The sequence below is a fragment of the Microbacterium sp. 70-16 genome (assembly GCF_001898315.1).
In the GTDB taxonomy this organism is placed as follows: domain Bacteria; phylum Actinomycetota; class Actinomycetes; order Actinomycetales; family Microbacteriaceae; genus Microbacterium.
This window is the reverse complement of record NZ_MKTQ01000016.1, coordinates 57,672-114,208: the sequence shown is the minus strand read 5'-3', so window position 1 is coordinate 114,208 and position 56,537 is coordinate 57,672. Positions and strand designations below refer to the sequence as shown.

The window sequence follows — 56,537 nt, the reverse complement described above, 5'->3', positions numbered from 1 at the left end:
CCCACCCCGGGCTCGTGCGCAAGCTCTTCGCGCTCGAGGTGCCCGAGATTGCGTCGGGTCTCGTGGAGATCACCTCGCTCGCCCGCGAAGCCGGGCACCGCACGAAGATCGCCGTGACCGCGACCGACCCCGCGATCAACGCGAAGGGCGCCTGCATCGGCGAGCTCGGCCGCCGCGTGCGCGCCGTGACCGAGGAGCTCGGCGGCGAGAAGATCGACATCGTCGACTACAACCAGGACCTTGCGACGTTCGTCGCCAACGCCCTGTCGCCGGCCAAGGTCACCTCGTCGTTCGTGCTCGACGCGAACACGAAGGCGGTCCGCGCGCTCGTCCCCGACTACCAGCTGTCGCTCGCGATCGGCAAGGAAGGCCAGAACGCGCGGCTCGCAGCCAAGCTCACCGGCGCCAAGATCGACATCCAGCCCGACAGCATCTTGGAGTCGTGACGGAGGGGTAAGATGGAACCCGTTCGAACGTGCGTGGGTTGCCGCGCGCGCGCTCCACGATCCGCTCTCCTCAGGGTGGTCGCACGGGACGGTGTCCTCGTCGCTGACGAGAAGGCCGTGCTCCCGGGTCGGGGTGCGTGGGTGCATGCCACAAGCGAGTGCGTGGACACCGCCATCCGGCGCCGCGCCTTCGGACGCGCATTGCGTGTGTCCAGCATCCTCGACACGAGTGCACTGGACACGCAGACCTCTCAACCCACCCACCAGCGAAACGGCTGAACGGCTATGGACTCAAAGTGAACGGCTCGAAATGAGACCCGTCCGCAAGTGAACGGTCTGCCCTGTCCGGGGTAGGCCCCCAGACAGGAGAATTGTGGCAAACGCCAAACCCCGCGTGCATGAGATCGCTTCCGAGCTCGGCGTCGACAGCAAGGTCGCGCTCGCGAAGCTGAAGGAGCTCGGCGAGTTCGTCAAGAGCCCCTCATCGACCATCGAGCCTCCCGTGGCTCGCAAGCTCCGTGCGGCCCTCGAGGCCGACGGTGCCGGAGCGAGCGCCGAGGCGCCGAAGGCCGCCCCCGCCGCTCCCGCAGCGCGCCCCTCCGCGGCGCGTCCGTCCAGCGGTGCGCGTCCCGGCCCCGCCAAGCCTGCGGCGCCGGCGAAGCCCGCCGCCGCACAGGCCCCGGCACCCGCCGCGCCCGCGGCTCCGGCCGCGCCCGCGGCTCCCGCTCCGGCGGCACCCGCCGCGCAGGCGCCGGCCGCCGCCACGCCTGCGCCCGCCGCGGGCACGCCCGCGCCGGCCGCGCCGGCAGCCCCGGCCTCCGGTGCCCCGACGCCGGGCGCTCCGCGTCCGGGCGGTGCCCCGCGCCCCGGCAACAACCCGTTCGCGTCGTCGCAGGGCATGGGGCAGCGCCCCGCCGGCCCGCGCCCGGGCAACAACCCGTTCGCGTCGTCGCAGGGCATGGGTCAGCGTCCCACCCCCGGCAACATCCCGCGCCCGCAGGCTCCGCGTCCCGGCGCGCCTCGTCCCGGTGCCCCGCGCCCCGGTGGTGCGGGTCGTCCCGGTGGTGCCGGTCGTCCCGGCGCTCCGTTCCAGCAGCGTCCCGGCGGCCCCGGTCGTCCCGGCGGTGCCGGTGGCGGTTTCCAGCGTCCCGGTGGCACGGGTGGCCCCGGTGCCCCCGGCGGCTTCGCCGGTCGTCCCGGTGGCGGCGGTGGCCGTGGCCGTGGTCCCGGCGGTGGCACCGCGGGTGCCTTCGGCAAGGGTGGCGGCAAGTCCAAGCAGCGCAAATCGCGTCGGGCGAAGCGGCAAGAATTCGAGATGCGGGATGCCCCGGTCGTCGGCGGCGTCAACGTTCAGAAGGGCAACGGCGAGATCATCCGCCTGCGCCGTGGCGCATCGATCGCCGACTTCGCGGACAAGCTCGAGGCGATCCGCGGCTACACCGTGCAGCCCGGCACGCTCGTGACGATCCTGTTCAACCTCGGCGAGATGGCGACGGCGACGGAGTCCCTCGACGAGGCGACCTTCGAGGTCCTCGGCGCCGAGCTCGGCTACAAGATCCAGATGGTCTCGCCCGAGGACGAGGACAAGGAGCTCCTCGAGGGCTTCGGTCTCGACCTCGAGGCCGAGCTGGAGGCGGAGAGTGAGGATGACCTCGAGATCCGTCCGCCGGTCGTGACCGTCATGGGTCACGTCGACCACGGTAAGACGCGACTGCTTGACGCGATCCGTCAGACCAACGTCGTCGCGGGCGAGGCCGGTGGCATCACGCAGCACATCGGTGCCTACCAGGTGTGGACTGAGCACGACGGCATCGAGCGCGCCATCACCTTCATCGACACCCCGGGTCACGAGGCGTTCACCGCCATGCGTGCCCGTGGTGCGCAGGTGACCGACATCGCGATCCTCGTGGTCGCCGCCGACGACGGCATCATGCCGCAGACGGTCGAGGCCCTGAACCACGCCCAGGCGGCGAACGTGCCGATCGTGGTCGCGGTCAACAAGGTCGACAAGCCCGAGGCGAACCCCGCGAAGGTCCGCCAGCAGCTGACCGAGTACGGACTGGTCGCCGAGGAGTACGGCGGCGACGTCATGTTCGTCGACGTGTCGGCGCGCCAGAACACGGGCATCCAGGACCTTCTCGACGCCGTCCTGCTGACGGCTGACGCGGGCCTCGACCTCACGGCCAACCCGAACAAGGCGGCACGTGGTGTCGCGATCGAAGCGAAGCTCGACAAGGGCCGCGGTTCGGTGGCGACCGTCCTCATCCAGTCGGGAACGCTGCGGGTCGGCGACGCGATCGTCGCGGGTACGGCCTACGGTCGCGTCCGCGCCATGATCGACGAGAACGGCGATGCGGTCGACGAAGCCTTCCCGTCGCGTCCCGTGCAGGTGCAGGGTCTGAACTCGGTGCCGCGCGCCGGTGACACCTTCATCGTGACCGACGAAGACCGCATGGCCCGCCAGATCGCCGAGAAGCGTGAGGCAGCCGAGCGCAACGCTCAGCTGGCCAAGGCCCGCAAGCGCATCTCGCTCGAGGACTTCACCCGCGCGCTCGAAGAGGGCAAGGTCGAGTCGCTCAACCTCATCATCAAGGGTGACGTCTCCGGTGCCGTCGAGGCGCTCGAGGAGTCGCTGCTCAAGATCGAGGTCGACGACTCCGTCCAGCTGCGGATCATCCACCGCGGCGTCGGTGCGATCACCGAGTCGGACATCAACCTGGCCACGATTGACAACGCGATCGTGATCGGCTTCAACGTCCGTCCCGACACGAAGGCGCGCGAGCGCGCTGCTCGTGAGGGTGTGGATGTCCGGTTCTACTCGGTCATCTACAATGCGATCGACGACGTCGAGCAGTCGCTCAAGGGCCTGCTCAAGCCGGAGTACGAAGAGGTCCAGTCGGGCGTCGCGGAGATCCGCGAGGTCTTCCGCTCGTCGAAGTTCGGCAACATCGCCGGTGTCATCGTGCGGTCGGGAACGATCACGCGCAACGCCAAGGCGCGCGTCATCCGCGAGGGTGTCGTCATCGCCGATGGCCTCGCGATCGAGTCGTTGCGCCGCTTCAAGGACGACGTCACCGAGGTCCGCACGGACTTCGAAGCCGGTATCGGCCTCGGCAAGTACAACGACATCCAGATCGGTGACGAGATCGAGACGATCGAGATGGTGGAGAAGCCGCGCGGCTGATCTGCGTTCTGAGTGAGGGGTGCCCGAACGGGCGCCCCTCACCTGTCCGGAGGAAGAGATATGTCGAACGAACGACAGGCCCGCATGGCGGATCGCATCCGCGTGCTCATCGCCGAGCGGCTCGAGAAGGGGCTGCGTGACCCGCGGCTCGGCTTCGTGACGATCACGGATGTGCGCGTCACGGGCGACCTTCAGCACGCCTCGGTCTTCTACACCGTCTACGGCAGCGATCAAGAGCGTGAAGACTCGGCGGCGGCGCTGAAGGCGGCCACCGGCATGCTGCGCAGCGAAGTGGGCAAGCGCCTCGGCGTGCGCCTGACACCGTCGCTCGAGTTCATCCCCGACGCGCTGCCCGAGTCGGCCGGCCACATCGCCGATCTGCTGCGCGAAGCGCAGGAACGCGATGCTGTGGTCGCGGGGCTCGCCTCGACGGCCACCTACGCCGGCGACGAAGATCCCTACGTCAAGCCCCGCGAGTTCGACGAGGACGACGACGAAGACGAGGTCTGACCCCCTCTTCGCTGATGCTCCCGAACTGACTTCTTTGATGCTCCCGAACTGATCCGCTAGGAGGATCAGTTCGGGAGCATCAGTGCACCACCGGATGCCTCGATGAGTCCGTCTGCGATGAGCGCGTCGATCGCGCGGTCGCGCTGCGTGGCATCAGGCCAGTCGGCGGCGACGTCACCGTGTGGGAGTTCGTGCGCGTCCGCTTCGCGCAGCGCGCGCAGGATCGCCCCGCGTGCCTGCCGGTCGCTGCCCTCGTAGCGGGCCTGCTTGCGCCGGTCGTCGCCCGTGTCGGGGTACCCGGCCGCACGCCACGCGCACACGGCGGCCAGCGGACACGCCTCGCATCGCGGGGCGCGCGCCGTGCAGACGACGGCACCGAGTTCCATCGTCGCGGCGTTGAACGCGGCGGCATCCGCGAGATCTGTCGGCAGCAGCGCCGCCATGGCGGCGAGGTCGCGCTTCGCGGGCGGTCCGGGCTGCGAGCGTCCGTCGATCGCCCGGGCGAGAACGCGCCGGGTGTTCGTGTCGACGACGGGATGCCGGTCGCCATACGCGAACACGGCGACGGCGCGGGCCGTGTAGTCGCCGATCCCGGTGAGGGCCAGGAGAGCCTCGACATCGCGCGGGACGACACCGGCGTGACGGTCGCGGATCTCGATCGCCGCGCGGTGCAGCCACAGCGCGCGCCGCGGATAGCCGAGGTTCGCCCACTGCCGCACGGCATCGGCGGGTGCGGCCCCCGCCAGATCGGTCGGCGTGGGCCAGCGTTGCAGCCACGCCTCGAGGTGCGGGATCACCCGCGCGACCGGCGTCTGCTGCAGCATGAACTCGCTCACGAGCACGCCCCACGCCCCGAACTCCGGCGCGCGCCACGGCAGGTTGCGGGCGTTCGCCCGATACCACGCGAGCAGGGGCGTCGCGAGGTCGGGCATCCGTCCAGCCTAGGCGTCGGGAGCGGAGCCGACGCCTAGGCTGGACGGGTGCCCGAAACAACCCCCGCGCCGAACGGCATCGTGCTGGTCGACAAGCCCGGCGGCATCACGAGCCACGACGTCGTCGCCCGCGCGCGCCGCGCGCTGAACACCCGCAAGATCGGCCATGCGGGAACCCTCGACCCCATGGCGACGGGACTGTTGATCCTCGGCGTCGGCCCCGCGACGCGGCTGCTGACCTACATCGTCGGGCTCGACAAGACCTACGAGGCCACGATCCGGCTCGGCATCTCGACCGACTCCGACGACGCCGACGGCACCGTCACGGCACGAGCGGATGCCGCGGCTCTCGCCGCTGTGACAGCCGACGGCATCACGGCGGGCATCGCTGCACTCACGGGTGACATCGAACAGGTGCCGAGCACCGTGTCGGCCATCAAGGTCGGCGGCAAGCGCGCTTACGACCTGGCCCGCGCGGGGGAGGAAGTCGCGCTCAAGGCCCGGTCGGTGACCATCGGCCGGTTCGAGCTGACCGCGACGCGCACAGGCCCGGACGGCATCGACCTCGACGTCGTCGTGGACTGCTCAAGCGGCACCTACATCCGCGCGCTCGCGCGCGACCTCGGCGCGGGCCTCGGCGTCGGCGGCCACCTGACGGCGCTGCGCCGCACGCGCATCGGCCCGTTCGACGTGGCCGCGGCCGCCACCGAGATCGCGCCCGACGCGACGCTCCTCGCGCCGGCCGTCGTCGCCGCCGACGTCCTGGGTGCCTTCCCGGTCACGGCCGATGAGGCGCGCGATCTGCGGCACGGCAAGCGGCTGGCGGGCGCCGCGGCGCGGCTCGAGACCCCAACCCCTGCCGCGATCGACCCGGACGGCGTGCTGGTCGGCATCGTCGAGCGGCGCGGCTCCGACGTCAAGAGCAGCATGAACATGGCGGAGGGAGCCTCGTGATCACGTGGTTCACGATCGCCCAGGTTGCCGTCGCGGTGATCGTTGGGCTCGTCGCGGTCATCGCGGGGCTCGCGGGGCGTCGCCCCGGCGACGTCACGGTCGGCGGCATGGCGCTCATCCTGCTGCTGCTGATCGCACAGGTCGTCATCGCGATCGTCGCGCCGCTCGCGGGCAACGAGCCGCTCGGCAGCGGGCTCGAGTTCTGGGTGTACCTCGTCTCGGCCGTTCTACTGCCCCCCGCCGCCGTCTTCTGGGCCCTCATCGAACGCAGTCGCTGGAGCACCGTCATCATGGGCGTCGCCGCGCTCGCGGTTGCGGTCATGGTCTGGCGGATGCAGGTCATCTGGACGACCCCGCCGCTGTGACCGCCGCGCCGACCGCTACGCCAGCACCAGCCCCAGCCCCAGCCCCAGCCCCAGCGCCGGCCGCGACCGCGGCGCCCGACCGATCCCGCACCACGACGCCCAACTATCATGGACAGGTCATGTCGTCCTCGTCGCTTCCCCGTATGACCGGCATCGGTCGGGTCCTGGTCGTCGTCTACGCGATCATGGCGCTCGCGGCGACCGGCCGCTCGCTCGTGCAGATCGTCGAAGACTTCGACAACGCTCCGCTCGCGTACACGCTGTCGTCGGCATCCGCCGTCGTGTACATCCTCGCGACCGTCGCGCTCGTGCTCTCACGCAGCGCCTTCTGGTACGCCGTCGCGTGGGTCGCGATCTGCTTCGAACTGGCCGGCGTGCTCGTCGTCGGCACGTTGAGTCTCACCCACCCCGAGCTGTTCTCGCACGATGCGACTGTGTGGTCAGGCTTCGGCTACGGCTACTTCTGGGTGCCGCTCGTGCTGCCGTTCGTCGGCGTGTGGTGGCTCGTCACCCACCGCCACGGCGTGCCCGAACCGCAGCCGCTGCCCGCCGTCGAAGGGTCGAGCTGGTGATCGTCTTCCGTGCGCCCGAAGAGGTTCCAGCCGGATTCGGCCCGAGCGTCGTCGCGATCGGCAAGTTCGACGGCGTGCACTCCGGGCATCGCGCCGTGATCGATCGTGCGCGCGTCACGGCGACCGAGGCGGATGCCCGCGTCGTCGCCGTCACCTTCGACCGCAATCCGCTCAGCCTGCTGCGTCCCGAGCTGTGCCCGCAGCCACTGTCGAGCGTCGATCAGAAGCTCGCCCAGCTCGCCGACGCCGGTGTCGACGCGACACTCGTGCTGACGTTCGACGCAGCCCTCGCGGGCCTGGAGCCCCGCGCGTTCGTCGAGCACGTGCTCGTCGACGCGCTCGGTGTCGTGACGGTCTTGGTCGGCGACGACTTCCGCTTCGGCCGCGGGGGAGCGGGCGACCCGGCCCTGCTGCAGACGCTGGGCGCCGAGTTCGGCTTCACGGTCGACGTCGTCAGCGACGTGCAGGGGCACGGCCGTCGGGTCTCGTCGAGCTGGGTGCGCGACCTGCTGACCGCTGGCGACGTCGAAGGCGCCGCCCGCCTGCTTGGCCGCCCGCACGCCGTGCAGGGCGAAGTCGTGCACGGACTCAAGCGCGGGCGCGAGCTGGGCTTCCCCACGGCGAACCTGGGGCCGGATGCCGAGGGCTTCATCCCCGCCGACGGCGTCTACGCCGGGTGGATGCTCGACCACGGACCCGTCGACGCGGCAACCGCTGCGCCCGTGACGCGCTACCCCGCCGCGATCTCGGTGGGCACCAACCCGACCTTCGGCGACGTCGACGCGCGCCAGGTCGAGGCGTACGTCATCGACGAGACGGGGCTCGACCTCTACGGTCACCGCGTGCAGATCCAGTTCGTGCAGCGGATCCGAGGCATGGTCGCCTTCGAGGGCATCGAAAAGCTCGTGGCGCAGATGAACGACGACGTCGATCACGCCCGGCGCGCGCTGCGCGGCTGAGACCCGGCGCGCTACGAGGCGGACGCCCCGCGCGCTGCGCGGCCGAGTCGCCGCACCGCGCGCGTGAGCCCCGCGGCGGCGTCAGTACGAGCTGGCGTCGACGGCGCCGGTGGCGCCCTCACCGGCATCCACACGGCGCGCTTCGCCGAGGATGACGGCGCTGCCGCTCGTGCCCAGGCGCGTGGCGCCGGCCTGCAGCATCGCGAGGGCGTCGGCGTAGCTGCGCACCCCGCCCGATGCCTTGACCTGCACGTCCGGCCCCACCTGCGAACGCATGAGCTCGACGTCGGCGACGGTCGCGCCGCCACCGGCGAATCCCGTCGAGGTCTTCACGAACTGAGCGCCGCCCTGCTCGGTCAGGCGGCTTCCGCGCGCGATCTGCTCGTCGTCGAGGAGCGCGGTCTCGAGGATCACCTTCGTGACGTGCCCGTCTGCGGCGGCGACGACGGCCGCGATGTCGGCGACGACCTGGTCGTCGAAGCCCGAGCGCAGTGCGCCGATGTTGATCACCATGTCGACTTCGGCGGCGCCGTCGGCGATCGCCTGGCGGGTCTCGGCGACCTTGGCCGCGGTCGAGGTTGTGCCGTGCGGGAAGCCGATGACGGTGCCGACCGCGACGCCCGTGCCCGCCAGTCGCTGCACCGCGTAGGCGATGTCGCTGGGGCGCACGCACACGCTGAACACGCGCCACTGCGCGGCGATGTCGAGCTCGGCATCCACGTCTGCCCTGGTCAGCTCGGGCTTGAGGATCGCGTGGTCGATGGTCGCCGCGAGGTCGCGTTCGGTGGGTGTAGCCATGGCTCCAGCGTACGCCGCAGAACCACCCGCAAAAAAGGTAACGGAATGGTAACGCGCAGGGGTAGGGTGTGTGGACAGACGAAGACGTCACTGTGAACGAGGACACCCCGAATGCCCGAATCGCGGACGGCCGAACGGCTTCCTGCCCTGTTGATCGTCGGCGCCCTCGCGCTGGCGAGCATCGTGATCGCCACCCTGGGCGTGACGCCGGCGCGCGTCACGGCGCAAGAGCTTCTCGGCGCCGCCCGAGGACCGGGCGAGGCCGCCTTCATCGCGGGGCACCGCGGTGGAACGACGATGGCGCCCGAGAACACGCTGCCCGCCGTGCGCAGCGCGCTCGAGGGCGGGTTCGACTACGTCGAGGTCGATCTGGCCCTGACTTCCGACGGGCACGCCGTGCTCATGCACGATGCGACCGTTTCGCGCACGACGAACGGCGCCGGACGCGTCGCTGACCTCACGCTCGCGCAGGTGCGCGAACTCGACGCGGGCTCGTGGTTCTCGCCGGCATTCGCCGGCACCCGTGTGCCGACGTCGGACGAGCTGCTCGACCTCGTGGCCGATCTGCACGGGCGCGCGATCCTCGATCTGAAGGGCACCTGGACGGCCGCGGCGGCGACGACGCTCGTCGACGCGATCGGCGCGCGCGGCCTCGAGCGCTCGATCGCGGTGGCGAGCTTCGACGCGCGCACGCTCGCCTACATCGAGGCGCGCTCGAGCGTCATCTCGAGGCTGGTGATCCTGAAGAAGCTGCCCGCGGATGTCGTGGATGCCGCCGTGCAGGTCGGCGCGCGCGGCATCGTCGTCGACCGGCGCGCGCTGACGGCACGCCCCGAGGTCGTCGACGACCTGCACGACGCGGGATTGCGGGTGATCGTCTACACCCTCAACACCGACAAGCAGTGGCATGCCGTCACGGGCCTCGGTGTCGACGGCATCGTCACCGACGACCCCGGCACACTCGACACATGGCAGCGCGCCCTCGCGAGTCGCTGAGGGCCCGGGTCTGCACCGCAAACGCCGGATCCGCTAGAATGGATGCCGGAGACCGCGCTTTCCCGTCGCCGCAGCTCGCAGAAGCGAGTACCCGCAGCCGGAGAAGTCGGATCCGTGCATTCCCCCGCGGCAGCCGTCGCGGAGCCCGACCGGACGATCTTTAGGTCGCCCGCCCGCCGGTTCGCCCGGCGATTTCCGCTCAGGAGGAGCATGCCGCCCACGGCATCCACCGCCCCCGCGTCGCGTCGACGCAACTCATCCCGGGGCTCATCGGCCCGTCGCGACGACGACGCGCCGCTCATCCCGATCCTCGCCCGCAAGGTGCGCGAGGTCGAGGCCAAGGCTCAGCGCGGCAAGCTCGGGCCGACCAACCGCGTCAAGTTCCAGGTGATCGCCTTCCTCGTGCGCGAAGAGCGCGCCCGCGTGAAGGCCGATGAGGCCGTCCCCACGGCCGCCCGCGCCGAGCTGCTCAAGCGCCTCGACGGCGTCGCGACGATCCTGGCCAAGACGGCCGCGCGCGACACGTCGCTCATCCAGCTGCTCGAAGTGGATGCCGCGACTTCGCCCGTCGCCAAGCGCATGCGCCGCGACTGGCTGCTCGAGTCGGGCGCCGAACTGCCCGAAGACGAGCTCATCATCACCGACGTCGCCCCCGTGCAGACCCCGGTCGTGCCCGCTGCGCTCGCCGAGCGTCAGGTGACGCCGCCGCAGATCGACGCCCGCCGCGAGTCGAACCCGTTCCTGGCGCCCGATGTGACCCTGCGCGCGCCGGCCTCCACGGCCCGCCGGCGCCTCGACAGCTGGGAGCTCATGGGCCCCCTGTACAAGGCGTTCGAGACCGGTGCCGGGGGAGCGACGGCGAGCATGGACCTGCCGCCTGTCCCCGAGTTCGACCGGCTCTCGCCCAAGGGGCTCGAGATCATGCCGCACCAGTCGCGGTTCCTCGAGGCCGTGCGAGTCGGGCATCGCTCGTTTCTGCTCGCCGACGAGCCGGGCCTGGGCAAGACCGCGGAGTCTGTGCTCGCGGCATCCGTCGCCGACGCCTACCCGCTGCTGGCCGTCGTCCCCAACGTCGTCAAGATGAACTGGGCCCGCGAGGTCGAGCGGTGGACGCCGCAGCGTCGCGCGACGGTCATCCACGGCGACGGCGACGCCGTAGACGCGTTCGCCGACGTCTTCATCGTCAACTACGAGGTGCTCGATCGGCACCTGTCCTGGCTCGGCTCGCTGGGCCTGAAGGGCATGGTCGTCGACGAGGCGCACTTCATCAAGAACCTCACCTCGCAGCGGTCGCAGAACGTGCTTGCGCTCGGCACGCGCATCCGTGAGCAGGTGCGCAATCCGCTCATGCTCGCACTGACCGGAACGCCGCTCATCAACGACGTCGAGGACTTCGACGCGATCTGGCGCTTCCTCGGCTGGACCAATGGCGAGAAGCCCGGACCCGAGCTGATGGCGAAGCTGGATGCCACCGGCTTCACCCCCGCCGACAAGGCGTTCTACCCCGAGGCGCGCGACGCCGTGATCTCGATGGGCATCGTGCGGCGCAAGAAGAAGGACGTCGCCGCCGACCTGCCCGACAAGCTCATCGCCGACCTGCCGGTCGAGCTCGACGACGAGTACGGGCGCTCGATCCGCGAGGCCGAGCGCGAGCTCGGCGAGCGGATGGCCGCGAAGTACCGCCGCATCATCGAGGCCCGCGGCGACAAGGTGCTGATCGGCGAGGCCGACGAAGACATCGTGCGCCTCGTCGCGCACGGCGAGCTCGAGGACTCGAAGGCCGCCGGCACCGGCGGTGACAACGTGTTCACGATGGTCCGCAAGATCGGCCAGGCCAAGGCCCTGCTGTCGGCGGACTACGCCGTACAGCTGCAGCGCTCGGTCGGCAAGGTCGTGTTCTTCGCGAAGCACATCGATGTGATGGATGCCGCGGAGGCGCACTTCGCGGCATCCGGCCTGCGCACCGTGTCGATCCGCGGCGACCAGTCCACACCCGCGCGCCAGCAGGCGATCGACGACTTCAACGGCGATCCTGATGTCGCGATCGCGGTCTGCTCGCTGACGGCGGCTGGTGTCGGGCTGAACATGCAGGCGGCGTCGAACGTCGTGCTCGCGGAGCTGTCGTGGACGGCCGCCGAGCAGACGCAGGCGATCGACCGCGTGCACCGCATCGGTCAGGACGAGCCGGTCACGGCGTGGCGCATCATCGCGGCGCACACGATCGACACGAAGATCGCCGAGCTGATCGACTCGAAGCAGTCGCTCGCCGCGCGTGCTCTCGACGGCGCGCAGGTCGACCCCAGCTCGAGCGACTCGGTGCAGCTGTCGGCGCTCATGCACCTGCTGCGGCAGGCGCTCGGCGCGGTCTGAGCCGGGCCGGAGTTATCGACGGCGGAGCCGGTGGCACCCGCGCGGCATCCGGCGATAGTGTCGACTGTGGCAGCGAAGCCGACCGATTCCCCGAACCAAAGGATCTCCTCATGAAGATCGGCATCCTCACCAGCGGCGGCGACTGCCCCGGGCTGAACGCCGTCATCCGCGGTGTTGTGCTCAAGGGCACGACGAACTACAACATCGAGTTCGTCGGCATCCGCGACGGCTGGCGTGGCGTCGTCGACGGCGACTTCTTCCCGCTGACCCGTCACGAGGTCAAGGGCCTGTCGAAGGTCGGCGGCACGATCCTCGGCACGTCGCGCACGAACCCCTACGAGGGCCCGCGCGGTGGCGCCGACAACATCAAGGCGACCCTCTACGGTCACCACATCGACGGCATCATCGCAATCGGCGGCGAGGGCACGCTCGCGGCGGCGAACCGCTTGTACAACGACGGCATCAACGTCATGGGTGTGCCCAAGACGATCGACAACGACCTGAAGGCGACGGACTACTCGTTCGGCTTCGACACGGCCGTCAACATCGCGACCGACGCGATGGACCGCCTGCGCACCACGGGTGACTCGCACCAGCGCTGCATGGTCGCCGAGGTCATGGGCCGCCACGTCGGCTGGATCGCCCTGCACTCGGGTGTGGCCGCGGGCGCGCACGTCATCTGCATCCCCGAGGTGCCGATGTCGATCGACGAGATCACCGCGCAGGTGCAGAAGGCGCACGACCGTGGTCGCGCACCGCTGGTCGTCGTCTCGGAGGGCTTCACCCTCACCGGTATGGACGAGGCGTACAGCGACAAGGGCCTGGATGCCTTCAACCGCCCGCGCCTGGGTGGCATCAGCGAGGTGCTCGCGCCCGAGATCGAGCGCATCACGGGCATCGAGACGCGCGCGACCGTGCTGGGCCACATCCAGCGCGGCGGATCGCCGTCGGCATTCGACCGCGTGCTCGCGACGCGCCTGGGTCTGCACGCGGCAGATGCCGTCATGGAGCAGGCCTGGGGCCAGATGGTCTCGATGCAGGGCACCGACATCGTGCGCGTCCCCTTCGCCGAGGCTCTCGGCGAGCTCAACACGGTGCCCATCTACCGCTACGAAGAGGCCGCCGCCCTCTTCGGGTGACCTCGCCTTCTCGCGAGCGCGCGGCTGCGCGAGAACAGGCGATTGCGCGAAAACAGGCGGATGCCAGGGGCATCCGCCTGCTCTTGAGCGGATGCCTGTTCTCGTGCGCGCCGCGCGCGCCGCATCGGCTCCTCCCCAATCGGCGACTTCGGGGAACTGTCCACATTTCCGCCAACTCGCGTCCCGCGCGCACCGCGGTGCGGCCACGCTGGCGGGATGACCAGAGACGCTGCGGAACTCGAACGGGTGCTCCGCGCCAGCGGCGGAGCCGCGCACAGCTCCGACCTGCGGGCGCGAGGCTTCACACGGCAGGCGATGCAGCGTGTCGTCGCGGACGGTCGTGCACACCGGGTGCGGCGCTCGTGGCTGGTTACGCCGGACTGCGACGACCAGGTACGTCGCGCAGCCGCGGTGGGCGGACGGCTTACCTGCGTCACGATGGCAGCGCGGTTGGGGCTGTGGACGCCCAGCGACGATCGCGTGCATGTGTCCGTCCCGCACTCAGCCTCTCGGCTTGACGGTGACGGTCTAGTCCTGCACCGCGCCGCCGGGCCCGCGCCCGTGACGCAACGTGCGCTCGTCGACGACGTGCTCAATGTGCTCTTCCATACGGCGGCATGCCTCGAGCCCGCGGAGGCACTCGCGGTGTGGGAGTCCGCGATCCGCACGCGTGCTGTCGACCCCGAAATGCTGCGCCAGGTGAAATGGCGCAGGACGACGGCGACCGCGTTTGCGCGAACGGCATCGACTCTGTCCGACTCCGGCCTCGAGACCCGCTTCGTCGTGCTGATGCGTTCGATCGGCGTCGCGGTGCGACAGCAGGTGTGGATCGACGGGCATCCGCTCGATGGGCTGATCGGTGAGCGCCTCGGCATCCAGATCGACGGCTTCGCGCATCACCAGGCGGCCGACCGTCGTCGCGACCTGCGCGCGGATGCGCGCTTGGCCCTGCTCGGCTACACGATCCTACGGTTCGACTACTACCAGATCCTGTTCTGCCCCGATGAGGTGATCGCCACGATCGCCATGGCGATGGCGCAGGGACTGCATCTTGCGTAGGGGCGTGCGACCTCGCGTTTGTGCGCCAAAACAGGCGATTGCGCGAGAACAGGCCGAAGATCCTGGCATCCGCCTGTTTTCGAGCGGATGCCTGTTTTCGCGCGACCCGCCGCGCGCCCCGCTACCCCTCCGCGAGGCCGAGCACGTCGAGCAGCCATGCCAGCTCGAAGGCGCGCTGGTGCCAGGCGTTGTAGCGGCCCGACACGCCGCCGTGGCCGGCGACCATCTCGCACTTGAGCAGGGCGTCCGCGCCGACCTCGCGCAAGCGCGCGACCCACTTCGCGGGCTCGACGTAGTACACCCGCGTGTCGTTGAGCGAGGTCGCCGCGAGGATCCGCGGGTAGGTGACTCCCGCGCGTACGTTCTCGTACGGCGTGTACGACTTCATGTACTCGTACACCGACGCGTCGTGCAGCGGGTCACCCCACTCGTCCCACTCGATGACCGTCAGCGGCAGCGACGGGTCGAGGATCGTCGTCAGCGCGTCGACGAACGGCACGTCGGCGAGGATGCCCGCGAACAGCTCGGGCGCCAGGTTCGCGACCGCGCCCATCAGCAGGCCGCCGGCCGATCCGCCCTCGGCCACCAGCCGAGCAGGCGACGTCACCCCCGAGTCCACGAGGTGCTGCGCGACGGCGACGAAGTCGGTGAAGGTGTTGCGCTTGTGCTGCAGCTTGCCGTCTTCGTACCACTGCCGGCCCAGCTCGCCGCCTCCGCGCACGTGCGCGATCGCGAAAACGACACCGCGGTCGAGCATCGACAGGCGCGCGACCGAGAACCCCGGTTCGATCGAGTGCTCGTACGACCCGTACCCGTACAGGTGCACGGGCCGCGCCGTTCCGTCGCCGGGCTCGCCGAACGAGCGCTTCCACACCAGCGAGACCGGAACGCGCGTGCCGTCGGGCGCGAGGGCCCAGTCGCGCCGCTGCGCGTAGTCGTCGGGGGAGTACCCGCCCAGCACCGGCTGGCGCTTGCGCAGCAGGAACTCGCCGGTCGCCACGACGTAGTCGTAGACCGTCCCGGGCGTGATGAACGACCCGTACCCGAGTCGCACGACGGGCGTGGCCCACTCGGGGTTGCCGCCGGCTCCGGCCGCGTACAGCTCTTCATCGAAGGCGAGCTCGTCCACGGCATCCGTCTCATACGAGAGGATGCCCAGGCGGGCCAGCCCGTCTCGGCGGTACGAGACGACTCCCCAGTCCTGGAACGCCGACATGTCCAGCAGCCGCCGTCCGGGCTCGTGCGGCAGGATGACCTCGCGCGCGCCGGTCGGGTCAGATGCCGCGACGCGCACGAGCTCGAAGTCGAGCGCCCCGTCGTTGTGCAGGATGTACAGCACGTCCTCGCCGCCGACGACGGCGTGCGTCGCCGAGTACTCGACGCCCTCGCGCCGCGGCCAGATCGACTGCGGGGCAGCGCGCAGATCGGATGCCGGGACGAGGAACTCCTCCGTCGTGATCGACGAGCCCACCTCGATCACGAGGTACCGCTCGCTGCGGGTGAAGCCCGCGCCCACCCAGTACCGCTCGTCGCTCTCGTGGAACAGTTGCACGTCGGCGGAGGCATCCGTGCCCACTTCGTGCAGCCAGACGGTGTCGGGTCGCCACGCGTCGTCGACCGTCGTGTAGACGACGAACCGTCCGTCGGGCGAGAAGGATGCCCCGGCGGACGTGTTCTCGACGGCGCCGCCGAGGTCTTCGCCGGTGGCGAGGTCGCGCACGCGCAGCGTGTACCGCTCGTCGCCCTCGACGTCGACGCCGTACAGCAGCCGCGTGCCGTCGGTGGACACATCGAAGCTGCCGAGCGAGAAGAACTCGTGGCCGTCGGCCTCGACGTTGCCGTCGAGCAGCACGACCTCGCCGGGCACCGGCTCACCGGGCGTCAGCTGCGGGGGAGTCCAGTCATCTGCCGATGCCAGCGGCGCCCGACAGTGGATGCCGTACTGCTTGCCCTCGACCGTGCGGCCGTAGTACCACCACTGACCCTGTCGCGACGGCACCGACAGGTCGGTCTCGAGGGTGCGCGAGCGGATCTCTTCGAAGATCTGCTGGCGCAGCGGCTCGAGGTGCGCCGTGCGCTGCTCGGTGTAGGCGTTCTCGGCCTCGAGATGCGCGATCACATCGGGATCGTCCTTTGCGCGCAACCACTCGTACGGGTCGGTGACGGTGTCGCCGTGGTGGGTTCGGGTGGTCGGGCGGACGGCGGCCACGGGGGCGCCGGAACGAACGCTGCTCACCCTGCCACGGTAGTCGACGCGGAGGATGCCCCGGCTTGGCGCGCTCCGCACGTCGTGCAGGGGCGCGGCGGTGTGCGAAAATCTCTCTGGTCCGGTTGCCGGAATATGAACCCACGGTGAACTTTTCGTTCGCACCGCCGATCTCATCGGCTCCCTCCCTTTATGAACTCGACGGAAAGCGATCTGTGGAATCCGCTGCCCTCATCGTCGTGCTGGTGATCGCGCTCGCGCTGTTCTTCGACTTCACCAACGGCTTCCATGACACGGCCAACGCGATGGCGACTCCCATTGCGACAGGTGCACTCAAACCCAAAGTCGCGGTGATGCTCGCCGCCGGCCTCAACCTCGTCGGCGCGTTCCTGTCGACCGAGGTGTCCAAGACGATCTCGCACGGGATCATCCGTGAGGACCAGATCACCCCCGTCGACTTCCTGCCGATCATCTTCGCCGGCCTCATCGGTGCGATCACCTGGAACATGCTCACGTGGTTGCTGGGATTGCCCTCCAGCTCGTCGCACGCGCTGTTCGGCGGCCTGATCGGCGCGACGCTCGTGGGCGCCAGCGCCGCAGCGATCGACTTCGGTGAGGTGCTCAGCAAGGTCGTGCTGCCGGCGCTCATCGCGCCGTTCACGGCGGGTGTCATCGCGTTCGTCGTGACACGCCTCGCCTATGCGGTGACGCGGCGCTACGACAACAAGCCCGATGGACGTGACGGCTTCCGCTGGGGGCAGATCTTCACGTCATCGCTCGTCGCCCTCTCGCATGGGACCAACGATGCGCAGAAGACGATGGGTGTGATCACCTTGGCGCTGATCATGGCGGGCTGGCAGAGCTCGGACCAGGCAGACCCCCACCTGTGGGTCATCTTCGCGTGTGCGCTGGCCATCGCGCTCGGCACCTACATGGGCGGCTGGCGGATCATCCGCACGCTCGGTAGGGGACTCACCGGCGTCAAGCCGGCGCAGGGCTTCTCTGCCGAGACGTCCACCGCGGCCACGATCCTCGCCTCCAGCGCGCTCGGCTTCGCGCTGTCGACGACGCAGGTCGCTTCGGGCTCGGTCATCGGCTCGGGCCTCGGGCGGCGCGGCTCCACGGTGCGCTGGCGCACGGTCGGGCGCATCGCCGTCGGATGGGTTCTGACGCTGCCGGCATCCGGTGCCGTCGGTGCCGTCGCCGCGCTGTTCGTCGTGTGGCTCGGTGGCTGGGGAGTGGTCGTAGATGCGGTCCTCGCGGTGGTGATCATCGTGGGGCTGTTCCTGCGGTCGCGGCGTGATCATGTCGACGCCGCCAACGCGATGAGCGAGGTCGCTGACTCGGGTCTCGCGGTCAAGGTCACGCGCAACCCGCCGCCGACGCGCCGGCGACGCCGCGCCGACGAGCGCGCCGCTGCCGAGCACGCGGCCAAGCAGACGACGAAGAAGGGGGATGCCCAGTGAACCTCGAGATCGACTGGCTCGCCTTCATCCAGGTGTTCTTCGCCGCGCTCGCCGGGGCGAGCCTCGTCGTCGGCTTCTACGCGACCGGGCTGCGGCTGCTCGTTCGCGCCGGGCGTGCACCCGTCGTCGCCCCCGCAGAGTTCCCCGACGCCATCACGATCATCACCGACAAAGAGGCGCGTCGTGCGGAGAAGGCCGCTGCGAAGGCCGCCCGGAAAAGCCCGCTCACTGAGGCGCAGAAACGCCTCGCCCTCGTCGGCGCCTACGGCTCCTTCACGCTGTGCGCGCTCGCGGTGCTCGCAGGCCTCGCGCTGATCGTCATCCGCTAGGCCTCGCGCCGTCGGCGCCCGGCCCTAGGCTGGCGACATGGCCTCCACGCCCCTCTCGCTCGGTCAGCATCCGGCAGCAGCGCGCAGCATCGTCCACCTCAGCGATACGCACCTGCTCGCCGGCAACCGTCCGCTCGGCGGACGCTACGACACGGCCGCGAATCTCGCGGTGACCCTCGCGGCGGTCGAGCGCACGGGCATCCGTCCCGACGTGATCGTGTTCACGGGCGACCTCACCGACCTCGGCGAGCCCGAGGCATACGCCGCCCTGCGCGCCGAGGCCGAGCCGTTCGCCGCGCGACTGGGCGCACCGATCGTGTGGGTCGCGGGCAACCACGACGAGCGCCCCGCGCTGCGGGCGGGTCTGCTCGACGCTGCTCCCACGCAAGAACCGGTCACGGGCGTGTGGGATCTCGACGGCCTGCGGCTGATCGCGCTGGATTCGACCGTGCCCGGCTGGCACCACGGCGACCTCGACCCGCAGCAGCTCGACTGGCTGCGCGGCGTGCTCGCCGAGCCTGCGCCACTCGGCACGATCCTGGCGCTGCACCACCCGCCACTGCCGAGCCACATCCCCTTCTTCGACATCCTCGAACTGCAGCACCAGAGTGAGTTCGCCGGGGTGCTCGCGGGCACCGACGTGCGCGCGATCCTGGCCGGCCACCTGCATTACTCGACGAGCGGAACCTTCGCCGGCATCCCCGTCAGTGTCGCCGCCGCGACGTGCTACACGATGAATCTGCAGCGCCCGCCGCAGCAGGTCAACGGCATGGATGCCGGGCAGTCCTTCCGCCTCGTGCACGTCTACGACGACACGATCACCCACGCCGTCGTCCCCGTCGTCGAGGCGGAGACGGCCGAGTTCTTCACTCCCGAATGGACGGCGCGCATGGCCGCGCTCACGCCCGAAGAGCGTCTCGAGGCGTTCTCGCGCAAGCGCTGACGCCGCGGACAGTCACTCTCGCTCATTGTCCGTCGCGTACAGGCCTGGCCGCGCCCGTCGCGGGTAGGCTCGAACGCGACCAACCGACACCGCCCGAGGCGACGCACCCACAAGGAACAGCACTCATGGCACAGGACGCGACGACGCGCACCGAAACCGACTCCCTGGGATCGATGGAGATACCCGCCGACGCTTATTGGGGCATCCACACCGCACGTGCCCTCGAGAACTTCCCGATCTCGATGCGGCCGATCTCGGTCTATCGCGACCTCGTGAACGCGCTCGCGATGGTCAAGCAAGCATCCGCGCGCGCCAACCGCGACATCGGCGTGCTCGACCCGGTGCGCGCCGACCTCATCGACCGCGCGGCGCAGCGGGTCATCGACGGCGAGTTCCACGACCAGTTCATCGTCGGCGTCGTGCAGGGCGGTGCAGGTACGTCGACCAATATGAACGCCAACGAGGTCATCACCAACATCGCGCTGGAGATGTCTGGCCGCGAGAAGGGCGACTACGCCTACCTCTCGCCGATCGACCACACGAATCGGTCGCAGTCGACCAACGACGTGTACCCGACCGCCGTCAAGATCGGGCTGAGTCTCGACCTGGTGTCGATGCTCGAAGAGCTCGACCTGCTGCGCCAGTCGTTCATGAACAAGGCCGTCGAGTTCCACGACATCCTCAAGATCGGCCGCACGCAGTTGCAGGATGCCGTGCCGATGACCCTCGGCCAGGAGTTCCACGGCTTCGCCTCGACGCTCGGCTACGACCACCAGCGGCTCACCGAGAACGCGTACCTGCTGTTCGAGGTCAATATGGGCGCGACGGCGATCGGCACCGGCATCACCACCCACCCCGGGTATGCGGCCGCCGTGCTCGAGCACTTGCGCGAGATCACGGGACTCGACCTCGCCACCGCCCCCGACCTCGTCGAGGCCACGAGCGACACCGGCTCGTTCATGTCGTTCTCGTCGACGCTCAAGCGCAACGCGATCAAGCTGTCGAAGATCGCGAGCGACCTGCGTCTGCTCTCTTCGGGCCCGCAGGCCGGCATCGGCGAGATCAACCTGCCTGCGATGCAGGCGGGCTCCAGCATCATGCCGGGCAAGGTCAACCCCGTCATCCCCGAGGTCGTGAACCAGGTCGCCTTCTCGGTCGCCGGAGCCGATCTGACCGTGACGATGGCCGTCGAGGGCGGGCAGCTGCAGCTGAACGCCTTCGAGCCGATCATCGCGCACTCGATCTTCCAGTCGATCACCTGGATGCGCCGTGCGATGCGCACGTTCCGCCTCAACTGCGTCGACGGCATCACCGCCAACCGCGAGCGCCTCGGCGCGATGGTGGGTTCGTCGGTGGGCGTCGTGACGGCGCTGACCCCGTTCATCGGATACGCGGCGGCGGCCGCCCTCGCCAAGACGGCGCTGCTGACGCACCGGAACGTCGGCGACCTCGTCGTCGAGGCGGGGCTGATGAGTCGCGCCGAGGTCGACAAGCAGCTGTCGCCGGCGCGGCTGTCGGGGCTTGAAGCGATCACGCAGGCCATCCCGATCATCCAGCCGGCCGAGAACCTCGTCGACCTCTGACGGCGTGCCGATCCTGGCGTGCGGACGGCCGGGCCGGTAGCGTCGTTGGGCCGGGACCCCGGCGCGATAGCACTCCAGGAGGCCGACATGACCGACCCCAACACGCCTGCGCCCGACGCCTCGCAGCCGACACCGCCGCCGCCCGCCTACGGCGAGTACGCACCGACGACCCCGCCGGCGGCGACCCCGCCCGCCTACGAACAGCCGGCATACCAGCAGCCCGCGTACAGTGCCGCACCCGCCTACGACGCCTCGGCCGGCTACGCCGCCGCGCCCGGTGCCCCGGTTCCGGGCAAGACGCTGGGGATCGTCGCGCTTGTCCTCGCGATCGTCCCGATCGGGTTGCAGTTGGTCGGACTCATCCTCGGCATCGTCGCGCTCGTCCAGTCGAAGAAGGCCGGCAAGAAGAACGGCATCGCGCTGGCCGCGATCATCGTCAGCTCGGTGCTGATCGTCATCGGCATCATCGTTGCGATCGCCATCGGGGCGTGGCTCGCGACGTCCGGCGCCGACCTCGTGAATCAGGTCAACGCCTGTCTCGACGACCCGACTGGCACGATCGTCTATCAGGGCATCACGATGTCGTGCGAAGAGGTGCTGAGCAACTCCGGTCGCTGATCTTCTCGACGGCGGCGAGAGGCGCGGGTCCTGCGGGCCCGCGCCTCTCGCGTTCGCGTCAGCCGATGATGCGGCAGTGCGTGGTGAGCTCGCCGATGCCGTCGACGCCGACCGTCACGCTCGAGCGGTCGCGCAGGAAGATCTGCGGGTCGCGCGAGTAGCCTGCGCCGCCCGGGCTGCCGGTCGAGATCAACGTGCCCGGCAGCAGGGTCGCAGACTGCGAGAGGTGCGAGACAAGGGTCGCGACCGAGCGGATCATCTGACCGGTCGAGGCATCCTGCACCGTCTGCCCGTCGACGACGGCCCAGATGTGCAGATCCTGTGGGTCCGGGATCTCGTCGGCGGTGACGACGAACGGGCCGTTGGGTGTGAACCCGTCGAACGACTTGCAGCGCGACCACTGCGCTTCGGAAAACTGGATGTCGCGCGCCGTGATGTCGTTGACGACCGTGTACCCCCACACGTGCGACAGGGCGTCCGATGCCGGCACGTCCTTGGCGGGGCGGCCGATGACGACACCGAGTTCGGCCTCGTAGTCGACCGATTCGCTCAGTGACCGCGGCCACGACGTCGTCGCCTCGTGCGACGAGAGCGAATTCGGCCACAGCACGAAGACGGTCGGCGCCGCGTCGGCCTTCAGTCCCAGCTCACTCGAGTGCGCCGAATAGTTGAGCCCGATCGCCAGCACGACCGGCGGTTCATCGACGGCCGGGCCGTACGCGAGGCCATCGAGCGGGATGCCTTCGGCGCCCGCCGCGGCACTCCGCACCCTATCGAGCAGTTCGTCGCCGCCGTCGATGAGCGCCTGCAGGCGGCACGGGGCACCCGCGAACAGGCCGGCCACCGGAACCGCCGCGCCGTTCTGGATCACGGCCAGTTCAGGTTCGGCCGACTCTGGCAGGCGAACGTGGGCGAAGCGCATCCCCTCAGGCTAGTGCGTGCCGGTCGGGGGCGACCCCTAGGCTGAACGATATGAGCCACCTGCCCCCGCTGGCCGGGCCGACTCAGGCCGCACCGGGCCCGATCACGGCGGCCCCGGCACCGCCGCAGCCACTCGCCGTGCCTACGCCGCCGCGGCGCGGCCGTTCGGCGCCGATCTGGCTGTTCGCCGTGCTCATCGTGCTGCTCGTGGGCCTGGTCGCGTACGTGCTGACCTACCTCGGCGTCGTCGCGTCGGGCATCGGTATGGTGCTCGCGCTGATCCCGCTCGCCGGAGTGCTGCTGGCCGTGCGCATCGCCGACCGCTGGGAGCCCGAGCCGACCTCGCTCGTCGTGCTCGCCGTCGCGTGGGGTGCGATCGCCGCCGTCGCTATCGCGCTCGGCGTCGACATCCTGTTGGATGCCGTGGTGCCGAGCCCTCCCGACGATCCCGTGCGCGACGCTTTGTCGTCGGTCATCCAAGCGCCGCTGATCGAGGAGTTCGCCAAGGGCCTCGGTGTCTTCCTCATCTTCGTCTTCGCGCGGCGCGCGTTCGACGGACCCGTCGACGGCGTCGTCTACGGCGCGCTCGTCGGAGCCGGGTTCGCCTTCACCGAGAACATCCTCTACTTCGCGACGAGCCTCATCGAGAGCGGTGTTCCCGACACGGCGTTCACGTTCCTGCTCCGGGGCATCCTCTCGCCGTTCGCGCACGTCATGTTCACCGCCGTCACCGGCTACGCCATCGGACGCGCCGCGCGCGACGGCGCCGGGCCCGCCGCCGCGGCGGGTGCGGGGCTGCTCGGCTATCTCGGTGCCGTCGCGCTGCACGCGCTGTGGAACGGGTCGGCCATGTTCTCGGACTTCTTCCACCTGTACGTGACGCTGCAGGTGCCGCTGTTCATCGCCTTCATCGTCGGGTTCATCGCCCTGCGTCGCGAAGAAGCGCGGCTGACGCGAGAACGGCTGGGGGAGTACGCCGCCGCGGGCTGGTTCACACCCACCGAGGTCGACCTGCTCTCGACCGGAGCCGGCCGTCGCCGGGCGATCGCGTGGGCGCGGACGCTGCCCGGCGACCGCTCGCGGCAGATGCGCTCGTACATCGCCGAGGCCACGGCGCTCGCCGCCGCGCGGCAGCGCGTGCGCACCGGGCGCGACCCGCAGGCGGCGCGCGACGAGCAGATCTACCTGGCCCGCGCGACCGCCGCGCGCGCTGCGCTGCTGGGTCACCACCCTTGACACCCGGCGCGACCCCCGGCACCATTGGCAGAACAGACCAGCTCAGCGCTCGGGAGTCACGCAGGCATCGCCGCGGCACCGAGCGCTGAGTTTTTGAGTCGGGCCGGATCAATGCGCGCGCAGCGCGCGTTGATGCGGCCGCGACTCAAGGTTGAGCAGCCGCCGCAGGCGGCTGTCGAAACCTCAGCGCTCGGCAACGCGGCCGAACCGCATTCAGCGGCCGTTCATATGTGCCGCAGAGCATCCTCCAGGCATCCGTGCTTGGATGGATGCCATGAGTGAAGAGCGCACCAAGCCTGAGTTCGACGCCCCCAGCGGCCCCGCGCCGTCCGAGCTCGTCATCCGCGACATCATCGTGGGCGACGGCGCCGAGGCGAAGCCCGGCGACAACGTCACCGTGCACTACGCGGGTGTCGAGTTCGAGTCCGGCGAGGAGTTCGACTCGTCGTGGGGACGCGGAGAGTCGATCCAGTTCCCGCTGCGCGGCCTGATCCAGGGCTGGCAGGACGGCATCCCGGGGATGAAGGTCGGCGGCCGCCGCGAGCTGGTCATCCCGCCGCACCTGGCCTACGGCCCCGCGGGTGGTCACTTCCTCGGCGGAAAGACCCTCATCTTCATCATCGACCTGCTCGCGGTCGGCTGATTCACCGAGATTTATTTGTATTCGTTGGAATAGATGGTCTGCGGAGGCGTTTCACCTCCGCAGACCATCTTCCGTTTTGAAGGGCAAGACATGACCGACTCCACCACCGCCATCGAGATCCCCGGCTACAAGGCGGGCACCTGGGTGCTCGACCCCTCGCACAGCGAGGTCACCTTCTCCGTCCGTCACATGATGATCTCGAAGGTGCGCGGCGTCTTCGGACTCAAGAGCGCGACGATCGAGGCTCCGGCCAACCCGCTTGAGGCCAAGGTCACGGCCTCGGCCGACGCCGCCTCGGTCGACACGAAGGACGAGGGTCGCGACACGCACCTGCGTTCGGCTGACTTCTTCGACGTCGAGCAGTTCCCGACGATCGACTTCGCCTCGACCGGCGTCCGCTACGAGGGCGGCGACTTCCTCGTCGACGGTGACCTGACGCTGCACGGCATCACCAAGCCTGTCACCTTCGAGCTCGAGTTCGGCGGCTTCGGCGTCGACCCGTGGGGCAACTACAAGGCCGGCGCGACGGCCAAGACGGTCGTGAACCGTGAGGACTTCGGCCTCACCTGGAACGCGGCGCTCGAGACCGGCGGCGTGCTCGTCGGCAAGGACGTCACCATCACGCTGGACCTGCAGGGTTCGCTGCAGGCCTGATCGTCTGGCCCTCGAGCATGTCGAGGGGCTTTGAGCTTGGCCCGCGAGCATGTCGGGAGGGGCCGCAAGAGGGCGGATGCCATGGCATCCGCCCTCTTCAGCGTCTGCGCCTACTCGTCGACCTCGACGCGCTTGATGCGCGAGGTGTGGCCGCGCAGGATCGTGACGTCGCGCTTGCGCACGCCGAAGTGCTGCGCCAGCGCCGCGATGACGCCGTCGTTGGCGGCGCCGTCGACCGCGCGCTCGCGCACGTAGACGATGAGACCCTCGGCATCCGTCTCGACAAGCGGGCCCTTGCGGCTGCCAGGCTTGACGCGGACGGTGTACTGCACGCGTCGAGCCTAATGTGGCCCCCGAGCCTGTCGAAGTGGCCCCCGAGTCTGTCGAGGTGGCCCCCGAGCCTGTCGAGGGGCTGGTAGACTCTTCAGGTTGCCGTTGGATCGGCCGCGGATAAAGAGAGCCCACGCATCAGGCGTCGGGCGCCGCGCAGCAAAGAGGAAGGGGATCACCTATGGCACTGGAAGCAGACGTCAAGAAGGCGATCATTGAAGAGTACGCGACGCACCCCGGTGACACCGGATCCCCCGAGGTGCAGGTCGCGATGCTGACGCAGCGCATCAAGGACCTCACCGAGCACCTCAAGGAGCACAAGCACGACCACCACTCGCGTCGTGGTCTGTTCCTGCTCGTCGGTCAGCGCCGTCGCCTGCTGGGTTACCTGCAGGAAGTCGACATCAACCGTTACCGCTCGCTCATCGAGCGCCTCGGTCTTCGCCGATAAAGCACCGCTGCCAGCGTTCAATCGCGCAGAACATTCTTGGAGAGCCGCCCCACGGTGTGGGGCGGCTCTCGCTTTGTCTGCGGCGTCACCCTCGGCGCCGCGTCCCCCCCGCATAGACCGCGAGACTGCAACGGTGCACCGAGACTGCACGTGTGGTGTGCTGTCTCGGTGCACCACTGAAGTCTCGCGGGTGGGGTGTCTCGCGGGCCGCGGGGCCACCTCGATCGCTCGCCCCGAGATAGGTGGCGCGAGTGACCCCCTCGCCTCGGCTGAGGGGCGCAGTTGCGCCCACCATTCTGCAGGCAACAGAAATGGATGCCCCGAATGAGGGGGTCATCCTGGTTGAGGGGCGCAGATGCGCCATCATTTCCCTGCGGCGGACCCTCGCCCCGGGCCGCACACCTCATCGCGGGCGGCGCGAGCCGGTGGGGTCGGAGCGGTGGCCCTCGCGGCGGGCGAGGGTCGGGTCGGCGAACAGCCAGTTCGGCCGGGGCTCTACGAGCTGCCGGAACACCCAGCGCACGGGCTTGGTCGCGAGCGCGAGTGCGATCACCAGTGAGAACACGATCACGGCGGGCAGCCACAGCCAGGTCGGCTCGGCGTGGCGCAGGATCCCCGTCTCGCGGAACGGGTACAGCACGAACGAGTGCAGCAGGTAGACGTACATCGTGTACTGGCCGAAGTGGGTCCACCAGTGCGTGCCGCGGGGGATCAACGCGAAGAAGGCGATGCTCAGCACGAGCGCGATCGCCATCAGGGCCAGGCGCACGGCGCCCGACCACCACGGGCCGCCGAGGTCGGCGTAGCTCTCGTCGTAGAACAGCCACTCACGCAGGTTCATCGCTCGCCAGGCATCCACGAAGTACCAGGCGAGGAACCCCACGACGGCGAACAGGGCGAGCGCGCCCGCGCGCGTCCACCAGCGGCGCCGGCGCAGCAGATCGAACCGCGCGACGATGTCGTGGTGCGCGAGCCACCACCCGAGGGTGAAGAACGGCAGCAGACCGAGGGTGCGCGACAGTGACAGCGTCGAGTCGATGTTCGTCCAGTAGCCCGCCGCGATCGAGATGACGACCGTCCAGGCGAGCGGCCACCGCAGCAGCGACAGATACGGCAGCACGAGGCGGAAGATCGCGAGCGCGAGCAGGAACCACAGCGTCCACGACGGCTGTGTGATGTCGGGGTTCGCGCGGCCCTCGACGATCCACTTCGTGAGGGTCCACAGTGTCTCGAAGATCACGTACGGCACGACGATGTCGGTGACCACGCGCGCCATCTGGCGGCGCGAGGGCGAGTCAGACTTCGAGAAGTACCCCGAGATGATCGCGAACGCCGGCATGTGGAAGGCGTAGATGACCAGGTACAGCCCGAGTGCGATGTCGCTGTCGTAGGTGAGCCGCTGCACGGCGTGCCCGAGGACGACGAGCATGATGCACGCGAACCGCGCGTTGTCCCACAGCGGCACCCGACGCTTCGCCGTCGGGACCGCGCCGGTGCGCCTCGCGGCGTGCTGCTCATCCATCGGCCGCCACCTTACCCGCAGGCCGCTGCGACCGCGCATGTATCGCCGCGCGCCCGACCTGCCTCTTCCTCGGCGAAGGACGCTCCTTCACCATCGAGACTGGGGGTCATCGATATGTTCCACACCACTCGCCGCCGGCATGGGAAGCCGCTGGCCATCGCCGCCGTCACCGCGGCACTCGTTCTCGCACCTGTCGCGGCCTTCGCCGATGACGGTGGCGTGACGGATGCCACGTCCGAGCCGTCCGCCGCAGCGGTCGCGCCCGACCCGGGGGTCACCGAGACACCGACGACGCCTGCACCGGAGCCCGCACCGGCGGCCGATCCGGCACCGGCGGCCGATCCGGCACCGGCGGCAGAGCCGGCACCGGCGGCAGAGCCCGCGCCAGCAGCAGAACCCGCGCCGGCAGCCGCAGCCGCGCCTGAGTCCGCGCCGGGAGCCGAGCCCGCCGCGGATCCCGCGCCCGCCGCTGCAGAGCCGACCGTCGATCCCGCACCCGCCGCAGCAACCGCCGCAGAACCAGAGCCCGCCGCAGAACCAGCGCCCGCCCCGACGGTCGTCGTCGCGGAACCCGGGGCGACCGCCGAGGACGTGCTCGCGGAACCGGTCAGCGAGCCGACTGTCACGCTGTTCGCGGCGGAGTCGGCGGAGCCTGCGGCGATCGAAGCGGCGGCGCTGCCTGCGCCCGGCGACCCGTGTGCGCCCGCGGTCTGCATCGACAACGGCACGATCCTGCTGGCGGTCAACCCCACCGGCGAGCTCAACACCGTCGACGGGACGGGCTCGGCCGCCGGCCCCGGCGACGCCGGCCTCGAGTTCCTGCCGACCGGCAACGACTCGACCTCGCCCGGATGCCTCTGCGAAGGCTGGGGTGTCGCCGATCCCGCGACAGGGATCTGGGGTGGAGCCAACGTCGATGACGGTCTGGGTGGGCGCAATCTCGAGGTCGAGTCGTTCGAGTACACGGGTTCCACGGCGACGTCGGTGGTGCTCGTGCGCGACGATGCCGGGGCGCCGTACTTCCGGGTCACGCACGCCTATGTTCCGGCTGCGGAGACGCCCAACCTCTACCAGGTGAACGTCACGATCGAGAACCTCAGCGGCGACACGATCGCCACCGTCCAGTACCGGCGCGTGATGGACTGGGACGTCGAGCCGACGGCTTTCAGCGAGTACGTCACGATCGATCGGGGTACGGCGAGCGCGATCACCTACACGAGCGACGACGGATTCGCGAGCTCGAACCCCCTGTCGGGGCCGTCGCACATCATGTTCGAGGGTGAGGCCGTCGATTCCGGTCCCAACGACCACGGCGCGCTGTTCGACTTCTCGTTCGGGTCTCTCGCGGCGGGCGAGTCCCTGTCGTTCATCATCTTCTATGGTGGCGCGGCATCGCAGACCGAGGCCGAGACGGCGCTGGCTGCGGTCGGCGCGGAGGCCTACTCGTTCGGGCAGACCTCGACCGACCCCGTGGGCGGAACGCCGAACACGTTCATCTTCGCCTTCGGCAAGGTCGGCGGCACACCGATCTTCACGCCCGTCGTCGATCCGGAGCCTGTCGTTCCGGCCGAGCCGGTCGTGGAGCCCGCGGTCGTGGTGGCGGCTCCGGTCGTGGCCGCACCCGCCGCCACCCAGCCCCGCCTGGCTGTCACCGGTGGCACCGCGCAGGCGGCGCAGCTCCCGCTCGTGGCGGGCCTGCTCGCCCTCGCGCTGGGCGCCGCGGCTGTCGTCGGGGTGAAGGTCCGCCGGGCGCACTGACGGTATGACCTGTCAGCGGGGGTGGACGCCGAGGCATCCGCCCCCGCTTCGTGCGTATTTCCACCCGCGTCGGGAATACTCGGAAACGAGCCGCGTTCTACTCGGTACATTCACTTGAATAGAATGGATGCCGAGGCATCCGAGGAGCGGAGCAGGACGTGAGCGAGGACAATGTGAGCGAGATCACCAGCGGGGTGCAGGCACAGATGCAGTTCGGCATCTTCACGGTCAGTGACATCACGCAGGATCCGACGACCGGTCACACGCCGAGCGAGGCTGAGCGCATCCGCGCGACGGTGGAGATCGCGAAGCACGCGGAGGAGGTCGGCCTCGACGTCTTCGCGCTCGGCGAGCACCACAACCCGCCGTTCTGGTCGTCCTCACCGACGACGACGCTCGCCTACATCGCGGCGCAGACCGAGCGCCTCATCGTGTCGACGGCGACGACGCTCATCACGACGAATGACCCGGTGAAGATCGCCGAGGACTACGCGATGCTGCAGCACCTGTCGGGCGGGCGGATGGACCTCATGCTCGGCCGCGGCAACACGGGCCCCGTCTACCCGTGGTTCGGCAAGGACATCCGCCAGGGCCTGCCCCTGTCGATCGAGAACTACGCGCTGCTGCACCAGCTGTGGCGTGAGGACGTCGTCGACTGGGAGGGCAAGTTCCGCACGCCTCTGCAGGGCTTCACCGCGACCCCGCGCCCGCTCGACGGCGTTGCGCCGTTCGTGTGGCACGGCTCGATCCGCACGCCCGAGATCGCCGAGCAGGCCGCGTACTACGGCGACGGCTTCTTCGCGAACAACATCTTCTGGCCCGCCGAGCACTACCAGCGCCTCATCGGCCTGTACCGCCAGCGCTGGGAGCACTACGGCCACGGCGCGCCCGAGACGGCGATCGTCGGCCTCGGCGGTCAGGCGTTCATGGCGAAGAATTCGCAGGATGCCGTGGCGCAGTTCCGCCCGTACTTCGACAACGCGCCCGTCTACGGCCACGGTCCGAGCCTCGAGGACTTCAGCGAGATGACCCCGCTGACCGTCGGCTCGCCGCAGCAGGTCATCGACCGCTACGCGGGCATGCGCGAGATCTTCGGCGACTACCAGCGTCAGCTGTTCCTGATGGATCACGCGGGCCTGCCGCTGAAGACCGTGCTCGAGCAGCTGGACTTCCTCGGTGGCGAGGTCGTGCCGGTGCTGCGTCGTGAGTTCGCGACGAACCGTCCGAGCAATGTTCCGGATGCCCCGACGCACGCCGGTCTCGTGAAGGCGACCTACGGTGACGGCCCGTCGCGGCAGGCGACGCCGCGGGCGAACCGCGGCGACAACCTGTCGGGTCCGTCCCCGTACGCCGACGCTCCGGCGCCGGCCGGTGCCGCGTTCGGTGCGGCTGCGACGGGTGGTGCACGATGAGCGCGCGCCGCATCGCCGTCGTGTCGGCGGGACTGTCGAACCCCTCGTCGACGCGCATGCTCGCCGACCGCCTCGCGGCGGCGACGGTGACCGCCCTTCGACAGGCTCAGGGACCAGACTCCCAGCCCATCGAGGCCACGGTCGACACGATCGAACTGCGCGACCTCGCGCACGACATCACGAACAACCTGCTGACGGGCTTCGCCCCGCCCGCGCTCGAGTCGGCGATCAACACGGTCGTCTCGGCCGACGCGCTGATCGTCGTGACGCCGATCTTCTCGACGAGCTATTCGGGACTGTTCAAGTCGTTCATCGACGTGCTCGACCCGGATGCCCTGACCGGCAAGCCCGTCCTGATCGGCGCCAACGCCGGCACGGCCCGGCACTCGCTCGCGATCGACTACGCGATCCGCCCGCTGTTCGCCTACCTGCACGCCGACGCGATGTCGACGGGCGTGTTCGCGGCATCCAGCGACTGGGGCTCGTCGGCCGATCAGGTCGCGCCGCTGTCGGCCCGCGTCGAGAAGGGCGCGCGCGAACTCGCCGAGGCCATCGCGCGCCGCGAGCCGGCCGGTGCCGCCGACCCGTTCGACCCCGACAGCTACCTCGGCCAGGGCCGCTCGTTCGGTCACCTGCTGGGCGGACTCGCGGGGGAGTGACCGCGCGCGAGCGCGGCTGGCGATGCCCGGCCGCGCTCAGCGCTGTGCGAGACATCCCGCGCGCACGAGGTCGGCGAACACCGCGAACGGTGCCGCCGCGAGCTCGGCCGGAGTGCCCTCAGCCTCGGGGTGCCACTGCACCGCGACGATCGGCAGGGTCTCGTGCTCGACCGCCTCGACCACGCCGTCGGTCGCGGTCGCGGTCGCGATGAGCCCCTCGCCGAGGTCGCGGATCGCCTGGTGATGCCCTGAGGCGACGGCGATCTCATCCGCGGGCAGGTCGCCGCGCAGCCGCGATCCGGGCGCAACGGCGACGGGATGCCACGTCCATTCGAGCTCGCCGCAGCCGTCGTCACCGGGCGTGTGCAACACGTCGGATGCCGCGAGATCCTCCACGAGCGTGCCGCCGAACGAGACATTGAGCACCTGCAGTCCGCGGCAGACGCCGAGGATCGGCAGTCCTGCAGCGACTGCGGCAGCGGCGATGTCGAGATCGAGGTCGTCCTGCGCGGGATTCACGTCGTAGCAGGCCGCGGCCGTGTCGCCGCCGTAACGGGCGGGGTCGACGTCGCCGCCGCCGGGCAGGACGAGTCCGTCGAATCCGGTCAGGTCGGCATCCCGCACCACGACGACGTCGAGGTCTTCGGCGCGGACGAGCGCAGCCACATCGTCGAAGATGGCGTTGGCAAGGCCCACGCGGGCGTCGGCTCCGTCGGCGTCGGAGAGGCGGGCGGGCATGGCGATGCGGGGGAGTCGGGTCACCGATCCATTCTCGCCGACGGCGGCACCGGCGGCCGCGCGCGAGCGCCTGCGGACCCTCGCGACGATGAGGTCGACCGTGAACCCGAGCAGCAGTGCCACGCCGATCGACACGAGCACTGCGGCGACCGTGCCGCCGGGAATGAGCGCGGCGACGGCTGCGCCGACGAGCGCCTGATAGATGGCCCACGCCGTCGCAGCCGCGGCCACGAGCGGCAGGTAGCGCAGCAGTGACATCCGCGACGACCCGGCGACGAGGTTCACCGCGAGGCGGGCGAACGGAATGAACCGAGCCGTGAACATGAGCGACCCGCCGCGGCGATCCAGAGCCGCGTGCGCCCACGTGAACGCGTCCTGCACGCGGCGCGCGCGCATCCACCGCCAACGCTGGATGCCGATCGCGCGGCCCACCACGTAGCAGGCGATATCGCCCGTCGCGGCCGCGAGAGCCGCGACGGCGATGACCGCGAAGAGCGAGGGTGATCCGGTCGACACCGCGAGGGCGCCGAAGGTGGTGACAGCCGCCTCGCCGGGGATGACGACGAGGAACGCGTCGCCGACGACGAGAGCGGCCATGATGGGCAGCGCCCAGGGGCTCGCCGCGAGCAGCGCAAGCCAGTCGTCGGTCATCCTCTGTGGATACCAGGAAACGGTGAATCGGCGGCAAACGAATGCCGTGAGAGTGACGCTCAGGTGACCGATGGACGAGCACTTGTCGAAGACTCGTCGCTGAGGGCCGTTGCGCGCCGTTCGGCGCCCGCGCAGCCGGGACCCTGGACACATGAGAGTCGCGTTCGTCGCAGAGTCGTTCCTGCCACACATGAACGGAGTCACCGGCTCCGTTCTGCAGTCCGTGCGTCACCTCACCGAGAGTGGCCACGAGACCCTCGTCATCGCGCCGGAGGCCACCCTCGCGCCACGTCCCGGCGCCGCCGCCCACGACAGCGCCCACGGCGACGTCGTGCGGCTGCCGTCGGTGCCGCTGCCCGGCTACACGCAGGTGCGGCTCGCGATGGCCCGTGACGGGCACGTCACCGACATCCTGCGCGACTTCGCCCCTGACGTCGTGCACCTGGCTTCCCCCTTCTTCCTCGGCTGGCGCGGGCTGACGGCCGCCGAGAACCTCGGCATCCCGACCGTCGCGGTCTACCAGACCGACGTCATCGCCTACATGCGCCGCTACGGGGTGCCGCAGGCGACGCGGCTCACGGCCGCGCACGTCGCGCGGCTGCACCGCCGGGCGACGCTCACCCTCGCGCCGTCGTCGACGGCGCAGCGTCAGTTACACGCCCTCGGCGTCGACCGCGTACGCATGTGGGGCAGGGGCGTCGACACCGAGCGGTTCGCGCCCGAGCGCCGCAGCGACGCGTGGCGCGGGTGGGTCGCACCCGGCAAGGTCATCGTCGGCTACGTCGGGCGTCTGGCCCCCGAGAAGCAGGTCGAGGATCTGCGCGCGCTGCGTGACATCCCCGGCATCCAGGTCGTGATCGTCGGCGACGGACCCTCTCGCGCGCGAGTGCAGCGGTACCTGCCGGATGCCGTGTTCCTCGGCCACCTCTCCGGCCGAGAACTGGCGCAGGCCGTCGCGAGCTTCGACGTCTTCGTGCACCCGGGGGAGAGCGAGACGTTCGGCCAGACGCTGCAGGAGGCGCACGCGAGCGGCGTGCCCGTCGTCGCGACCGGCGCCGGCGGCCCCGTCGACCTCGTGCGGTCGAGCATCGATGGCTGGCTGTACACGCCGGGCGACCTGGGCGACCTGCGCGCACGCGTGCAGGACCTCGCCGGTGACGAGAGCAAGCGCCGTGCGTTCGGCCTCGCCGCGCGCGAGCGCGTCGGCGAGCGCACGTGGCCCGCGCTCGTGGGACGCCTGAGGGAGCACTACGACGAGGCGATCGCGCTGCAGGCTGCCGGTGTGACGGCGCCGCGGGCGCGCGGCGTCGCAGGCGTTGCGACCGCGGCATCCACGCCCGTGGATGCGCCCGTGCCCACCGCGCCCGCACCGCGGACGTGGCGCAGCGTCGTCGCGCTCGGCGACTCGATCACGGAGGGGCTGTGCGACACCTCGCGCATGCCCGAGGGCGAGTACCGCGGCTGGGCGGACCGCCTCGCGACGCTGCTCGCGCAGCGGTCGACGCAGCCGCTGCGGTACGCGAACCTCGCGGTGCGCAGCCGGCGCGTGCAGCACATGTGCGACGAGCAGATCCCCTGGGCACTCGAGATGCGCCCCGACCTGGTCACGGTCCTCATCGGCGCCAACGACCTCGTCTCTGCGCGCCCCGACGTGCGACGCCTCGGCGCGCAGGTCGGCGACGCCGTCGCGCGCCTGCGGGCGCAGGGATCGGACGTGCTGCTCTTGACGCCGTTCCTGCCGCGCCGTCGCGCGTCTGCGCCGCTCGCGCGGCGGTTCGCCCGGTTCAGTGACGAGCTGCGCAGCGTCGCGGCCGCGCACGGTGCGATCTTCCTGCAGCTCGACGCGACCGACGACATCGGTGAACTGGGCAACTGGGCGCACGACAAGGTGCACCTCTCGTCGCGCGGCCACCGTCTGCTCGCGTACCGGGCCGCCGAAGCGCTCGGCGTGCCGGATGCCGAGACCGTCGGCGAGCTCGACGCGGCGCTGCACTCGCACGAGGTCCGCGAGGCGGCCCGTGTCGACGACCGCGACGAAGATCGCCCCGTCACCGGCAGCTGGCTCGTGCGCGACGCGCTGCCGTGGGCGTGGCGGCGGGTGCGTGGCCGCACCGCCGGCGACGGCATCGTCGCGAAGCACTCGGACTACATCGAGATCCCCGGTCGCGGCTCGTCGCGCTCGCGCGTGCGTCAGAGCTGAGTCGACTGCGCGCGCTCGATCGCGTCGGCGGCGCGCACGAGCGCGAGGTGCGACAGCGCCTGCGGTGTGTTCCCGGCCTGGCGCCCCGCTGTGACGTCGAACTCCTCGGAGAGCAGGCCGACGTCGTTGCTCACGTCGCACGCGCGCGCCATGAGCGCCCGGGCGTCGCCGAGTCGACCTGTCGCCGCGTACTGCTCGACGAGCCAGAACGAGCACGCCAGGAACGGGTTGTCGACCCCCGACAGGCCGTCGACACCCGACTCGGAGCGATAGCGCAGCACGAGTCCGTCCGGCATGAGCGTCCGCTCGATCTCCGCGACGGTCGCGAGCATGCGCGGGTCATCCGGCGCGCAGAACCCGACCGTCGGCAGCAGCAGCAGCGAGGCATCCACGGCATCTGTACCCGGATGCTGCACGAAGTGGCCCCGCGCTGACACGCCGTCGGCATCGATCTCGCGGCGCACGGCATCGCGGATGCCTTCCCAGTGCGCCGCGGGGCCGGTGACCCCGTGCTCGCGCACCGATCGCACACCGCGGTCGAACGCCGTCCACACCATCGCGCGCGAATGCGTGAACATGCGCGGCTCGCCGCGGGTCTCCCAGATGCCGCGATCGGGCTCGGGCAGGCGCTCCTCGGCGTGCCGCAGCAGCGCACGCTCGAGCGGCCATGACAGCGCGGCCTCGGCCGTCCCGGCATCCCGTGCCGCGAACAGTGCCGCCAGCACCTCGCCGATGACATCGGCCTGATACTGCGCGGCCGCGCCGTTGCCGATGCGCACCGGCCGCGCACCCTGATAGCCCGGCAGGTGCCCCAGCTCGCGTTCGGGCAGGTCGCGCTCGCCGCCGATGCCGTACACGATCTGCAGCTGCCGCGGATCTCCTGCGATCGCGCGCAGCAGCCACTGCCGCCAGTGGTCGACCGCATGCGCGAATCCGTGCGAGAGCAGCACGTCGATCGTCAGCGACGCGTCGCGCAGCCACACGAAGCGGTAATCCCAGTTGCGCTCGCCGCCGAAATCCTCCGGCAGCGACGTCGTCGCCGCCGCGATGATGCCGCCCGTGTCGTGATCGGTCAGCGCGCGCAGCGTCAGCAGCGACCGCACGACCGCGTCGCGGTGCACGTCGTGCGTCGTGATGTGCGCCGCCCAGCTGCGCCACCACCGGTCAGAGGCCTTCAGCGCGGCATCCACGTCGAGCGCATCGGGGGCGGGCCGGTGCGACGGATGCCACGTGAGCACGAGGTCTTGCTGCTCGCCGGCCGCGACGGTGAGCGTGCCGCGGTGGACGTGATCTTCCGCGCGCAGCGTGCCGCCGCGGATCACGACGGCGTCCGGCCCCGCGATCGCGGTCAACTCGGGAGCGGCGTGCGTGCCGGTCTGGCGCACCCAGGGGACGGCCCGCGCGTAGTCGAAGCGCAGGCGCACCTCCTGCGCGAACATCACCTCGCCCGTGACACCGACGACGCGGCGCACGAGATCGACGCGGTGGATGACGTCCATCCGTTCCGGATTCACGGGCAGACTGTCGTGCACCTCCGCGACGCCCGACGCCGTCTGCCAGCGGGTGATCAGCGTAAAGGTGTCACCGTCGTAGCGTCGCGAGCACGTGGCATCCGCGTCGGTCGGACGCAGCAACCAGTGGCCGTCTTCGGCACCGCCGACGAGCGCGGCGAACACCGACGCCGAATCGAACCGCGGCAGGCACAGCCAGTCGATCGACCCCTGCCGCGACACGAGTGCGGCGGTGCGCCCGCTGCTGAGCAGGGCGTAGTCCTCGATGACGTCCGGCACGTCGGCGCGCGCTCAGCCGCTCTTGCGGCGGAACTCGCGCTTGGTGACGGCGCCGTGCGTGCCGTGCACCGCCGAGTCTCCGTCGAGGTGCGCCTCGCCGCCGCGGTGCTGCGCGTTCTTCTTGTCGAGCGCCTCCTTGAATTTGCGCTTCATCTCTGCGGCGGACTGGTCGTCGGTACTCATGCCTCCACCATACGCAGGCCAGGGCCTGGCTGATAGGCTGGTGCAGGTTGTCGTGGATCTTCCGCGGCATCCGGAGCAGGCCGGCAGGAAGCTGGTCCCCTGTGGTGGGTTCCCGTCTCGCACGGTGACTTTCGACTGGTGACCAGCGCTGACCGCGACATCGTCGCGCATCTGGATCTGCCTGCGCTTGCTCCTTCGCAAGACTCTCGGTCGCCACACGGGCGCCGAGACTAAACAAAGAAGGAGAGACCTCTTGGAAGGTCCTGAAATCACCGCTGCGGAAGCCGTTCTCGACAACGGCCGCTTCGGCACCCGCACCATCCGCTTCGAGACCGGACGCCTCGCGCAGCAGGCGCAGGGTTCGGTCGCCGCCTACCTCGACGAGGAGACGATGCTGCTGTCGGCCACGAGCGCCGGCAAGCACCCTCGCGAGGGCTTCGACTTCTTCCCGCTGACCGTCGACGTCGAAGAGCGTTCGTACGCGGCGGGCAAGATCCCCGGTTCGTTCTTCCGTCGTGAGGGTCGCCCCTCGACCGAGGCGATCCTCGTCTGCCGTCTGATCGACCGCCCGCTGCGCCCGTCGTTCGTCGACGGTCTGCGCAACGAGGTCCAGATCGTCGTCACCGTCCTGAGCATCGCTCCGGGCGAGTTCTACGACGCGCTGGCGATCAACGCGGCATCGCTGTCGACGCAGATCTCCGGTCTGCCGTTCTCCGGCCCGATCGCCGGTGTCCGCCTCGCGCTCATCCCGGGCCACGGCGAGCACGCCGACCAGTGGGTCGCGTTCCCGACCGCCGCACAGGTCGAGGGGGCCGTCTTCGACCTCATGGTCGCCGGTCGCGTCCTCGAGGACGGCGACGTCGCGATCATGATGGTCGAGGCCGAAGCCACCGAGAACAGCTGGAACCTCATCAAGGGCGGCGCCGTCAAGCCGTCCGAGGAGATCGTCGCGCAGGGCCTCGAGGCCGCCAAGCCCTTCATCAAGGAGCTCGTCGCGGCGCAGAATGTCGTGGCGAACACCGCCGCGAAGGAGATCCAGCCGTACCCGGTCTTCCCCGCCTACGCGCAGCAGACCTACGACTTCGTCGCCGGTCGCGCGTACGACCGCCTCGTGCCGGTGTACCAGATCGCCGACAAGGTCGAGCGTCAGAACGCCGACGACGCCGTCAAGGACGACGTCAAGGCGCAGCTGGCCGCCGCGATCGAGGCGGGGGAGCTCCCGGCATCCGCTGCCGCCGAGTTCTCTGCCGCATACAAGTCGGTCACGAAGGTCATCGTCCGCGGACGCATCCTCACCGAGGGTGTGCGCATCGACGGCCGCGGCCTGGCGGACATCCGTCCGCTGGATGCCGAGGTCCAGGTGATCCCCCGCGTGCACGGCTCGGCGATCTTCCAGCGCGGTGAGACCCAGATCCTGGGCGTCACGACGCTGAACATGCTCAAGATGGAGCAGCAGATCGACTCGCTGTCGCCCACGACGAGCAAGCGCTACATGCACCACTACAACTTCCCGCCGTACTCGACCGGTGAGACCGGCCGTGTCGGCAGCCCGAAGCGTCGCGAGATCGGGCACGGCTTCCTCGCCGAGCGCGCCCTCGTGCCGGTGCTGCCCTCGCGCGAGGAGTTCCCGTACGCGATCCGCCAGGTCTCGGAGGCTCTCGGCTCGAACGGCTCGACGTCGATGGGCTCGGTCTGCGCCTCGACCCTGTCGCTGCTGAACGCGGGTGTGCCGCTGCGCGCCCCCGTCGCCGGCATTGCGATGGGCCTGGTCTCCGACCAGGTCGACGGCCAGACGCGCTACGCCGCGCTGACCGACATCCTGGGCGCCGAGGACGCGCTCGGCGACATGGACTTCAAGGTCGCCGGTACGAGCGAGTTCATCACCGCGATCCAGCTCGACACGAAGCTCGACGGCATCCCGTCGTCGGTGCTGTCGGCGGCCCTCACGCAGGCGAAGGAAGCCCGCACGACGATCCTCGCCGTGCTGAACGCCGCGATCGACAGCCCCGACGAGATGGCGCCGACGGCTCCGCGCGTGATCAGCGTGCAGATCCCCGTCGACAAGATCGGCGAGCTGATCGGCCCCAAGGGCAAGACGATCAACGCGATCCAGGACGAGACCGGCGCGCAGATCTCCATCGAGGAGGACGGCACCGTCTACATCGGCGCGATCGACGGCCCCTCGGCCGAGGCTGCGCGTGCGCAGGTCAACGCGATCGCGAACCCGACGAACCCGGAGGTCGGCGAGCAGTTCCTCGGAACCGTCGTCAAGATCGCCACGTTCGGCGCGTTCGTCTCGCTGCTGCCCGGCAAGGACGGCCTGCTGCACGTCAGTGAGGTCCGCAAGCTCGCCGGTGGCAAGCGCGTCGAGAACGTCGAGGACGTCCTCGGTGTCGGCCAGAAGATCCTCGTGCGCATCACGAAGATCGACGACCGCGGCAAGCTGTCGCTCGAGCCCGTGCTCGAAGAGGCCGCTGCGGACGACGCCGCGGCTGAGGCTCCCGCCGAGGCCTGATCTCGTCAAAGACCGGATGCCCGTCCCTCCCGCCGCGGAGGGGCGGGCATCCGTTCTTTACACCCCTTGTCCCCCGTTCGGGGGACATTTCTGCGCCGCGACGAGGGTGTATGTCAAAGCGTTATCGAATGTTTACCGCTGCTTTGCCTCATTCCCCGGTTCTGTCGGAGGCCTGGCCTACCCTCGGTACTACGGCATCGGGGGATGCTGACGAACCGGCAGCCTCCACCGCACATCGCGAAGGGGGTGGGTATGGGATTCTTCGGCGTAGGAACCACGCCTTCCTCACCGCGCCCCGACTCCGCCGCGAACGACGTCCGCACGGCTGTGACGACCGCGACGGGGCCGCTCGTGCACCCGTCCGCCCCGATCCCCGTGCAGGGCGCGCCGGTCGGCGCTGCCGTGCGCGTTCCGCTGGGTGAGACCGGCCTGCGCGTCTTCCCGCTCGTCCTGGGCGGCGCCGAGTTCGGCTGGCACGTCGATCTGACGGCCGCGCACGCGATTCTGGATGCCTACCTCGAGCGCGGCGGCAACGCGCTGAACACGTCCGACGGGTACTCCGCGGGGCGCAGCGAGTACATCATCGGCGAGTGGATGGCGCGCCGTGGCATCCGCGATTCCTTGGTCCTGGGCGTCCGTGTGGGCACCAACATCGATCACCCCGGTCTCGGGTCGGTCAACCTCATCCGTTCCGTCGAGGCGTCGCTGACGCGGCTGCAGACCGACCGCATCGACGTCCTGTACCTCGACGCGACGACCGATACGCAGGCATCCCTCGAAGACTCGCTCGCGACGGCCGAGTGGCTCGTCGAGGCCGGCAAGGTGCGTGCGCTGGGTGCGTTCGGGTACTCCGCCGCGCAGCTGGTCGAGGCGCGCATCCTGGCATCCGCCGGTTACCCGCGCCTGACGGTGTTGGACGTCCCCTACAACGTGCTGCGGCGTAGCGAGTTCGACGACGACCTGCGCCTGGTCGCCGGGGCACAGGGCATCGCCGTCACGCCGTCGCAGGCGCTCGAGCACGGCTACCTCGCCGGCATCCACCGGTCGCGCTCGCAGGTCGCCGCGTCGGTGCGCGGGTCGCAGCTGGCAGCCGCGATGAACCGCCGCGGCACGCGCACGCTGCGGGCCCTCGACCGGATCGGCGCAGAGCTGTCGATCCCCACCTCTGCGGTCGCGATCGCGTGGCTGCTGGCGCAGCGCACCGTCGTCGCGCCGATTGTGAACGCCTTCGCCGTGCAGCACGTGGAAGAGCTCATGCAGGGCGTCGGTGTGAGCCTCAGCCGCGCACAACTGGCCGAGATCGCCAAGGCCTCGCAGTAGTCGTCGCGCAGGCTTACCGTCGGCCTGCGGTCGTCATCACGTCGGCGTGCTGACGTAGGGTGGAAGAGAGCCCCGGCCCGCGGCGAGATGAGTGATCAGTGACGCATTATCTGTACCTTGTGCGCCACGGCGAGCACATGGACGCGGAGCACGGGCTCGAGGACGGGCCGTTGTCGTCGCGCGGTCGGCGTCAGGCGGAGCTCCTGGCTGATCGCCTGTCGGGCGTGCCGCTGGATGTCGTCTGGCACTCGCCCCTCGAGCGCGCCGCCGAGACCGCGCGCGCTGTCGCCGAACGACTGCCGGCCGTGACGCCGGAGCCGTCGTCGCTGCTGTTCGACTGCATCCCGACGGGTCCTGTCGCGGGGATGCCGTCGGTGTACGAGGCGTTCTTCGGGGCGGTCACCGAGGCCGACATCGATGCGGGGCGGGCGCAGATGTCCGACGCCGTCTCGGAGTTCCTGGTGCGCAAGAACGACGCGCACGAGCTGCTCATCACGCACAATTTCGTGATCGGCTGGTTCGTGCGCGAGGTGCTGGATGCCCCGGAGTGGCGCTGGATGACGATCAACCAGGCACACTGCGGCCTGACCGTGCTCGCGCAGCGACCGGGCCGGCCGTGGGTGCTCGTGTCGCACAACGACCTCTCGCACCTGCCGATGGAGCTGCGCACGGGCCTGCCCGAGACGCCGCCGGTCTGAGCGCCGTGGTCCAGCCTTCTGCCGAGGTGACGCTGACGGTCGAGGATGTCGATGCGCTGCTCGCCGCGCAGCATCCACACCTGCGCGGTCCGCTACGCCTGGTCGCGAACGGGTGGGACAACGAGGTATTCCGCCTCGGCGACCACCTGGCCGTCCGGCTGCCGCGAAGGGAGGTCGCGGCCGAACTCATCGAGAACGAGCAGCGGTGGCTGCCCGAGCTTGCGCCGCATCTGCCGGTGCCGGTGCCGACCGCGGTCGCGCTGGGTGTGCCGAGTCGTGACTACCCGTGGCATTGGAGCGTCGTGCCCTGGTTCGAGGGCATTTCTGCTGCCGATGCACCCGACCAGGTGCGGGACGGGTTCGCCCCGCAGGTGGCTGACTTCCTGTCGGCGCTGCACGTGGCATCCCCGGTTGAGGCGCCGCACAATCCTGTGCGCGGAGTTCCTCTGCGCGTGCGCGACGACGCCGTGCGTGAACGCGTGGCGGGGATGCCTGCGTTGCAGGCGATCTGGGAAGACGCGCTCGCCGCGCCGGAGTGGACGCGGCCGCCGGTCTGGGTGCACGGCGACGTGCACGTGGGGAACCTTGTCGTGAACGAGTGCGGTGCGCTGTCTGCCGTGATCGATTTCGGCGACCTGTGCGGAGGAGACCCCGCGTGCGACCTGGCGATCGCGTGGACGGGCTTCACCGCGGCCGGGCGCGCGGCCTTCCGCGCGCGTTTGGGTGCTCGCTATGACGAGGCCACGTGGCGCCGCGCGCGCGGCTGGGCCGTCGCGATGGCGACCCTCGTGCGTGGCGATCCCGCGCTGCGCGCCATGTCGGCGCACGCTCTCACGCAGCTCGCGGGGGACTGACGCGGCGCGCGGCGCGGCGCGGCGCGCGGAGGGCGCACGCTAACTGCAAGGCCGCGCGGCGCGACACGCCGTGCGGAGGCATCCTGCACCGGCGTGTCGCGCACGATCCCTTGCAGTTGGCTCCGACGGCCTCGCGGCCCCGCCGACCGCGCCCGGCGCGCAGGGTCAGGCCGTGAGCGCCTTCGCGTACCAGCGCGTCGCGTTGGGGTTGGCGTTGTAGGGCTCGATCGGGGCGAAGCCGCTGCGCGCGTAGAGGGCGCCGGCCGCCTCGAGGGTGTGATGGGTGTCGAGGACCAACTCCGAGGCATCCCACGCCCTGGCCTGTTGTTCGAGACCCTCCAGCAGCACGCGTCCCCAGCCGCGACCGCGCGTCGACGGGTCGATGTACAGGTGCTTGACTTCGTACCGGATGCCGAGGGGTCCGTCGTCGATGCGACGGATGCCTCCGCACCCGACGTCGTTGCCGTCGTCGTCGACGGCGACGAGGAAGATCCCGGCCGGGGGAGTGAAGACGGATGCCGCGGGGAACGTGGGCTGGTAGGTCTGGCCCTTCGGGAACGCCTCGCCGCGCATCGCGAAGTACGCGGTCAGCAGCACGAGCGCGCGCGGGTCGTCAGCGGCGAGGGGTTCGAGGCGCACCATGCACAGAGCGTAACCCCATCGCGCGACGGCCTACGCTGGAGGCATGACGACGAGAGTGGCCCTCGTGGGCGGCAGCGGCAAGCTCGGCGGGATCATCCGCGCCGTGATCGACGCGGAGCCCGGCTTCGACGTGGTCGCAGTGCTGGGCTCGCGCAGCGACCTTGCCGAGATCGACGGCGCCGACCTGGTCGTCGACGCGTCGACGCCCGGCATTTCCATCGACGTCGTGCGTGCCGCGATCGAGCGTGGTATCAACGTCCTGGTCGGCACGTCGGGCTGGTCGACCGAGCGGATCGCGCTCGTGCGTCCCCTCGTCGAGGCTGCCGGCACCGGCGTCGTGTTCATCCCGAACTTCTCGCTCGGCTCGGTCATCGGGTCGGCCCTGGCCGCCGCCGCCGCGCCGCACTTCCCGTCGGTGGAGATCGTCGAGGCGCACCGCGAGACCAAGATCGACTCGCCCAGCGGCACCGCCGTGCGCACCGCTGAGCTCATCGCCGCCGCGCGCGACGAAGTCGGGCCCGTCGAGTCGCCGCACGTCGACCAGCGTGCGCGCGGGCAGCAGGTTGCGAGCGTCCCGATCCACTCGCTGCGTCGCCCCGGCGTGGTCGCGCGTCAGGAGACGATCCTGTCGGGGCCGGGTGAATCGGTGATGATCGTGCACGACACGATCGACCCGGCACTCGCGTACGCTCCGGGCATCCGTGTTGCGCTTGCCGCCGCCCGTGATGCGCGCGGCGTGACCGTCGGGCTCGACGCGCTGATCGACCTCGGCCTCGGCCCGCGGGCGGCAGCGGCAGACGAGGCACCCGTCGACGAGGGTGCGGTTCCCGGTCAGGTCGCCCGCGCCACCGGCGCATGAGCGCGCGGATCGGCGCCGCCATCATGGCGGTGCTGCTCGGGCTGTACATCGTGCTCGTCGCGCAGCGCGCGTGGCTGCTGCTGGTGTCGGGGGAGCCGATCGGCGTCGCGATGGGCATCGCCCTGATCGTGTTGCCGGGCATCGCTGCGTGGGCGCTGTGGCGTGAAATGGCGTTCGGGTTCGGTGCCCACCGCCTCGCACGACAGCTCGAAGCCGACGACGCGCTGCCGCAGGAGCAGCTCGACGTGCACCCCAGCGGCCGCCCCGATCGTGACCAGGCGGATGCCCTGTTCCCCATCTACCGCGCGGACGTCGAGGCACACCCGGACGATTGGCGCGCGTGGTTCCGGCTCGGATTGGCCTACGACGGTGCCGGCGACCGCAAGCGCGCCCGCGGCGCGCTGCGCAAGGCCATCGCCCTCGAGCGGGCCGACCGCCGCTCGCGCTGACCGGCCGCCGGACCGGCCGTGCGCGCAACCGCGCGGGGCTGGTGAACCGCCCGCCGCAATAACTCAGGAGATGCGCGGCCCCGCCCATGGGCGCGCCGCGTCATTCCGCGGTCGGCCGCCCGACGCCGACCACTCGATCCTGAGTTATTGCGGCGGCACGGTGGAGACCACGACCGCGGGCCGCGCCGCGCGGAGCGCGTGACCGCGGGCCGCGCCGCGCGGAGCGCGTGACCGCGGGCCGCGCCGCGCGGAGCGCGTGACCGCGCGGCGCTACGCCGCGGCGGGGACGGCCGCGGCGACGGCATCCTCGACGGTCGCGTGCGTGAAGGTGAAGCCGGATGCCTCGAGCGCGGCCGGCGCGACATCCATGTCGCAGGTCAGCAGTGCTTCGGTCGCATCCGTGCCGAGCACCGCCCGCATGCCCCACTCCGGCGCCCGCACGAGGTAGGGGCGGTTCATGCGCACCGCGAGCGCGAAGCCGAGATCGTTTGCGGTGGCCCGCGTCGGCCCGGTGAGGTTGACGGGTCCGTCCAGATCGCTGTCGATCACGTGCCGAATCGCGCGCACCTCGTCGGTCAGCGAGATCCACGGCCACACCTGCGTGCCGCGGCCGATCGGCCCCGACACGCCGAACCGCGTGAGCGTGAGCAGTGGCGCGAGCACGCCCTCGGCGTGCACGACGGGCGCGGTGCGCAGCAGTGCGACGCGCGCGGCAGGCCCGGCGCTGCGCGCCGCCGTCTCCCACTCGCCGCACAGATCGGCCAGGAACGTGTCGCCGCGCGGGGAATCCTCCGTCAATCGCACACCGGGCGCCGACGGGTAGTACCCGACCGCCGAGCCCGAGACCAGCGCCGGGGCGTCGTCGCCGAGCGCCCGCACCGCGGCGGCGATCGCCTGCGTCGGCGCGATGCGCGACCACACGAGGTCGTGCTTGTAGCGGCGCGTCCAGGGGAAGCGCCCGATGCTCGCGCCGTTGAGCCCCACGACCGCGCGGGCGCCCTCGAGCACCGCGGGATCGAGTCGCTCACGCTGCGGATCCCACGAGACCTCGTCCGGCGCGGTTGCGGCACGGCGCACGAGCCGCGTGACTTCGACGCCGTCCGCGCGCAGCGCTGCGACGAGCGCGCCGCCGATCAGACCGGACGAACCGGCCACGACGACGCGCCCTGCGGCATCAGGCAAGCGTTGCCTCGAGGGTGATCTCGATGCCCGCGAGCGCGGCCGACACGGGGCATCCGACCTTCGCCTCGTCCGCGATGCGCGCGAAGTCCTCGGCCGACAGGCCCGGCACGACGGCGTTGACGTTGAGGTGCGATCCGGTGATCCCGGTGCCCGGGATGAAGGTGACGGATGCCGTCGTCTCGACCGTCTCGGGCGGGGTGCCATTCTGCGCGAGGGCGTTCGACAGCGCCATGCTGTAGCACGACGAGTGCGCCGCCGCGATGAGCTCTTCCGGCGTCGTCACCGACGTGGAGCCCTCGCTGCGCGCCTTCCAGTTGACAGCGAACGGCCCCTGGTTGGAGCTCTCGAGCGCGACGTCGCCGGCTCCCTCGAACAGGCTGCCCTTCCAACTGGTGGTCGCTTCGCTGGTCACGCTCATGATGGCTCCTCCTGGGTCGGATCGGGGCGCGTTCGCACCTGTCTCGAGCCTAGACGGCGCGAGCGGACCAGGGGAGGGGTCAGGCGGTCGCGGCGCGACCGACGATGCCCGCCCGCTGCAGCACGAGGTACAGCTGGCATCCGAGGCACAGGCCGAACACAGCGTTGAGGAACGCGGCGATGAACGCCATGGCGGCGGCGATCGGCAACGCCCACGGCACGCCCACCAGGTGCAGGACCAACCCGACCGCTGTCACGAACAGGCCGACGCCCTGCGCGAAGCGCGGAGGCCGCGGGTCTTCGAGGTCGGTCGGCGGCGCCAGACGCGGCTGCACGAACCGGCGGAAGAGCGCACCCCACGGCGCCGTGCGCGGCGAGAGCACGCCCCACAGGAACAGCAGCGCGATCACGAGCGTCAGCAGGAAGCCCGGGTCGGCGGCCCGCTCGGCGACGCTGAGGGTGGGCAGCACGAAGCTCCCCGTCGCGTACGTCTCGGCGGCGAGGGGCTGGTAGCCGAACCACCCAAAGCTGCGCGCGGTGGACGAGCCGACGAGGCTCAGGAACGTCGCGACCAGCAGCAGCACGGCGGTGATGCCGGCCGCGAAGCGCGGCCCGCGCGGATCAATGCCGGCGGGGGTCTCAGACACGGGCATCCTCCGTCGTGATGCGGGCGAGCTCGAGTTCGACGGCTGTGCGGCTGGGTGTTCCGCCGAAGCGCGTCTGCACGACGCCATCACGGTCGAGGATCAGCGTCGTCGGAGTCTGCAGCACGTGGAAGTGCTTCGCGATGTCGGGGCGATGCGTCAGGTCGACGTCGAGGTGCAGGACGCCGTCGTACGATCCGGCGATCGCGTCGAGCGTGCGGTGGACGCCGGGGCAGCGGCTGCACATCTCGGTGCTGAACTGCAGCAGCGTCGCGCGCTCGCCGAGGGTATCGGCGCCCAGGCGCTCGGGTTCGACGACCTCGCTCGGGTCGAGGTGGCGCGGCCGGTTCTGCTGCCAGCGCAGGAACACGCCGACGCCGACCGTCACCGCGAGCAGCGCGGTGAGGATGAGGACGGCGGCGGGAAGGTTCACAACCGAGTAGTTTACGGGGCTGAGACCGGTATGAGCGCCGGATGCCGCCGTGTGACACCTGCTGGTCGCCGTATGACGACGCGATGTCACATTCACCCCCGCGCGGCCGGCCCCGGGTAGGGGTGGCCGCCGGTAGTCTGGCAGCGTGAGCGCGGCATCCATTCCCACCCCCTACGAAGACCTCCTGCGTGAGGTGCTCGCAGACGGTGTGCACAAGGACGATCGCACCGGAACCGGCACCACGAGCGTGTTCGGGCGGCAGATCCGCTTCGACCTGGCGCAGGGCTTCCCGCTGATCACGACCAAGCGCGTGCACCTGAAGTCGATCGTCTACGAGCTGCTGTGGTTCCTGCGCGGTGAGTCGAACGTGAGTTGGCTGCAGGAGAACGGCGTCACGATCTGGGATGAATGGGCGGATACCTCGGGCGAGCTCGGCCCCGTCTACGGCGTGCAGTGGCGGTCGTGGCCGACGCCGTCGGGCGAGCCGATCGACCAGATCACCCAGGTGATCGAGCAGATCCGCACGAACCCCGACTCGCGCCGGCTCATCGTGTCGGCGTGGAACCCGGCCGACATCCCGAACATGGCGCTCGCGCCGTGCCACGCGCTGTTCCAGTTCTACGTCGCCGACGGCAAGCTCTCGTGCCAGCTGTACCAGCGCTCTGCCGACATGTTCCTCGGGGTGCCGTTCAACATCGCCTCGTACGCGCTGCTGACGCTCATGATCGCGCAGCAGACGGGTCTTCAGCCGGGCGACTTCGTGTGGACCGGCGGCGACTGCCACGTGTACGACAACCACGTCGAGCAGGTGCGCGAGCAGCTCTCCCGCGACCCGTACCCGTATCCGACGCTGAGCTTCGCACGTAAGCCCGACTCGATCTTCGACTACACGTTCGAAGACATTGTGGTCGAGAACTATCAGCACCACCCCGCCATCCGCGCCGCGGTGGCGGTATGACCAGACTCGGCCTGATCTGGGCCGAGGCGCGCGGGCGCGTCATCGGGCGTGACGGCGGGATGCCCTGGCACGTGCCGGAAGACCTCGCCCACTTCCGTGCGAAGACGACCGGCGCCCCCGTCATCATGGGGCGGCGCACGTGGGATTCGTTCCCCGAGCGGTTCCGACCGCTGCCCGGGCGGCGCAACATCGTCGTGACGCGCAACGGCGCCTGGGAAGCAGACGGCGCGGAGCGCGCGTCGTCGCTGGATACCGCGCTCGCGCTCGTGGCATCCGCGCCGGATGCCTGGGTCATCGGCGGCGCCGGGCTGTTCGCGGAGGCGATCGAGCGTGCCGACGTGCTCGAGGTGACCGAGCTCGACCTCGAGATCGCGGACGGCGACACGTTCGCCCCGGATCGCTCCGGCTGGGCTGTCGCCGGGGTCGAGCCCGCCGACGGCTGGGCCGTGTCGCGCAGCGGGGTGCCGTACCGCTTCCTCACCCTGATTCGGGGCTGAGGGCGCGGGGCGCCCACCCCGGGCAGCCGCGCCCGCGGCCTGCGCTTCGGGAGGAGATTTCCGTTCCGGAGGAGATATCCGCCCGATTCATCCTCCCGAAGCGAAATCTCCTCCCGAACTGCACGGCTGAGGCCCCCGTAGGCTGGGCGCATGGCGAAGACGGCGCTGATCACGGGAGCGAGTTCGGGCCTCGGCGCGGAGTTCGCGCACCAGCTCGCGGCGCGTGGGGCGGATCTCGTCCTCGTCGCGCGCGACCGCGCGGCGCTCGAGGAGATCGCCGCGCGACTGCGGGCCGACCACCGGGTCGAGATCGAGGTGCTCGTCGCCGATCTCGTCGACGACGAGGGGCTCGAGTCGGTGGCGGAGCGGCTGTCCGATCCGGAGCGACCGATCGGCATCCTCGTCAACAACGCCGGTTTCGGCCTCGACCTCGACTTCGCCGCGAACGACTTCACCGATGAGCAGCGACACCTCAACCTGCACGTGCGCGCCACGATGCGCCTGAGCCACGCCGCGCTGAACGCGATGCTCGGGCGGGGGAGCGGACGGATCATCAACGTGGCATCCGTCGCCGCCTTCATGCCCCGCGGCACCTACGGCGCCGTCAAGGCGTGGATCGTCTCGTTCAGTCGCTGGGCGAACGCCGTCTACGCACCCCGCGGGGTCACCGTCACGGCCGTCTGCCCGGGCTTCACGCACACGAACTTCCACGCGCGGCTCGGACTCGCGCCCGGGCACGAGGGCATCCCGGCGTTCCTGTGGCTGGATGCCTCAGACGTCGTCCGCGAGGCGCTGCGCGACGCCGCGCAGGGCAAGGCCGTCTCGATCCCGTCGCTGCGCTACAAGATTCTGGTCGGCGCCGTGCGCCTGCTGCCCGCGCCGCTCGCCGCCCGCCTCGCCCGCACGGGCCGCTGACCTCCCCAAGAGCACCCGCACCCATCGAAACCCCGCACCGAAACCACACCCTCGACCCGCTAGCCTTGAGGCATGACGCACACGGGCAACCCCTTCGGACAGGTTCTCGTCGCGCTCGTCACTCCGATGACGGCCGACGGTGAGGTCGACTGGCCCGCTGTCGAGAAGCACATGGACGACGTCATCACGGCGGGCGCCGACGGCATCGTCGTCACGGGCACGACGGGCGAGACCTCCACCCTCACCGACCCCGAGAAGCTCCGTCTCGTCGAGGTCGGCAAGGACGTCGCCGCGGGCCGCGCCAAGATCATCACGGGCGGTGGCTCGAACGAGACCGCGCACGCGATCGAGCTCTACAAAGCCAGTGAGAAGGCTGGCGCCGACGGCATCATGATCGTCACGCCGTACTACAACAAGCCCACGCAGGCGGGCATCCTCACGCACTTCCGCCTCGTCGCCGACGCGACCGACCTGCCCGTGATCCTCTACGACATCCCGGGCCGCACGGGTGTGCCGATCAAGTACGAGACGATCCTGCGCCTCGCCAAGCACCCGAACATCCTCGCCGTGAAAGACGCCAAGGGTGACTTCAGCGAGGTCAGCCGCGTGCTCAACCAGACCGACCTGCTGTACTTCTCGGGTGATGACGCGAACGCGCTGCCGCACATGGCGATCGGCGCGACGGGCCTCATCGGCGTCACCGCGAACATCACGGCGGCCCCGTACCGCGTGATGGTGGATGCCGTGAACCGCGGCGACCTCGCCGCCGCGACCGCCGCGCACCAGAGCCTCGAACCGCTCGTGCGCGCCGTCATGACACACGTGCCCGGCACCGTCAGCGCGAAGTACATCCTGCACGGCCTCGGCCGCATCTCCAGCCCCCGCGTCCGCCTGCCCCTCGTGGGGCCGGAGGAATGGGAGGCCGCACTCATCGAAGACGAGCTGGCGCTCGTCAAGGGCGTCGAGGGCGCCGACTTCTCCAACTTCCGCCCCGACCGCAACGCGGCCGCCGGCGGAGCGCTCCCCAAGGTGCACGGCACGACTCGCTGACACCGCACGAACTCATGATCACGGATGCCCGGCCATGTGGCCGGTGTCCGAAGGAGGCATCCGATGCCCACGAACGTCTACGAAGCCCCTGCCCTCGAGAAGGGCAGCCTGCGTGTCATCCCGCTCGGCGGGCTCGGCGAGGTCGGCCGCAACATGACCGTCTTCGAGTACGACGGCAAGCTGCTGATCGTCGACTGCGGGGTGCTGTTCCCCGAAGAGCACCAGCCCGGTGTCGACCTGATCCTGCCCGACTTCGAGCCGATCAAGAACCGGCTCGATGACGTCGTCGGCCTCGTGCTGACGCACGGTCACGAAGACCACATCGGCGCCGTACCGTACCTGCTCAAGCTCAAGAGCGACATTCCCCTCATCGGCTCGCAGCTCACGCTCGCGCTCGTCGAGGCGAAGCTCAAGGAGCACCGCATCAAGGCGTACACGCTCACCGTCGCCGAAGGCGAAGAGGAAGAGGTCGGCCCGTTCGACCTCGAGTTCGTCGCGGTCAACCACTCGATTCCGGATGCCCTCGCCGTCGCCATCCACACGGATGCTGGCACCGTGCTCGCCACGGGTGACTTCAAGATGGACCAGCTGCCGCTGGACGGGCGCCTCACCGACCTCCGCGCGTTCGCGAGCCTCGGCGAAGACGGGGTCGACCTGTTCCTCGTCGACTCGACGAACGCCGACGTCCCCGGCTTCACGCCCACCGAGCGCGCGATCGGGCCGGTTCTGGACCAGGTCATCGCGAAGGCCCCGCGCCGCGTCATCGTCGCGAGCTTCTCGAGCCACGTGCACCGCGTGCAGCAGGTCATCGACGCAGCCGCCGCGAACGGTCGGCGCGTCGCCTTCCTCGGCCGCTCGATGGTGCGCAACATGACGATCGCCGAGGACCTCGGCTACCTGCGCGTGCCGGACGGCGTGCTGATCGACTACAAGAAGGCGCAAGACCTGCCCGACGACAAGATCGTCTACATGTCGACCGGTTCGCAGGGCGAACCGATGGCTGTGCTCAGCCGCATGGCGAACCTCGACCACGCGATCGAGCCCGGTCCCGGCGACACCGTGATCCTGGCATCCAGCCTCATCCCGGGCAACGAGAACGCCGTCTACCGCGTCATCGACGGGCTCACCAAGCTCGGCGCCAACGTCGTGCACAAGGGCAACGCGAAGGTCCACGTCTCGGGTCACGCCGCCGCCGGCGAGCTGCTGTACTGCTACAACATCCTGCAGCCGCGCAACGTCATGCCCGTGCACGGCGAGTACCGGCACCTGATGGCCAACGCGAAGCTCGCGCAAGACACGGGCATCCCGGCAGAGAACACGATCATCGCCGAGAACGGCACCGTCGTCGACCTGCGTGACGGCGTCGCGAAGGTCGTCGGGCAGCTCGACCTCGGCTTCGTCTACGTCGACGGCTCGACCGTCGGTGAGATCACCGACGCCGACCTCAAGGACCGCCGCATCCTCGGCGAAGAGGGCTTCATCTCGGTGATCGTCGTGGTGGATGCCTCGAGCGGCCGGATCATCACGGGGCCCGAGATCCACGCGCGCGGTTTCGCCGAGGACGACAGCGTCTTCGACTCGGTCAAGCCCAAGATCGCCGCCGCCCTCACCGAGGCCGCGCAGTCGGGCGTCCGCGACACGCATGCGCTGTCGCAGGTCGTGCGCCGCACGATCGGTCGCTGGGTCAACCAGCAGCTGCGTCGCCGCCCCATGATCGTGCCGCTCGTCATCGAGGCGTAACACACTCCGGCTAACATCTGGCCATGGCAGCGTCGTTCCGTCTTCGACCGGCCGTCCAGGCCGATGGCGCCTCCCTCGGCGACATGGTGGTGGAGGCTGCGAACTGGCGCGAGGGCGGCGCCCGGCCGAAGCACCAGGTGATGACCAGCTCTGACCACAGTCGGTACGTCACCGGGTGGATGCGGCCGGGGGATGCCGGGTTCATCGCGGTCGACGCGCAGGACAGCCCCGTCGGCGCCGCCTGGTATCGGATGCTGCCGCGCACCGATCCCGGGTTCGGCTACGTCGGCACGGGGGTGCCCGAGCTCATCATCGGCGTGCGGCCCATCTGGCGCGCCCACGGCGTGGGGCGCGCCCTGCTTCAGCAGCTGTGCGAGCACGCCCGGGCGCAGGGCTTCGGCCGCATCAGCCTGTCGGTCGAGCGCGGCAACTTCGCGCAGACCTTCTATCGCAGCGAGGGCTTCGCTGTGACCGCGGCCGGCCACGGCCGCAGCACGATGGTCAAGCGCCTCCGCTGACCGCGCCCCTGGCCCCCGAGCTTGTCGAGGGGCCGCGCGCGCAGACTGGCCTCCGAGCTTGTCGAGGGGCCGCGTCAATCCGCGGAATCCCGGGCCGGTGCGCCTACCGTGGAGTAATGGCACGATCGAGCACGCCCACGAACGCCCGCGCGTCGGCGAAGGGCTCCTCGTCGCGCGCCCGCAAGCCCGATCCGGCGCCCAAGCGCTACGTCGACGACGTCGACAAGCCGCCCGTGTTCGTGCGCGCATGGCTCGGCCTGGCGCATGCGACCGGCGGCATGTTCCGCGCGTTCGGCTCAGAGTCGCTCGAGAAGGACCAGCGCCGCGACGGCTTCCCGTTCCTCCTCGTGCTGCTCGCGATCGCGGGCGCCATCGTCGAGTGGTTCATGATCGGCACCGATGCCGGCACCAACATCAGCGCGTTCACGGTCGGCGCACTCATCGGCCGCGAGGCCTTCATCATGCCGGTGCTGTTGCTTCTGCTCGCGGGCTGGCTCTTCCGGCATCCGCCGTCCGTCCACGACAACGGCCGCATCGGCATCGGCTTCGGCCTGTTCATCCTCGCCATCGCGGGGTTCTGCCACGTCGCCGGCGGACGTCCGCAGCCCAAGTCGGGCCTGCCCGCCCTCAGCGAAGCCGGTGGCCTGTTCGGCTGGATGGTGGGCGAGCCGCTGACGATCCTCACCGAGATCGGGGCGTATCTCGTCCTCGGCATCCTGACCGTGCTGAGCGTGCTGATCCTCACCAAGACGCCGCCCAACCGCATCGGGCGTCGCCTCGGCGAACTCTACGCGTGGATGTTCGACGCCGAACGTCCGCAGCCTGAGGATGCCACGGCGACCGGCCCCACCGTCGCCTTCGGCGCCGAGGAAGGCGACGAGAAGGATGCCGGCACGCCGTGGTGGCGCCGCAACAAGACGGGCCGTGAAGAGGATGCCGACGGCAACCTCGGCGCCGACGATCTGACCGAACTGCTCAGCACGAGCGGCGCGGGTGGCTTCGACCAGGCCATCGCGACGCCGGCGGTGCCGCCGATGCCGCCGCTGCCCGACGCCGCGACCGAGGTCCTCGACCCCGCCGTCATCGCGAGCGCGAAGCGCGCGGCGCGCAAGGCCGACACGGGCATCCGCGAGGACAGCGGCGAGATCATCCTCGACGACGGCATCCTGCCCGGCATCTCCGGCCTCGGCGACGACCACGACGGTCAGCCGCCGCAGGCGCCGTACCGCCTGCCCGCCGTGACGGCGCTCGCGCAGGGCACGCCGCCCAAGGCCCGCTCCGAGGCGAACGACGCGATCGTGCGCGCCGTGATGAACGTGTTCGAGCAGTTCTCGGTGGATGCCAAGGTGACGGGCTTCTCGCGCGGCCCGACAGTGACGCAGTACGAGATCGAGCTCGGCCCGGGCGTGAAGGTCGAGCGCATCACCGCGCTGACCAACAACATCGCGTACGCCGTGGCATCCAACGAGGTCCGCATCCTCGCGCCGATCCCCGGCAAGAGCGCGATCGGGGTTGAGATCCCCAACACCGACCGCGAGATCGTGACGCTCGGCGACGTGCTGCGCTCGCCGGCCGCGACGAGCCAGACCCACCCGATGACGATCGGTGTGGGCAAGGACGTCGGCGGCGGCTACGTCGTCGCGAACCTCGCGAAGATGCCCCACCTGCTCGTGGCCGGTTCCACCGGATCGGGCAAGTCGAGCTTCGTGAACTCGATGATCACGTCGCTGCTGATGCGCGCCAAGCCGTCGGAAGTGCGGATGGTGCTGATCGACCCGAAGCGCGTCGAGCTCACCAGCTACGCGGGCGTTCCGCACCTGATCACCCCCATCATCACGAACCCCAAGAAGGCCGCCGAGGCGCTGCAGTGGGTCGTCAAGGAGATGGACATGCGGTACGACGACCTCGCGTCGTTCGGGTTCCGCCACATCGACGACTTCAACAAGGCCGTCATCGCGGGGGAGATCAACCTCCCCGTCGGCAGCGAGCGCGTACTCAAGCCCTACCCGTACCTGCTGGTCGTCGTCGATGAGCTCGCCGACCTCATGATGGTCGCCCCGCGCGACGTCGAAGACTCGATCGTGCGCATCACACAGCTGGCCCGCGCGAGCGGCATCCACCTCGTCCTCGCGACGCAGCGGCCGTCGGTCGACGTCGTGACGGGCCTCATCAAGGCCAACGTGCCCTCGCGTCTCGCGTTCGCCGTGACGAGCGTCACCGACTCGCGCGTCATCCTCGACCAGCCCGGTGCCGACCGGCTCATCGGGCAGGGCGACGGCCTGTTCCTGCCGATGGGGGCGTCCAAGGCGCTGCGCGTGCAGGGAGCCTGGGTCGCCGAGAGCGAGATCGAGAAGGTCGTCAGCCACGTCAAGAACCAGGCACGGCCCGAGTACCGCGCCGACGTGCAGGCCGTCGCCGAGAAGAAGGAAGTCGACGCCGACATCGGTGACGACCTCGAGCTTCTGCTGGCCGCCGCCGAACAGATCATCTCGACGCAGTTCGGCTCGACCTCGATGCTGCAGCGCAAGCTCCGCGTCGGCTTCGCGAAGGCCGGGCGCCTCATGGACCTGCTCGAGTCGCGCGAGATCGTCGGCCCGTCCGAGGGGTCTAAAGCCCGCGACGTCCTCGTGACGCCCGACCAGCTGCCCGAAGTGCTCGCGCGGCTGCGCGGCGACGAGCCGCCCGCGGCCGCTGCGGCGCCCGCGCCGGACGGCTACGGGCCCGACGCCGTGAACGCCCAGTTCGACGGCTACGAGGTCGTGGACAGCGAAGACGAGTCTGAGGACGCCTGGGGCCTGACCGGGCGTGACTGACCCGCGCCGGGTTCGAAAGGTAGGCTCGGCTCGTGGCCATCCCCCGGCAACTGCCCAACGCGATCACGATCGTGCGCATCTTCTGCGCGCCGATCTTCCTCTGGATGCTGCTGGCGGATGCCGGCGCCGACGGCGCACTGCGCTGGTGGGCGGCAGTGCTGTTCATCGTCGCGATCGCGACCGACGGCATCGACGGGTACCTCGCACGGAAGTACGAGATCGTCACCGACCTCGGCAAGCTGCTCGACCCGATCGCCGACAAGGCCCTGACCGGTTGCGCGTTCGTGGGACTGTCGATCCTCGGCGAGCTGCCGTGGTGGGTCACGATCCTCGTCCTCGTGCGCGAGATCGGCGTCACGGTGCACCGGCTCATCGTCGCGAGCAACCACGTCGTGGCGGCCGCCTGGATGGGCAAGCTCAAGACCGTTGCGCAGGCCGTTGCGCTCTCGCTCGCGCTGCTGCCGCTGTGGACGATCGTGGGGGACTGGATCCACGTCGTGAACACCGTCGCGATGTGGATCGCCGTGCTCCTGACGGTCGCGAGCGGCGTCGACTACGTCGTCACCGAGGTGCGCGGCGCCCGGGCATCCCGCCCCTCCTCGGAAGGGGGGCGCGCGTGAGTTCTCCTGTGCCCGGTCGGATGCCTGCGCGTCCGCACGTTTCAGAACTCCCGGATGACCTCGAGAGCACGCAGGTCTCGGCCGGTCGGCTCTCGGAGCCGGAGCGGCTCGTGGCGCGCCTGAGCGAACTGGGCTGGACGCTGGGCATCGCCGAATCGCTCACCGGCGGACTCGTCGTCGCGTCGGTCGTCGATGTCGCGGGGGCATCCGCCGTGCTGCGCGGCGGCATCGTCGCCTATGCAACTGATCTCAAAGCGCGGCTGCTGGGCGTCGACGAGACGCTGCTCGCGGCGCATGGTCCCGTCCACGCGCGCGTCGCACGACAGATGGCCGAGGGGGTGCGCCGGGCCGTGGGTACGGACGACGGTATCCCCGCCGATGTGGGCATCGCCACCACCGGCATCGCCGGGCCGCTCTCACCCGACGGGCAGCCGGTGGGCACCGTCCACGTGGCCGTGTCGACGCCCCTCGGCTCGCGCGTCGAGTCGGTGCTGCTGGACGGCGACCGCTCCGCCATCCGCGCCGAAGCGGCCGCTCTCGCCGTGCGCATCGCGCTGGAGGCGCTCTGAGTTTTGCGGCTCTGGGTTTTCGGCTCCGGGATTGGTGCTTCTGGGGTCTGCGGCTTTGGGGTCTGCGGGGAATACGGGGTGTGACATCCCTGTTACGTCTCATCGATTCCCACCCTTTCCCCAGCGCTCGGGTCTAGGTTGAGATCAAGATCCTGTACTGTTATCCACCCGGATACAGATCGACTGTCAGAGGAGGGGGCCCGACATGATCCTGGTTCGTCAAGAGATCGGCGAAGTCCTGCGCGACTTCCGTCTGCAGAAGGGGCG

55 protein-coding genes (2 of these 55 cut by a window edge) are annotated in these 56,537 nt (G+C 70.2%); 41 read left to right on the top strand and 14 right to left on the bottom strand.

Annotated features, from left to right (window positions below; all coding sequences use genetic code 11):
• The 4 genes from nusA to rbfA all read left to right on the top strand — a co-directional run.
• Positions 1–446, top strand: partial view of a transcription termination factor NusA gene (gene nusA, locus BGO46_RS08490; RefSeq protein WP_292679006.1) — the end only. The gene continues 541 nt to the left of window position 1, outside the view; the window shows 446 of its 987 coding nt (coding positions 542–987); the start codon falls outside the window, past its left edge; its stop codon occupies positions 444–446.
• Between the two features lie 12 nt (positions 447–458).
• Positions 459–725, top strand: a complete 267-nt coding sequence (locus BGO46_RS08485; RefSeq protein ID WP_292679009.1) for a YlxR family protein — start codon at positions 459–461, stop codon at positions 723–725.
• A gap of 115 nt (positions 726–840) precedes the next feature.
• Positions 841–3,630 carry a translation initiation factor IF-2 gene (infB, locus tag BGO46_RS08480; RefSeq protein ID WP_292897130.1) on the top strand — a complete coding sequence of 930 codons (2,790 nt, stop codon included), beginning with the start codon at positions 841–843 and terminating at the stop codon, positions 3,628–3,630.
• A gap of 60 nt (positions 3,631–3,690) precedes the next feature.
• Complete coding sequence (gene rbfA, locus BGO46_RS08475) at positions 3,691–4,140, top strand: 30S ribosome-binding factor RbfA (protein WP_292679173.1); 450 nt, start codon at positions 3,691–3,693, stop codon at positions 4,138–4,140.
• A gap of 65 nt (positions 4,141–4,205) precedes the next feature.
• Here the strand turns inward: rbfA and BGO46_RS08470 are convergent, their stop codons facing one another.
• Positions 4,206–5,072: an A/G-specific adenine glycosylase gene (locus tag BGO46_RS08470; RefSeq protein ID WP_292679175.1), complete on the bottom strand. Its 867-nt coding sequence runs from the start codon at positions 5,070–5,072 to the stop codon at positions 4,206–4,208.
• 48 nt (positions 5,073–5,120) lie between these two features.
• Here BGO46_RS08470 and truB point away from each other — a divergent pair, with 48 nt between their 5' ends.
• From truB to BGO46_RS08450, 4 genes are all read left to right on the top strand, one after another.
• Positions 5,121–6,026, top strand: a complete 906-nt coding sequence (gene truB, locus BGO46_RS08465) for a tRNA pseudouridine(55) synthase TruB (protein ID WP_292679178.1) — start codon at positions 5,121–5,123, stop codon at positions 6,024–6,026.
• On the top strand, positions 6,023–6,391 hold the full coding sequence (locus BGO46_RS08460; protein WP_292679181.1) for a hypothetical protein: 369 nt from the start codon (positions 6,023–6,025) through the stop codon (positions 6,389–6,391). Before truB ends, BGO46_RS08460 begins: the two co-directional genes overlap by 4 nt.
• A gap of 143 nt (positions 6,392–6,534) precedes the next feature.
• A complete protein-coding gene (locus tag BGO46_RS08455; protein ID WP_292679184.1) occupies positions 6,535–6,963 on the top strand; it encodes a hypothetical protein in 429 nt (142 codons plus the stop codon).
• The gene (locus tag BGO46_RS08450) at positions 6,960–7,922 is read left to right on the top strand and encodes a bifunctional riboflavin kinase/FAD synthetase (protein ID WP_292679187.1); all 963 of its coding nucleotides are present in this window, start codon (positions 6,960–6,962) and stop codon (positions 7,920–7,922) included. The genes BGO46_RS08455 and BGO46_RS08450 overlap by 4 nt, the downstream gene beginning before the upstream one ends.
• Positions 7,923–8,003: 81 nt before the next feature.
• Here the strand turns inward: BGO46_RS08450 and deoC are convergent, their stop codons facing one another.
• Positions 8,004–8,720 carry a deoxyribose-phosphate aldolase gene (deoC, locus tag BGO46_RS08445; protein WP_292679190.1) on the bottom strand — a complete coding sequence of 239 codons (717 nt, stop codon included), beginning with the start codon at positions 8,718–8,720 and terminating at the stop codon, positions 8,004–8,006.
• Positions 8,721–8,831: 111 nt separating this feature from the next.
• On the opposite strand from deoC, the gene BGO46_RS08440 reads away from it, so the two are divergent.
• From BGO46_RS08440 to BGO46_RS08425, 4 genes are all read left to right on the top strand, one after another.
• A complete protein-coding gene (locus BGO46_RS08440; protein ID WP_292679192.1) occupies positions 8,832–9,716 on the top strand; it encodes a glycerophosphodiester phosphodiesterase family protein in 885 nt (294 codons plus the stop codon).
• Between the two features lie 210 nt (positions 9,717–9,926).
• Positions 9,927–12,086 (top strand): DEAD/DEAH box helicase, encoded by a 2,160-nt coding sequence (locus BGO46_RS08435; RefSeq protein ID WP_292679195.1) that lies wholly within the window; start codon positions 9,927–9,929, stop codon positions 12,084–12,086.
• A 110-nt stretch (positions 12,087–12,196) separates the two neighbouring features.
• Positions 12,197–13,225 carry a 6-phosphofructokinase gene (locus BGO46_RS08430; RefSeq protein WP_292679197.1) on the top strand — a complete coding sequence of 343 codons (1,029 nt, stop codon included), beginning with the start codon at positions 12,197–12,199 and terminating at the stop codon, positions 13,223–13,225.
• 561 nt (positions 13,226–13,786) lie between these two features.
• The gene (locus tag BGO46_RS08425; RefSeq protein WP_292679200.1) at positions 13,787–14,284 is read left to right on the top strand and encodes a DUF559 domain-containing protein; all 498 of its coding nucleotides are present in this window, start codon (positions 13,787–13,789) and stop codon (positions 14,282–14,284) included.
• 121 nt (positions 14,285–14,405) lie between these two features.
• On the opposite strand, the gene BGO46_RS08420 is transcribed toward BGO46_RS08425, so the two are convergent.
• Positions 14,406–16,520 carry a S9 family peptidase gene (locus tag BGO46_RS08420; RefSeq protein ID WP_292679203.1) on the bottom strand — a complete coding sequence of 705 codons (2,115 nt, stop codon included), beginning with the start codon at positions 16,518–16,520 and terminating at the stop codon, positions 14,406–14,408.
• Between the two features lie 185 nt (positions 16,521–16,705).
• On the opposite strand from BGO46_RS08420, the gene BGO46_RS08415 reads away from it, so the two are divergent.
• From BGO46_RS08415 to BGO46_RS08395, 5 genes are all read left to right on the top strand, one after another.
• The gene (locus tag BGO46_RS08415; protein ID WP_292679206.1) at positions 16,706–17,956 is read left to right on the top strand and encodes an inorganic phosphate transporter; all 1,251 of its coding nucleotides are present in this window, start codon (positions 16,706–16,708) and stop codon (positions 17,954–17,956) included.
• On the top strand, positions 17,953–18,285 hold the full coding sequence (locus BGO46_RS08410; protein ID WP_292679209.1) for a peptidase: 333 nt from the start codon (positions 17,953–17,955) through the stop codon (positions 18,283–18,285). The genes BGO46_RS08415 and BGO46_RS08410 overlap by 4 nt, the downstream gene beginning before the upstream one ends.
• Before the next feature lie 37 nt (positions 18,286–18,322).
• The gene (locus BGO46_RS08405) at positions 18,323–19,228 is read left to right on the top strand and encodes a phosphodiesterase (RefSeq protein ID WP_292679211.1); all 906 of its coding nucleotides are present in this window, start codon (positions 18,323–18,325) and stop codon (positions 19,226–19,228) included.
• Positions 19,229–19,353: 125 nt separating this feature from the next.
• Complete coding sequence (locus BGO46_RS08400) at positions 19,354–20,811, top strand: aspartate ammonia-lyase (RefSeq protein WP_292679215.1); 1,458 nt, start codon at positions 19,354–19,356, stop codon at positions 20,809–20,811.
• 87 nt (positions 20,812–20,898) lie between these two features.
• Entirely contained in the window at positions 20,899–21,429 is a 531-nt protein-coding gene (locus BGO46_RS08395) for a DUF4190 domain-containing protein (RefSeq protein WP_292679218.1), read from the top strand.
• Between the two features lie 58 nt (positions 21,430–21,487).
• Here the strand turns inward: BGO46_RS08395 and BGO46_RS08390 are convergent, their stop codons facing one another.
• Positions 21,488–22,351, bottom strand: a complete 864-nt coding sequence (locus BGO46_RS08390; RefSeq protein ID WP_292679220.1) for a fumarylacetoacetate hydrolase family protein — start codon at positions 22,349–22,351, stop codon at positions 21,488–21,490.
• A 50-nt stretch (positions 22,352–22,401) separates the two neighbouring features.
• Between BGO46_RS08390 and BGO46_RS08385 the strand changes: the two genes are divergently transcribed.
• The 3 genes from BGO46_RS08385 (at position 22,402) to BGO46_RS08375 (ending at position 24,883) form a co-directional block, all read left to right on the top strand.
• Positions 22,402–23,586 (top strand): PrsW family intramembrane metalloprotease, encoded by a 1,185-nt coding sequence (locus BGO46_RS08385; protein WP_292679223.1) that lies wholly within the window; start codon positions 22,402–22,404, stop codon positions 23,584–23,586.
• 274 nt (positions 23,587–23,860) lie between these two features.
• A complete protein-coding gene (locus BGO46_RS08380; RefSeq protein WP_292679226.1) occupies positions 23,861–24,229 on the top strand; it encodes an FKBP-type peptidyl-prolyl cis-trans isomerase in 369 nt (122 codons plus the stop codon).
• 90 nt (positions 24,230–24,319) lie between these two features.
• Complete coding sequence (locus BGO46_RS08375; RefSeq protein ID WP_292679229.1) at positions 24,320–24,883, top strand: YceI family protein; 564 nt, start codon at positions 24,320–24,322, stop codon at positions 24,881–24,883.
• Between the two features lie 110 nt (positions 24,884–24,993).
• On the opposite strand, the gene BGO46_RS08370 is transcribed toward BGO46_RS08375, so the two are convergent.
• On the bottom strand, positions 24,994–25,215 hold the full coding sequence (locus tag BGO46_RS08370) for a DUF167 domain-containing protein (protein ID WP_292679231.1): 222 nt from the start codon (positions 25,213–25,215) through the stop codon (positions 24,994–24,996).
• A gap of 179 nt (positions 25,216–25,394) precedes the next feature.
• Between BGO46_RS08370 and rpsO the strand changes: the two genes are divergently transcribed.
• A complete protein-coding gene (rpsO, locus tag BGO46_RS08365) occupies positions 25,395–25,664 on the top strand; it encodes a 30S ribosomal protein S15 (RefSeq protein ID WP_262872903.1) in 270 nt (89 codons plus the stop codon).
• 403 nt (positions 25,665–26,067) lie between these two features.
• Here the strand turns inward: rpsO and BGO46_RS08360 are convergent, their stop codons facing one another.
• Positions 26,068–27,186: an acyltransferase family protein gene (locus tag BGO46_RS08360; protein ID WP_292678708.1), complete on the bottom strand. Its 1,119-nt coding sequence runs from the start codon at positions 27,184–27,186 to the stop codon at positions 26,068–26,070.
• Positions 27,187–27,300: 114 nt separating this feature from the next.
• Here BGO46_RS08360 and BGO46_RS08355 point away from each other — a divergent pair, with 114 nt between their 5' ends.
• The 3 genes from BGO46_RS08355 to BGO46_RS08345 all read left to right on the top strand — a co-directional run bounded on the left by BGO46_RS08355 (position 27,301) and on the right by BGO46_RS08345 (position 31,015).
• The gene (locus BGO46_RS08355; RefSeq protein ID WP_292678704.1) at positions 27,301–28,944 is read left to right on the top strand and encodes a hypothetical protein; all 1,644 of its coding nucleotides are present in this window, start codon (positions 27,301–27,303) and stop codon (positions 28,942–28,944) included.
• A 206-nt stretch (positions 28,945–29,150) separates the two neighbouring features.
• Entirely contained in the window at positions 29,151–30,356 is a 1,206-nt protein-coding gene (locus BGO46_RS08350) for an LLM class flavin-dependent oxidoreductase (protein ID WP_292897147.1), read from the top strand.
• A complete protein-coding gene (locus BGO46_RS08345) occupies positions 30,353–31,015 on the top strand; it encodes an FMN reductase (RefSeq protein WP_292678701.1) in 663 nt (220 codons plus the stop codon). Before BGO46_RS08350 ends, BGO46_RS08345 begins: the two co-directional genes overlap by 4 nt.
• A gap of 36 nt (positions 31,016–31,051) precedes the next feature.
• On the opposite strand, the gene BGO46_RS08340 is transcribed toward BGO46_RS08345, so the two are convergent.
• The gene (locus BGO46_RS08340; RefSeq protein ID WP_292678698.1) at positions 31,052–32,404 is read right to left on the bottom strand and encodes a gamma-glutamyl-gamma-aminobutyrate hydrolase family protein; all 1,353 of its coding nucleotides are present in this window, start codon (positions 32,402–32,404) and stop codon (positions 31,052–31,054) included.
• Between the two features lie 151 nt (positions 32,405–32,555).
• Between BGO46_RS08340 and BGO46_RS08335 the strand changes: the two genes are divergently transcribed.
• Positions 32,556–34,604: a GDSL-type esterase/lipase family protein gene (locus BGO46_RS08335; protein WP_292678694.1), complete on the top strand. Its 2,049-nt coding sequence runs from the start codon at positions 32,556–32,558 to the stop codon at positions 34,602–34,604.
• On the opposite strand, the gene BGO46_RS08330 is transcribed toward BGO46_RS08335, so the two are convergent.
• Together BGO46_RS08330 and BGO46_RS08325 are read right to left on the bottom strand one after the other, a co-directional pair.
• Positions 34,595–36,394: a glycoside hydrolase family 15 protein gene (locus BGO46_RS08330; RefSeq protein ID WP_292678691.1), complete on the bottom strand. Its 1,800-nt coding sequence runs from the start codon at positions 36,392–36,394 to the stop codon at positions 34,595–34,597. The genes BGO46_RS08335 and BGO46_RS08330 overlap by 10 nt on opposite strands.
• Positions 36,395–36,406: 12 nt before the next feature.
• A complete protein-coding gene (locus BGO46_RS08325) occupies positions 36,407–36,577 on the bottom strand; it encodes a DUF5302 domain-containing protein (protein WP_292678689.1) in 171 nt (56 codons plus the stop codon).
• A 253-nt stretch (positions 36,578–36,830) separates the two neighbouring features.
• On the opposite strand from BGO46_RS08325, the gene BGO46_RS08320 reads away from it, so the two are divergent.
• The 4 genes from BGO46_RS08320 (at position 36,831) to BGO46_RS08305 (ending at position 41,964) form a co-directional block, all read left to right on the top strand.
• Positions 36,831–39,092, top strand: a complete 2,262-nt coding sequence (locus BGO46_RS08320) for a polyribonucleotide nucleotidyltransferase (RefSeq protein WP_292897137.1) — start codon at positions 36,831–36,833, stop codon at positions 39,090–39,092.
• Between the two features lie 252 nt (positions 39,093–39,344).
• Positions 39,345–40,412 carry an aldo/keto reductase gene (locus BGO46_RS08315; RefSeq protein WP_292678686.1) on the top strand — a complete coding sequence of 356 codons (1,068 nt, stop codon included), beginning with the start codon at positions 39,345–39,347 and terminating at the stop codon, positions 40,410–40,412.
• Between the two features lie 98 nt (positions 40,413–40,510).
• Positions 40,511–41,110 carry a histidine phosphatase family protein gene (locus BGO46_RS08310; protein ID WP_292678682.1) on the top strand — a complete coding sequence of 200 codons (600 nt, stop codon included), beginning with the start codon at positions 40,511–40,513 and terminating at the stop codon, positions 41,108–41,110.
• Between the two features lie 5 nt (positions 41,111–41,115).
• Positions 41,116–41,964, top strand: a complete 849-nt coding sequence (locus BGO46_RS08305; protein ID WP_292678679.1) for an aminoglycoside phosphotransferase family protein — start codon at positions 41,116–41,118, stop codon at positions 41,962–41,964.
• 165 nt (positions 41,965–42,129) lie between these two features.
• Here the strand turns inward: BGO46_RS08305 and BGO46_RS08300 are convergent, their stop codons facing one another.
• Positions 42,130–42,606: a GNAT family N-acetyltransferase gene (locus BGO46_RS08300; protein WP_292678677.1), complete on the bottom strand. Its 477-nt coding sequence runs from the start codon at positions 42,604–42,606 to the stop codon at positions 42,130–42,132.
• A gap of 43 nt (positions 42,607–42,649) precedes the next feature.
• Between BGO46_RS08300 and BGO46_RS08295 the strand changes: the two genes are divergently transcribed.
• Together BGO46_RS08295 and BGO46_RS08290 are read left to right on the top strand one after the other, a co-directional pair.
• Entirely contained in the window at positions 42,650–43,465 is an 816-nt protein-coding gene (locus tag BGO46_RS08295) for a dihydrodipicolinate reductase C-terminal domain-containing protein (RefSeq protein WP_292678674.1), read from the top strand.
• On the top strand, positions 43,462–43,914 hold the full coding sequence (locus BGO46_RS08290) for a hypothetical protein (protein WP_292678671.1): 453 nt from the start codon (positions 43,462–43,464) through the stop codon (positions 43,912–43,914). Before BGO46_RS08295 ends, BGO46_RS08290 begins: the two co-directional genes overlap by 4 nt.
• Before the next feature lie 270 nt (positions 43,915–44,184).
• On the opposite strand, the gene BGO46_RS08285 is transcribed toward BGO46_RS08290, so the two are convergent.
• From BGO46_RS08285 to BGO46_RS08270, 4 genes are all read right to left on the bottom strand, one after another.
• Positions 44,185–45,096 carry a TIGR01777 family oxidoreductase gene (locus BGO46_RS08285; protein WP_292678669.1) on the bottom strand — a complete coding sequence of 304 codons (912 nt, stop codon included), beginning with the start codon at positions 45,094–45,096 and terminating at the stop codon, positions 44,185–44,187.
• Positions 45,089–45,514, bottom strand: coding sequence for an OsmC family peroxiredoxin (locus tag BGO46_RS08280; RefSeq protein ID WP_292678666.1), 426 nt, complete (start codon positions 45,512–45,514; stop codon positions 45,089–45,091). The genes BGO46_RS08285 and BGO46_RS08280 overlap by 8 nt, the downstream gene beginning before the upstream one ends.
• A gap of 79 nt (positions 45,515–45,593) precedes the next feature.
• Positions 45,594–46,166 (bottom strand): DUF4395 domain-containing protein, encoded by a 573-nt coding sequence (locus BGO46_RS08275; protein ID WP_292678663.1) that lies wholly within the window; start codon positions 46,164–46,166, stop codon positions 45,594–45,596.
• Positions 46,153–46,590, bottom strand: a complete 438-nt coding sequence (locus tag BGO46_RS08270; RefSeq protein WP_292678660.1) for a thioredoxin family protein — start codon at positions 46,588–46,590, stop codon at positions 46,153–46,155. The genes BGO46_RS08275 and BGO46_RS08270 overlap by 14 nt, the downstream gene beginning before the upstream one ends.
• A gap of 145 nt (positions 46,591–46,735) precedes the next feature.
• Here BGO46_RS08270 and BGO46_RS08265 point away from each other — a divergent pair, with 145 nt between their 5' ends.
• The 10 genes from BGO46_RS08265 to BGO46_RS08220 form a co-directional block, all read left to right on the top strand.
• The gene (locus BGO46_RS08265; RefSeq protein WP_292678657.1) at positions 46,736–47,548 is read left to right on the top strand and encodes a thymidylate synthase; all 813 of its coding nucleotides are present in this window, start codon (positions 46,736–46,738) and stop codon (positions 47,546–47,548) included.
• Complete coding sequence (locus tag BGO46_RS08260; RefSeq protein ID WP_292678654.1) at positions 47,545–48,045, top strand: dihydrofolate reductase; 501 nt, start codon at positions 47,545–47,547, stop codon at positions 48,043–48,045. Before BGO46_RS08265 ends, BGO46_RS08260 begins: the two co-directional genes overlap by 4 nt.
• Positions 48,046–48,195: 150 nt before the next feature.
• The gene (locus BGO46_RS08255) at positions 48,196–48,960 is read left to right on the top strand and encodes an SDR family oxidoreductase (protein ID WP_292678652.1); all 765 of its coding nucleotides are present in this window, start codon (positions 48,196–48,198) and stop codon (positions 48,958–48,960) included.
• A 72-nt stretch (positions 48,961–49,032) separates the two neighbouring features.
• On the top strand, positions 49,033–50,010 hold the full coding sequence (gene dapA / locus BGO46_RS08250; RefSeq protein ID WP_292678649.1) for a 4-hydroxy-tetrahydrodipicolinate synthase: 978 nt from the start codon (positions 49,033–49,035) through the stop codon (positions 50,008–50,010).
• A gap of 63 nt (positions 50,011–50,073) precedes the next feature.
• The gene (locus tag BGO46_RS08245) at positions 50,074–51,750 is read left to right on the top strand and encodes a ribonuclease J (RefSeq protein ID WP_292678646.1); all 1,677 of its coding nucleotides are present in this window, start codon (positions 50,074–50,076) and stop codon (positions 51,748–51,750) included.
• 23 nt (positions 51,751–51,773) lie between these two features.
• Positions 51,774–52,268 (top strand): GNAT family N-acetyltransferase, encoded by a 495-nt coding sequence (locus BGO46_RS08240; RefSeq protein WP_292678643.1) that lies wholly within the window; start codon positions 51,774–51,776, stop codon positions 52,266–52,268.
• Between the two features lie 116 nt (positions 52,269–52,384).
• The gene (locus BGO46_RS08235) at positions 52,385–55,081 is read left to right on the top strand and encodes a DNA translocase FtsK (protein WP_292678641.1); all 2,697 of its coding nucleotides are present in this window, start codon (positions 52,385–52,387) and stop codon (positions 55,079–55,081) included.
• A 32-nt stretch (positions 55,082–55,113) separates the two neighbouring features.
• Entirely contained in the window at positions 55,114–55,701 is a 588-nt protein-coding gene (gene pgsA, locus BGO46_RS08230; protein ID WP_292678638.1) for a CDP-diacylglycerol--glycerol-3-phosphate 3-phosphatidyltransferase, read from the top strand.
• Positions 55,702–55,721: 20 nt separating this feature from the next.
• Entirely contained in the window at positions 55,722–56,270 is a 549-nt protein-coding gene (locus BGO46_RS08225; RefSeq protein ID WP_292678714.1) for a CinA family protein, read from the top strand.
• A gap of 205 nt (positions 56,271–56,475) precedes the next feature.
• On the top strand, positions 56,476–56,537 hold the start of the coding sequence (locus tag BGO46_RS08220; RefSeq protein ID WP_292678635.1) for a helix-turn-helix transcriptional regulator. Its footprint extends 256 nt past the window's final position; the window shows 62 of its 318 coding nt (coding positions 1–62); the start codon lies at positions 56,476–56,478; its stop codon lies beyond the right edge, outside the window.

Coding starts and splice junctions, on each gene's coding strand:
- BGO46_RS08335 (WP_292678694.1), top strand. CDS start 32,556: ATGAGAGTCGCGTTCGTCGCAGAGTCGTTCCTGCCACACATGAACGGA.
- BGO46_RS08340 (WP_292678698.1), bottom strand. CDS start 32,404: ATGACCGACGACTGGCTTGCGCTGCTCGCGGCGAGCCCCTGGGCGCTG.
- BGO46_RS08405 (WP_292679211.1), top strand. CDS start 18,323: ATGGCCTCCACGCCCCTCTCGCTCGGTCAGCATCCGGCAGCAGCGCGC.
- BGO46_RS08375 (WP_292679229.1), top strand. CDS start 24,320: ATGACCGACTCCACCACCGCCATCGAGATCCCCGGCTACAAGGCGGGC.
- rpsO (WP_262872903.1), top strand. CDS start 25,395: ATGGCACTGGAAGCAGACGTCAAGAAGGCGATCATTGAAGAGTACGCG.
- BGO46_RS08390 (WP_292679220.1), bottom strand. CDS start 22,351: ATGCGCTTCGCCCACGTTCGCCTGCCAGAGTCGGCCGAACCTGAACTG.
- deoC (WP_292679190.1), bottom strand. CDS start 8,720: ATGGCTACACCCACCGAACGCGACCTCGCGGCGACCATCGACCACGCG.
- BGO46_RS08255 (WP_292678652.1), top strand. CDS start 48,196: ATGGCGAAGACGGCGCTGATCACGGGAGCGAGTTCGGGCCTCGGCGCG.
- BGO46_RS08295 (WP_292678674.1), top strand. CDS start 42,650: ATGACGACGAGAGTGGCCCTCGTGGGCGGCAGCGGCAAGCTCGGCGGG.
- BGO46_RS08355 (WP_292678704.1), top strand. CDS start 27,301: ATGTTCCACACCACTCGCCGCCGGCATGGGAAGCCGCTGGCCATCGCC.
- BGO46_RS08300 (WP_292678677.1), bottom strand. CDS start 42,606: ATGGTGCGCCTCGAACCCCTCGCCGCTGACGACCCGCGCGCGCTCGTG.
- BGO46_RS08345 (WP_292678701.1), top strand. CDS start 30,353: ATGAGCGCGCGCCGCATCGCCGTCGTGTCGGCGGGACTGTCGAACCCC.
- BGO46_RS08260 (WP_292678654.1), top strand. CDS start 47,545: ATGACCAGACTCGGCCTGATCTGGGCCGAGGCGCGCGGGCGCGTCATC.
- BGO46_RS08440 (WP_292679192.1), top strand. CDS start 8,832: ATGCCCGAATCGCGGACGGCCGAACGGCTTCCTGCCCTGTTGATCGTC.
- rbfA (WP_292679173.1), top strand. CDS start 3,691: ATGTCGAACGAACGACAGGCCCGCATGGCGGATCGCATCCGCGTGCTC.
- BGO46_RS08430 (WP_292679197.1), top strand. CDS start 12,197: ATGAAGATCGGCATCCTCACCAGCGGCGGCGACTGCCCCGGGCTGAAC.
- dapA (WP_292678649.1), top strand. CDS start 49,033: ATGACGCACACGGGCAACCCCTTCGGACAGGTTCTCGTCGCGCTCGTC.
- BGO46_RS08240 (WP_292678643.1), top strand. CDS start 51,774: ATGGCAGCGTCGTTCCGTCTTCGACCGGCCGTCCAGGCCGATGGCGCC.
- BGO46_RS08325 (WP_292678689.1), bottom strand. CDS start 36,577: ATGAGTACCGACGACCAGTCCGCCGCAGAGATGAAGCGCAAATTCAAG.
- BGO46_RS08395 (WP_292679218.1), top strand. CDS start 20,899: ATGACCGACCCCAACACGCCTGCGCCCGACGCCTCGCAGCCGACACCG.
- BGO46_RS08350 (WP_292897147.1), top strand. CDS start 29,151: ATGCAGTTCGGCATCTTCACGGTCAGTGACATCACGCAGGATCCGACG.
- BGO46_RS08455 (WP_292679184.1), top strand. CDS start 6,535: ATGACCGGCATCGGTCGGGTCCTGGTCGTCGTCTACGCGATCATGGCG.
- BGO46_RS08315 (WP_292678686.1), top strand. CDS start 39,345: ATGGGATTCTTCGGCGTAGGAACCACGCCTTCCTCACCGCGCCCCGAC.
- BGO46_RS08225 (WP_292678714.1), top strand. CDS start 55,722: ATGCCTGCGCGTCCGCACGTTTCAGAACTCCCGGATGACCTCGAGAGC.
- BGO46_RS08235 (WP_292678641.1), top strand. CDS start 52,385: ATGGCACGATCGAGCACGCCCACGAACGCCCGCGCGTCGGCGAAGGGC.
- BGO46_RS08485 (WP_292679009.1), top strand. CDS start 459: ATGGAACCCGTTCGAACGTGCGTGGGTTGCCGCGCGCGCGCTCCACGA.
- BGO46_RS08290 (WP_292678671.1), top strand. CDS start 43,462: ATGAGCGCGCGGATCGGCGCCGCCATCATGGCGGTGCTGCTCGGGCTG.
- BGO46_RS08275 (WP_292678663.1), bottom strand. CDS start 46,166: ATGCCCGTGTCTGAGACCCCCGCCGGCATTGATCCGCGCGGGCCGCGC.
- BGO46_RS08380 (WP_292679226.1), top strand. CDS start 23,861: ATGAGTGAAGAGCGCACCAAGCCTGAGTTCGACGCCCCCAGCGGCCCC.
- BGO46_RS08435 (WP_292679195.1), top strand. CDS start 9,927: ATGCCGCCCACGGCATCCACCGCCCCCGCGTCGCGTCGACGCAACTCA.
- BGO46_RS08280 (WP_292678666.1), bottom strand. CDS start 45,514: ATGAGCGTGACCAGCGAAGCGACCACCAGTTGGAAGGGCAGCCTGTTC.
- BGO46_RS08360 (WP_292678708.1), bottom strand. CDS start 27,186: ATGGATGAGCAGCACGCCGCGAGGCGCACCGGCGCGGTCCCGACGGCG.
- BGO46_RS08385 (WP_292679223.1), top strand. CDS start 22,402: ATGAGCCACCTGCCCCCGCTGGCCGGGCCGACTCAGGCCGCACCGGGC.
- BGO46_RS08400 (WP_292679215.1), top strand. CDS start 19,354: ATGGCACAGGACGCGACGACGCGCACCGAAACCGACTCCCTGGGATCG.
- BGO46_RS08245 (WP_292678646.1), top strand. CDS start 50,074: ATGCCCACGAACGTCTACGAAGCCCCTGCCCTCGAGAAGGGCAGCCTG.
- BGO46_RS08470 (WP_292679175.1), bottom strand. CDS start 5,072: ATGCCCGACCTCGCGACGCCCCTGCTCGCGTGGTATCGGGCGAACGCC.